The sequence below is a fragment of the Bacteroides galacturonicus genome (assembly GCF_003096855.1).
In the GTDB taxonomy this organism is placed as follows: domain Bacteria; phylum Bacillota; class Clostridia; order Lachnospirales; family Lachnospiraceae; genus Lachnospira; species Lachnospira rogosae.
Genome location: NZ_QEOA01000002.1, coordinates 1 through 57,671, shown reverse-complemented (window position 1 = coordinate 57,671; position 57,671 = coordinate 1). Strand labels below are relative to the sequence as shown.

Sequence of the window (57,671 nt, the reverse complement as noted above, 5' to 3'; positions counted from 1 at the left end):
GGTATGAAGAACCCTACAAGCGGTGATTTCTCAGTTATGCTTAACTCTGTAATCGCTGCTCAGGCAAAGCAGTCTTTCATATACAGAAACTGGGAAGTTGAAACACCTGGTAATCCTCTGGCTCACACTATATTAAGAGGTGCTGTCAACAAACACGGACAGAACATTCCTAACTACCATTATGAAGATTTAATAAGACTTGCCAATATGTATAAGACTAAGGATTTACTCAATCCAGCTTGTATCGTTGATGCTAACCACAGCAACTCTGGCAAAATGTATGCTGAACAGATAAGAATTACTAAAGAAGTAATTCACAGCCGCAATCATTCAAATGATGTTAAACAGCTTGTTAAAGGTGTTATGATTGAAAGTTATATTGAACCTGGCTGCCAGAAAGTCGGCGAAGGTATATATGGCAAATCAATAACAGACCCTTGCCTTGGCTGGGAAGAATCTGAAAAGTTATTATACACAATAGCTGATATGCTCAAGTAACATTTTCAGACACCCCGGATTTACGTAGGCTTCGCACAACGTGCCTGCCAACAATAATATAAAACTGACTAATAATGCCATTGCTATTTTCCTTATATTAATATTCACATATGACCCTCTGCTGGTTTCCCATATGGATATTAGTATGAATATAGTAATGGCATATATTATATAATGTGGAAATGTCATCACTATGTATACAAACATTCCTTTTATCCCCATATTCATTACACTTACGCTCACAACCATTCCAACGCTCATTCCAATAATTCCGAAAATTATATATACTGCCGGAACTGCAACAGGTGTAATAAGCAGTAATATAAGAAGTGCAAATTCTTTTATTCTCGTTTTGAAAATATATTGCCACAACGCCACATTATTTACCTTCATATCAATAATAGATAATCTGAAATCATTATTCAGTACTCCAACCTTATCCGTTATATTTATTATTGCATAATTAGCTATCAGTGTCCCAGCAATAACTCCCACCATAACTGCCAACATATATCTGTATCGTTTTAAAAAAATCCCAGCCATATAAACGCCTCCTTATTTATCAGGTCAGGCTATTTATATGCCGGGATTTCTTTTAATATGTTTTGATTATTGAATTTAATTATTGAATTTAATCATTTGATTGTTTTAATTACTTTATTTACTTCATTTATAATGTCTGCTCATATGCAAGTATAGCAGATATTGTCTTGGAATCTTCTATTATTCCGTTCATAATCATATCTTTTAATTCCTGCAATGTATAATACTCAACATTAATATATTCTTCTTCGTCAAGCTGCTGTACTGACTTTGTAAGCTTATCAGCCACATATATATCAACCTTTTCATTGCAGAAAGCAACTGCCGTAATTATAGATATAAGCTTTCTTACATTATCAGGGTCAGCTTTATACCCTGTTTCTTCTTCCAACTCTCTTATTGCCGCAGTCTTGACAGGTTCACCCTTATTAATTCCTCCTGCTGGTATTTCAAGAGTTTCTTTATCTGGTGAATTACGAAACTGCCTTACCATAATAATTCTGCCATCATCACGAACAGCAACAACAGCCGCAGCTCCCTTATGCTCAATATGATCCCAATACACTGTCTTGCCGTCTGGTGTAACAATCGTATCTTTATAAAATTCAAGCATTGAACCTTTATACATCAACTCTCTGCCAACTCTTTTTATATGTTCCATATTGAATCCTCATTTTTATTATTTAATATTATGACACTTATCATAACATGCATCTGTGGCTTTTATGACAGCATTACGGAAATTGTGTTCTTCAAGTGCTGCTACACCAGCTATTGTTGTACCACCCGGTGAGCATACTTTATCCTTTAACACTCCCGGATGCTCGTTAGTTTCAAGAACCATCTTAGCTGAGCCAAGAACTGTCTGTGCAACTAATTTATAAGCATCATCTCTCTTAATTCCATATTTGACAGCACTATCAGCAAGTGCTTCAATAAACATATATACATATGCTGGCGAACTTCCACTTGCACATACAATAACATCCATAAGCTTCTCATCAACATAGACAACCTTTCCAAATGAATTAAAAAATCTGTCTACAACATCTCTCTGTTCAAATGAAAATTCATCTTTATTGTATGATACGCCAGTCATCCCTTCTCCGACAAGAGCGGGTGTATTAGGCATTGCTCTTACAACCTTAGTATTAATTCCAAGATTATCCTTAATAGAGTCTATTGTAATTCCAGGTGCTATAGATATAACAACGCTGTCTTCTCTTATGACATTAACTATATTCTTCATTACAGCACTATATACCTGTGGCTTAACTGCTAATACTATATACTGGGCATTGTTAGCACACTCTGCATTGCTCTCAGCATATTTGACACCTGTTTCATCACTTATCCTTTTACATTTATCAAGGTCTGGACAGGTAAATATAATATCTGATGGTTCAAATACATTAAGGACACCTTTAAGCATAGCATATCCCATATTACCCATTCCAATAAAGCCTATCTTTGCCATACTGCCTGCTCCTTTCAGGATTTAGTTTTAATTTTTATCAACATTTTATTAATGTTCTTCTATTAAATTACTTCTGCTCAAGAAGCTTTTCTACACTTACTAATTTTGTACATAATACAAATAATTCTGCTGCTTCAGACATTTCCTCTGGTGTAGGGAAAGATGGTGCAATTCTTATATTGCTGTCCTTAGGATCTTTTCCATAAGGGAATGTAGCACCTGCGTTTGTAAGGATAACACCTGCTTCTTTACACTTTGCAACTATTGCCTTAGCGCAGCCTTCCATAGCATCAAATGATATGAAGTATCCTCCTCTTGGCTCTGACCAGGTACCAATTCCAAGACCTGTAAGTTCATCTTCAAGCACCTTTAAAGTAGCTTCAAACTTTGGACGCATAAATTCAGCGTGCTTCTTCATATGTTCCTTAAGACCTGCAACATTCTTGAAATATCTTACGTGTCTTAACTGGTTAATCTTATCGTGACCAATTGTCTGAATTGTCATCTGCTTCTTAATATCAGCTACATTATCCTTTGATGTTGCAAGTGCTGCCACACCTGAACCTGGGAATGTAACCTTAGATGTAGAGGCAAATTCAAATACCATGTCTGGATTTCCAGCTTTCTCACATTCAGAAATAATATCAAGGATTTCATCCTGCTTGTCATCATAAAGATGATGAATAACATACGCATTATCCCAGAATATTCTAAAGTCCTTAGCTGCTGGCTTTAATGCTGCCATTCTCTTTACTGTCTCATCTGAGTATGTGTAGCCTTGAGGATTTGAATACTTAGGTACACACCAGATACCCTTAATAGACTCATCTTCGCTTACAAGCTTCTCTATCATATCCATATCAGGTCCATCAACAGACATTGGAATATTAATCATTTCAATTCCAAATCTTTCTGTTATAGCAAAATGTCTGTCATAGCCTGGAACTGGACAGAGCCACTTTACTTTATCAAGCTTGCACCAAGGTGTATTTCCAAGAATACCGTGTGTATACGCTCTTGATACCTGATCATACATAATATTAAGACTTGCATTACCATATATAATAACGTGTTCAGGTGTTGTTCCCATCATATCTGCCATAAGCTTCTTAGCTTCAGGAATTCCATCAAGAACACCATAATTTCTACAATCTGTTCCGTCCTCTGACTTTAAGTCAGATGAACTATTGATTACATCAAGCATATCCATTGTTACATTAAGCTGAGTTGCTGATGGCTTACCTCTTGACATATTAAGGTTAAGTCCCTTAGCCTTTGCTTCCTTGTATCTTTCATCAAGTTCAGCCTTTAACTGTAATAACTGTTCTTTGCTCATTTCGTTGTACTGCATATTAATCCTCCATTTCATAATTAAAAGGTCTTAAATACTATACTATGAAGATGATTTTTTAGCAATAGTTTTCACATTATATTTATGAATTTTGATTAAAAATATTAATTAATTAGACATTTTTAAGAATTTTATTAATAAAATTAAGTGTTAGCTTAATATTATTAAGTCAGTCTTTGAATTTTATACTAAGAATTACATTTCAATAAGCATTGTAATAATTATTGTATATAACTGCCATATGTTTAATTTTGGCATATTAACACTTAAAATCAAAAGGTAATTTAGTCTATTCACCAATTTGACATCAATAAAAGGCTACACAATAGTATAAGACGAAATATTATAGTAAATACTAATACAAAACATAAAAAAAGAAGCTGCCAAGAATTTTGAATTCTTGGTAGCTTCTCTGGTTCTTTAAATATGTTCGTAATTACTTAGCGTAATCAACAGCTCTTGATTCTCTTACAATACTAACTTTAATCTGTCCTGGATATTCCATCTGATTTTCAATCTGTTTAGAAATATCCCTTGCAAGTAATACCATATCTGAATCACTAATCACTTCAGGAACAACCATTACTCGAACCTCTCTACCTGCCTGAATAGCAAAAGACTTCTCAACTCCCTTATATGAGTTGGTAATATCTTCTAATTGTTTTAATCTGTTTGTGTAAGTTTCTAACGTCTCTCTTCTAGCACCAGGTCTTGCGGCTGAGATTGTATCAGCAGCTTGTACAAGACAGGCTATTAAACTTTCTGGTTCAACGTCACCATGATGAGCTTCTACCGCATTAATAACAAGTGCTGATTCCTTGTATCTTCTACAGAGGTCAACACCCAACTGAATATGTGAGCCTTCCATTTCATGGTCGACAGCTTTACCTATATCATGTAATAAACCAGCTCTCTTTGCCATCTTTACATCAAGACCTAATTCGCTGGCTAACAATCCTGTAATCTGAGCTACTTCAATTGAATGTTTTAATACATTCTGACCATAACTGGTTCTGTATCTTAACTTACCAAGTAAGCGAACCAATTCAGGATGAATTCCATGGACACCAACCTCAAGGGTTGCAGCTTCACCTTCTTCTTTAATTAATGTTTCAACTTCTTTCTGGGCTTTTTCAACCATCTCCTCAATTCTTGCTGGATGAATCCTTCCATCAAGAATAAGCTTCTCAAGAGCGATTCTTGCAATCTCCCTTCTAATTGGATCAAAGCCTGATAAAACTACAGCCTCAGGTGTATCATCAATTATAAGTTCTACACCAGTAAGTGTTTCAAGAGTTCTTATATTACGACCCTCTCTACCAATAATGCGGCCTTTCATTTCATCATTAGGAAGCTGTACAACTGATATAGTTGTCTCGGCAACGTGGTCAGCGGCACATCTTTGAATTGCATTAACCACTAATTCCTTTGCCTTTTTATCTGCTTCCTCTTTTGCCCTGCTTTCTAATGTCTTAACCATTACAGCAGTATCATGTTTAACTTCATCTTCAACAGTTTTTAATAGATATTCTTTTGCCTGTTCGGAGGTTAATCCAGAGATTCTTTCAAGTTCCTGCTGTCTTTTCTTTTCAAGTTCGTCAACCTTCTGTCTTTGTTTACCAAGTTCTTCTTCTTTTCTGGTAATACCTAAGTCACGCTTCTCTACTGCTTCAATCTTTCTGTCAAGAGTTTCTTCTTTAGAAAGGACTCTCTTCTCGTACTTCTGAATTTCTGCACGTCTTTCCTTAGTCTCTTTCTCAAGCTCATTCTTAGTCTTTAAAGATTCTTCTTTAACTTCTAAGAGTGCCTCTTTCTTCTTAGTCTCAGCCGCTTTCAACGCTTCATCTATTATTTCTCTGGCTCTTTCGTTCGCATTGCCAATCTTTTCATCATTGCTTTTATTGATGGCTTTACTAGATACAACCCAGGTAATAGGTGCGACTATCACAAGTGTAACAAAAAATGTGACAACTGCCGGAATAAATGACACAGGAGCACCTCCTTATTAAGTTTTCATTGTACAAAAAATACAACATACTAATATTATACTCTAAACGGCATTATGTCAAGGTTACATCAACCTAACTTGTCATTATCTTGCATATATTATCCGGCCTATTAATACTCATTAGTATCACATACCATATCAAGTGCTTTATTGATATCATCAAGCCTAAAGCCCTTTCTGTAAAGTGAAGCTTTTAATTTCTGTAATTGATTATAATCTTTAATATCAATTGAATTAATCTTTTTATTGATATGTCCGATTATTACATTAATCTCCTTTGCATAATCATCTTCCTCACAATAAAATTCATCACAGGCTTCTTTTATAATATCAGCAGAAACACCAAGCTTTAACAAAGATGTCTCAATCACACGCCTTGATTTAGAAGATGACCTCGATATTATATAATTATCAGCAAATCTTCTGTCATCAATATAACCATATGAATATATATATGCTACAGTCTCATCAATACAGCACTTAGGATAACCATTAGCCTGTAGCTTCTCCCTTAGCCTGCCTTCTGTATAATCGTGGCTCTTAAGCAGAGCCATCGCCCTTATCTTAGCTCTTTTAGTAAGTATAGTTATTATCTCATTGTAAATATCGGACATAATAACACTGTCCACTTTAATCTGATACTTTCTTATCTCTGAGTTATATAAAACGAACGCAGGTTCGTAATTAACAAATACTCTCCTGCGTTGTTTATTAACATCGACAATCGAAGTGACTAAATATTGTATATCTGAAGAAACTTCATCATTATACATTTACTTCTTCCGCCTCTTTCTCGCCAGTCTTTTTCTTAGACTTAGCTTTAGTATCTTCTGCTTCTGCCGTATCAGCTTCTTCACCTATTCCATAATGGGCACGAACTTTCTTATCTATCTCATCCTTTAATTCCGGATTGTTAAGAAGAAACTGCTTAGCATTCTCTCTACCCTGTCCAATCTTCTCTCCATTATATGAAAACCAAGCTCCACTCTTCTGTACAATTCCCACATTAGAAGCTAAATCAATTAAATCGCCCTCTGTTGATATTCCTTTACCAAACATTATGTCAAATTCCGCTTCCCTGAATGGAGGTGCAACCTTGTTCTTAACTATCTTAACCCTTGTACGGTTACCAATAACTTCTCCACCAGACTTTAATGTCTCTATCTTACGGACATCTAGTCTTACAGACGCATAGAACTTAAGTGCACGTCCACCTGTGGTTGTCTCTGGGTTACCGAACATAACTCCAACTTTCTCTCTTAACTGGTTGATAAATATAACAACACAATTATTCTTACTTACAACAGGAGTAAGCTTTCTTAAAGCCTGTGACATAAGTCTTGCCTGTAAACCTACATGTGAATCACCCATATCACCATCAATCTCAGCCTTAGGTACAAGTGCAGCTACTGAATCGACAATAACGATATCAATAGCACCAGATCTTACCATTGTCTCACATATCTCAAGTGCCTGCTCACCACTGTCGGGCTGTGATATATATAAATTATCAATATCTACACCTATATTCTTAGCATATACAGGGTCAAGTGCGTGCTCTGCATCTATAAATCCAGCTATACCGCCACGCTTCTGAACTTCTGCAACCATATGAAGTGCTACTGTTGTCTTACCTGATGATTCAGGACCATATATCTCAACAACTCTTCCCTTAGGCACTCCACCTAAACCAAGTGCTATATCAAGGCTTAATGAACCTGTCGGAATACATTCAACATTCATATTAGTAGCTGAATCACCAAGCTTCATTACAGAACCCTTACCAAACTGTTTCTCAATATTAGAAATCGCAGCATCAAGTGCTTTCATCTTATCTTCATTATTAACCAATTATAAATACCTCCATATCAATGAACATTCGTTCGTCTTTAATGATAATATTATATACTGTGTCATTTGTCAATAGATTTTCGAACATTCATTCTGTAAAAATAGTAAATTTAATTAAACACTGTATATATTCACCTGAAATCTATACCAGCCAGTACATTACAGCGTTGCAAAACGTTAATCATAATCCAGGCCAATTATATAATGTCAACTTAACTTAAAATCTAATTACAACCTAATTCAGCTTAATCCAAATCAATTCAACCTAATTCAAATTATAATTGCAGTCTTAGACCAAGTCTTAATTATTATTACTATGTAACATATTGGATACATATATCCTATCATATATCGTCCTTTATGTAAAGATATAAATAGTATTTTATCAATATATTTTCATTGATATAATAACATTTATATCATTTCAAATTACAGATTAAATATTATTTTAAATCGCACTTCAAATCATATTAAATATAATCTTAAATCGTACTTCAAATCATATTAAATATAATATCAAATTATACTTCAATCATATCCTGCAAGCCTATACCTGCGACAATTCTTCCAGTATCATATTCAGAGCTTCCTCACAGGCTTTTTTACGTACAGTCTCCCTGTCACCTGTAAAGTTGAATTCTTTAGCATAGCTCCTGCAATTATGTGCTATTCCAATATATACAAGACCTACAGGTTTATCGTCTTCCATAGACGGACCTGCAACGCCTGTCACTGATACAGCTATATCCGCATTGGCGGCTTTTAATGCTCCGTCTGCCATTTCACAGGCTGTATTACTGCTCACCGCTTTATATCGTTGCAGTGTATCATTGCTGACACCAAGTATTTTGTGCTTAGCTTCATCGCAATAAGTAATATAGCCTTCGTGAAATATTTCTGATGCACCGCTTACATTTACAATTGAAGATGCAACCATACCGCCTGTGCAGGACTCAGCAGTTGTCAGCAGGCAGTTGCACTCTTTTAATTTCTTAACAACTTCTTCCTCTAATTTCATATTTCGTTTCGACTCCTTTTATTAATCCCTTCATAATTCAACAATGGTTCGGATGCACAATACACCCGAACCATCATCTGCAAATATTAAACATAAACATTTAACACATAAAAACATCGAATAGCTATTCCATATCAATCAGCAATTAACAATCACCTCAGTTTATTAATTAATCTGTCTTTATCAATTTTTCATAAAACAGCTTATCAATATCAACTAGTTATTAGAACCCTCTATAAAGATTTTATAATTCTTTACAATATAATCAATAAGTGAAACAACCGTAAGTATAAGGGCAATATATGTGACTACCATATTAACAACCCCGCTAAATGGATAATTCAGGTCTAATATAAGAAGAATTATCATTATCATCTGGAAAGTTGTCTTAAACTTGCCCCAGTAGCTTGCTGCAATAACAACACCATTATCAGCCGCGATAAGCCTGAAACCACTTATTATAAATTCTCTTGCAATAATAATTATTACAATCCAGGCAGCAACTTTATCAAAATCAACAAGTGCAATAAGTGCTGAACACACTAAAAGCTTATCAGCAAGTGGATCCATAAACTTTCCAAAGTTAGTTACAAGGTTATACTTTCTTGCAATCTTTCCATCAAGAAAATCTGTAATGCTTGCAAGTATAAATATTGCCGCAGCTGCTATATTTCCAGCCATTCCCAATCCCGGTATATATAATACAACAAGAAATACAGGAATCATAATCATTCTTAAAATTGTTAATTTGTTAGGTAAATTCATAATACTCTCCATTCCTACACTTCTGCATATAATCTTACTGCATTGTGCATATTAATATCTGTGATGTTAATTATTCAACAATAGTTCCAATAAGATCATATTCGGTTGAGCCTGTAATCTTAACATCAATGAAATCACCTGACATAAGCTCTCTGTCACATTCAACAAATACAAGACCATCAACATTAGGTGCATCTTTGTATGAACGTCCAACATATGTATTATCTTCTGGTATAAAGCCTTCAATCATAACTCTCACAATTCGTCCAATCATAGCGGCTGACCTGTCTGCTGATATTTCCTGCTGTAACTGCATTAACTCATCTCTGTATTTTTCCTTAATCTCTTCATCAATCTGGTCAGGCATCTGTGCGGCTACAGTATCCTCTTCTCTTGAATATGTAAATACACCTAATCTGTCAAACTCACACTCATCTATGAACTGCATAACTTCCTCGTGATCCACATCTGTCTCACCAGGAAAGCCTGTAATAAGTGTAGTTCTTAAGGCAATATCTGGAATCTCCCTTCTAAGCTTTGCAACAATATCTGTAAGCTCCTGCTTTGAAGTTCTTCTACCCATACGCTTAAGAATATTGTCGCTTGCGTGCTGTATAGGCATATCAAGATAATGACAGACCTTTGGCTCATTTTTAATAGCTTCTATAAGCTCATCATTAATCTCTTCCGGATAACAGTAAAGAATTCTTATCCATTCAAGTCCTTCTATTAAGCCAAGATTATGTAAAAGCTTAGGAAGCGACTTCTTTCCATATAAATCAACTCCATAAAGAGTTGTTTCCTGTGCAACAAGTATAATCTCTTTAACACCGCCCTCAACGAGCTTCTTAGTCTGGTTAACAAGATACTCAATAGGAAAGCTTCTAAAGCTTCCCCTTACCTTAGGTATTACACAGTAAGTACAGTGCTTATCACAACCCTCTGCAATCTTTAAATACTCATAATAACCCGGGGTTGTCACAATTCTATCAGCTTCAACCATTGGCATTCTGTTCGCATCTTCAACAAAATTAGATATGCCCTTTTCTTCAAGTACAGAATTAATCATATCAGCAATCTTATCATAAGAAGATGTTCCAACAAATGCATCTACTTCCGGAATTTCCTTAATAATCTCATCCTGATATCTGTGTGCAAGACAGCCTGCAACTACAAGCACCTTACATCTGGCATCTTTCTTATGTTCTGCCATCTCAAGTATTGTATTAATACTTTCCTGCTTGGCATCGCCTATAAAACAGCAGGTATTAATTGCTATAATATCAGCTTCCCATTCATCATCAGTGAACTCAAATCCCTTATTCTTTAAGATGCCAAGCATATTCTCAGTATCAACAAGATTCTTATCGCAGCCAAGCGAAACAAATAGTATCTTCATAAATAACCTCTATTATACTCTCATAATCATAAAATACTTGTGTATAATAGCATACATTTAACAAAAAATAAATGGCTATCCCCAAGTTAATACAATGTTTAATTAAAATTTAACACATATTAATTATATGATGTTGTGGCAAAAGCCCCAAAATATGAGCAAACTCACATAGTTTTAATCCTTTTGCCCCTGGTATCATTATATTAATGTAGTTATAATAAGTGCCACCGCCGGCAGTGTTATTATGCTTATAAATGTAGTAAGCACCACCATAGCCGCCGCAACATCCTCATCATATCCGAATTGCACCGCAAATACAGAAGATATTGATGCACAAGGACACGCCTCAAGAATAATTACAACATCAGCAACCATTCCGCTGATATTAAATATTTTAAAAATAGCTATGCACACTACAGGTATAATGAACATTCTGACAATAATTGCAAAATATACAAGCTTATTATTAAACATATTCTTTATTGGGCTTGCCGCAATTATCATACCTGTAATAAACATAGATAATGGCGTGTTAATAGCCGCCGCATAACTTATTGGCTGACTTATAATATCTGGAAGCGGAATTCCTGCAATAAATATTAAAAGTCCAATAAACACTGATATTATAGCTGGTGTTGTGAATATCTTTTTAACAATTGCTTTTAAATCAAAGGTTCTGCTTACAATTGAATATCCAAGTGTCCATAAAAAAATATTGAATGCTGTCACAAAGGCACTTGCATATATAAGTCCCTCACTTCCAAATAGAGCCTGTATCAGAGGAAATCCCATATATGCTGCATTAGAAAACATACAGCCAAATCTTACGATAGGCACATTATCTCCCTTTAACTTAAAAGATAATAAAAATGTTATGGCAAATCCAACAACTAAAAGCAGTATGCTTAATCCCAATGCGTACAATATATTCTTAAAAATATTGTCATCAAATTCTGTCAGATAAGAATTAATTATCATACAAGGCACAACAAAATATACCAGAAGATCAGAAAATGCTTTCCTTCCCTCTATCTTTACTGCACCTGTCTTAACACATATAAATCCAGAAAATATTAATATAAATAATACAATAACCTGTTTTGCTGTTATAAGAGCTAACATCATATATTTTTCCTCCATTGTTATATATAACATATAATAATGCGAAAGAAATTATTCGTCAATATTAAAGTCAGATATAACAATGTATATATTTGAATACTATTCTTTTTTTCTTCTTTAATTCCTTATAAATTTCTTCCGCCGCTTTTCTGTATAAGACCAATACATTCTTCTTATAATATGACCTGCCTTTATCTGTATCAGCAAAACGTATATACATAATACTATCGTATACATTTTTTGCTTCTTCGTATGTAATATTGCCATAACGTGCCGAAAGCTTATAAGCAAAATCTTCCTCTGTCCCGTTATATCCGGTGAAATCTCCCGCAAAATGCAGCATTTCCATTAATCTTTCATATATATCACACGAACTTAAAGACTGAATTTTCCTGAGCCTGCTTACCCTGTATAACTTAATCCATAATGGCAGCAAGACAATTAATATAACAAGAGTCAGTATTGCTATATATTTAACAACCACTACAGCCACTTTAAAGCCTTTTTTTAATGCCACCTTAACAGCTCCGCTTCTTGTACTTACATAAGTTACATCTTCACTGCTATCACCGCTAATGCTCGCTTTATCGAGTGTCCAGCCGTGTTCACTCATAACATTGTTAAATGTATTAATATCATAACCCGGATATGAAACTGCACAGCTTCCATCACTTGCTGGCGTAACATCTACAGGAACCCATCCATAATTATCAATAAATATTTCCGTCCACGCGTGCATTTTTTTATCAGAAACCTCTGCAACATAAGTTGACTGATCAGTTTCCTTGAAGTCCTCGGCACTTAATCTGTAACCACATACATATCTTGCTGGAACTCCGTACAGCCTGTACATAATTGTAGCCACCGTTGCATAATGAACGCAGTAACCCCTCTGTGCATTAAACAGAAAATCCTCCGCAATATCTGATGATCCCAACATTACCCCCGGAGTTCTTGTATATCTTGTATTGCTTAGCAGTGTATACATAATAAATGTAGTCTTATCACTTAGTGATGTTAATGGATTAGCCTGAACATATGAAGTCAGCCTTGGAACCAAACTTTTGGATACAGCAGAATAGATTGGAGTCATAGCTGCCTTATACAACTGCTGTACATTTTTATAATCCCGAACTGTTGTATTATATTTTTCATTACTCTTCTCTCTCCATTCAGACTGCATATCTGCCTGTTCAATATATTCAATATTGTATGTTTTCTTTCCGTCATCACCTTTGCTGAAATTCTTAGAACCACTATTGTAATAAGGCTCTATTGTCTGTTTATAATTATCATTAACATATTTAACATCTAATTTTCTGTTTATTTTATTATTGTTAGAGGTCGCAACAATTCCGCTGTTCCTCATATATATATTAATATAATAATACATCTTTTTAAAATATGTTGATGCGTAAACAGGCTGTGATATCGTTTCTTTCTTAAATTCAGTTCTGTCTATATTCTTACATATAGTATCATCATCAGTTGAATCCCAGCTTCCGCCCTTATATTCGCCACCTCTGAAACCGTAAAGATATAAATCCTCTGTTGGCATTTTACTTACTGTAACTGTCATCTGGGTAATTCCAGACTGGTAATTATTGCCTGAACTTATCTCCCCATTAATCTTAACATCAGAACTCTTGCCTGATATTCTCTTTGATGTCTTATAGATAGTCTGCTCTATGCCCGAAATAGAACCATACATATATTCAGAAAATATATTGGTAATAATATCAGCTGCAAAGAAAATAATCACTGTCGCTGCGATACAATATATTATACTTTTCTTATGTATCAACTTTCCGCTTCTTGTTGTATACAGCATTTTCTTACGTCTTCCAAGCACAGCGTAAGACACGCCCACTATAACCTGATGCATAACTATTACAAATATATGAAACAAGCTTACCTCTAATCTTAATATAGGTGAAGCTGCAAGCATTACAACTGTAACCAGTGTCAATATAACACGGTTTTTAAATATAACCTCTAACAGATATATAATATAAATAAGCACGACACTGCTTACAAACACCACATATGTAACATTCTGTGTATTTGCCCGTCCGTCAACCAGTGCCTGCATTATTGATACAGACTGCTCTGATATACGCTGTATATTAAATACAAACAATATAGCTGTTACAACCACTTCTCCCACTATCACAAATGGCAGAAACTTCCTCTTATTATAATGTGCATAACTTAAAATATACGCATATATTCCTGAGAATAATAATACTCCCACAACTGTAAAGCTGACAGCATCTAATTCATCAACAAATAATATAACCGATAACAGCCCTGTCATTATCCCTGCAAAGGCTATATAAGGATTACCATTATATGTGTCAGAATGTGCCTGCCTTACATTAATACGCATGTTCTCCATATACATTTTCTCCCAATAACTCAGTAACATCAGATGATGTATCTATCTTTATGATATTCTTATCAATATACTCTCCAAGGCTGTATTCCCTGCTAATATCCGTATCATTATTACGACAATTATAATGAAGCCTATATAATATATAATATACATTCTTTAAATCATCATAATCTGATACTGTCTGTTTACATAAAGCTCCAGAATTAAGATCATTCCACAGCACTGATACCTTCGTGTCATCCTGAATAAAACCCATAACAAGCATAGCTGTCTTATCATAAAAGCTGCTCATACGCTCAATATTATTAATATCATCAGGCAATGTATCAAGAAGCACAAGTATCTCCCTGTCAACTTGTCCACAGAATTCCTTAATAAGCAGATCTCCCGTTCTTGAACTTAAATTCCAGTGTATGTGCCTGTAAGAATCTCCTGTCTGATATTCCCTTATCTGTCTTATATCATCGTGTGAACTGCCTTTTCTGTTGATATACAACTCTATATTATTATTGCTTTCATATTGTGAAAAAGCGCCTTCATATATACTGCTTTCAACTTCTGGAAATATCAAAATATTCATTATGCTTAAAGGCTTTATTGTACAATAAAACAAGCCTGTGTAATCATACACTTTCGCTTTAACTATCTTTACATCCGCCATTCCACAATATGGCAGGCTGACAGATAAATCCATATTATCCTTCCTGCCCTTACAGCCTCCGTACAGCTTTACGTTCTTTCGGTATTTCTTGTATTCTTTACCTTTCTTATCACAATATGACACGACTACATCTAATCTGATTTTCGTGATTGGTATTCCTGTTTTATTGCTTACATTAATTCTTAACTGGCAGCCAGAATTCTTTAACTCCTCTGCCAGATTAACATCAAAATCAAATGCAACATTTCTTTTATATATACGGGTTAATATATACATACCTGCTATTAGCAGAAGATTAACAGCTACATAAAGCATAAGTGCAAATGAATGAAATATGCCTGCTACATACCACACAACAGCAAGTATAATAATCAAAAATACACCTGTCATTATGCCTTCTTTCCTACTGCTGGCTTAGCAACTGATTTCAAAATATCATTAATCACTTCTGCCTTGTCTTTACCGTCCATTCTCGCCGCCATATTAAGAATTATTCTGTGTGTTATAACATACTCAAACTGTGCAATAACGTCCGCAGGAACAACATAATCCCTTCCGTTAAGCCAGCTCCACGCCTTACACATCTTTACAAGTGCTATAGTCGCTCTAGGACTTGCACCTCTTTCTATATAACGTGACTTTCTTGTAGCTGTAACAAGATTAACTATATATTTGTATATGCTCTCGTTCATATATACATCATATATTTCATTCTGCATACTTATAAAATCATCTATGCTCACCACTGGTGTCATATCACTTGTCCTGCTCTGCTTTCCTACAGACATAGCCATATCAAGCTCACTTTCATAATCAGGGTAACCGATTGATAAAGTAATCATAAATCTATCCATCTGTGCTTCTGGAAGGCTCTGTGTTCCTGCATTACCAAGCGGATTTTGTGTTGCAATAACAATAAAAGGTTCTGGAACTTCTCTGGTAACGCCCTCAACGCTTACCTTTCTTTCTTCCATAACCTCTAAAAGTGCTGACTGTGTCTTAGGTGATGTTCTGTTAATCTCATCAGCAAGCAGCAGATTACAGAACACGCTTCCCGGCTGATATATGAATTGACCTAAGTCATTTCTGTATACAGAATATCCTGTAAGATCAGACGGCATTACGTCCGGAGTAAACTGCACCCTCTTGCAGTCAAGTGCCATTGCCTTGGAAAATGCTGTCGCAAGTGTTGTCTTACCAACACCCGGAATATCTTCCAAAAGTATATGTCCTCCGGCCAGAAATGCCGCCATAATCTCTTTTATTTGTTTATCTTTTCCTAATATAACATTGTTAACCTGCTCTATTACATTAAGTGCCTTTAGTACATTATTATCCAAAACCTCTTCCTCCCTGATATATATGCTTAAAATTATACACTATATACAATAACAAAGCAAAAACAATATATTTTTTATTCAGTTTTATTCATCTGTATAAGAGATGGCACATTTTACGGCTCTTCTCCAGCCTGCGAGAAGAGTATCCCTGTCTGATGGTGCCATACTGCTCTCAAATGTGGAAGCCAACTGCCAGTTATCTCTTATCTCATTCAGATCCTTAAAGAAACCAACTGCCAGACCAGCAAGATATGCCGCACCAAGTGCAGTAGTTTCTATACACTTAGGACGTCTTATCTTAGCTCCAAGAATGTCTGCCTGAAATTCCATTAGGAAATCATTGGCACTTGCCCCACCATCTACTTTTAACTCTTTAACTATATGTCCTGTGTCACTTTCCATTGCCTTTAACACATCATATGTCTGATATGCTATTGACTCAAGCGATGCCCTTATAAAATGTTCCTTGTTAGCACCTCTTGATAAGCCTACAACGCAGCCTCTTGCATAAGGATTCCAGTAAGGTGCACCCATTCCCGAAAATGCAGGAACAATATATACTCCATTGGTGTCATTTACCATTCTTGCATAATCTTCTGATTGTGAAGAGCTTCTTATAAGCCTCATCTCATCACGAAGCCATTGTACAATTGCACCGCCTGTAAATACACTTCCCTCAAGTGCATAATGAAGCTGGTCATCACTTCCTGCCGCAATCGTAGTTATAAGACCATGCTTAGACTCCACAGGCTTATCCCCTGTATTCATAAGAAGAAAACAGCCTGTTCCATATGTATTCTTTACTTCTCCCGGCTCAAAACAGCACTGTCCAAAAAGTGCCGCCTGCTGGTCACCTGCCGCACCTGCTATTGCAACATTTCCAGCAAGAACAGAAGGGTCTGTATAACCATATATACAGCTTGAAGGCTTTACCTTAGGAAGCATAACCTCTGGTATATTGAACTTTTCAAGAAGCTCTTTATCCCAGCACCTGTTATGAATATCAAAAAGCATAGTTCTTGAAGCATTAGTATAGTCTGTAACGTGCACCGCACCGCCTGTAAGCTTCCATATAAGCCAGGTGTCAACCGTACCGAATAGCAATCTGCCCTCTTCTGCCTTTTTCCTTGCTCCTGCTACATTACTAAGTATCCACGCAATCTTAGTTGCACTAAAATACGCATCTGGCACAAGTCCTGTCTTTGCCTTGATTACATCTGCATAACCATCTTTTACAAGCAGATTAATATCCTTGGCTGTACGTCTGCACTGCCATACAATAGCATTATATACAGGCTCACCTGTTTCTTTATCCCACACAATTGTGGTTTCACGCTGGTTGGTTATTCCAATGCCTGCTATATCATTAGGCTTAGCACCCAAAAGTGCCATAGCCTCAGACATAACTGCATACTGTGTTGACCATATCTCCATTGGATTGTGTTCCACCCAGCCCGGCTTAGGATATATCTGTTCAAATTCCCTCTGTGCCATTGAACAGATATTGCCAGCCTTATCAAATAATATACATCTTGAGCTTGTCGTTCCCTGATCAAGCGCCATAATATACTTTGCCATATTACTCCTTATTTAATGCCTCATCTAATGTATGCCAGCCAAGTACAGCACATTTTACTCTTGCAGGCATATGTGATATATCTTTAAGTGCTGATGCCTCGTCTAATTCTTCAATCTCCTCATCGGTTGCTTCACCCTTAATCATCTTAAAGAATAAATCTCCAAGCTTTAAAGCTTCTTCTTTAGTCTTTCCAATTATCATTCCAAGCATAATATCAGCCGATGCCTGGGATACAGCACAGCCATCTCCAACAAAAGCTCCGTCCTTAATAATACCGTCTTCAACCTTAAGCTTAAGCCATATATCATCACCACAGTTAGGATTTACACCCTCAAGGACGATATTGGCATCTTCTAAGTCGTGTTTAAATTCTGGTCTTATATTATGTTCTGTAAGTATTTCATTATAAAAGCCTCTATTCATCATAACCCATTCTCCTTCTTACGTTAAGCACACTCTCAACAAATGCTTCTGCTTCCTTCTCTGTATTATAGAACATAAAGCTTGCTCTTGTCGCATTATTAACTCCAAGAAATGTAAGCAGTGGCTGTGCACAGTGATGCCCAGCCCTTACATCTATTCCGTCAGAAGATAATATCTCGCTTACATCGTGTGGGTGAACCCCATCTATTGTAAATGCTGCTATTCCTGTATGGTTCTTATAATCATCAGAGCCTAATATATGAATGTGCTTATGGTCTTTAAGTCCATTAATTGCAATCTTTGCAAGTCTTTCTTCTTTCTGCTGTATATAATCAAAGCCTATCTCACTAATGTATTTAATTGCTGCTGCAAGACCAACAGCTCCTGCCGCATTTACCGTTCCTGCCTCGAACTTGTGTGGAAGTTCTGCATAAGTTGCACCATCTCTAGTAACTGAATTAATCATCTCACCACCTGTAAGAAATGGCTGCATATTCTTAAGTATGCTTTCCTTACCATAAAGTACACCAATTCCCATAGGTCCCATAAGCTTATGTCCTGAAAACGCAAGAAAATCAGCATCTAAGTCTTTTACATCAATCTTCATATGTGGTGCACTCTGTGCCGCATCAACAACCATAACAGCACCATTATCGTGTGCTATTTTGGCTATCTTTTTAATTGGATTGACACAGCCTAATACATTGGAAACCTGTGCAACTGCAACGATCTTAGTATTAGCATTAATTCCCTCTTTAAGAGTATCATCTTTTAATGCTCCGTCCTTCTCACATTCCAGATATCTTAAAGTTGCACCTGTCACTCTTGCAACCATCTGCCATGGCAGAAGATTGCTGTGGTGTTCCATTATTGAAACTGCTATTTCATCTCCAGCCTTAAGATTATTAATACCATAGCTGTATGCAACAAGGTTAAGGCTTTCTGTTGTATTTCTTGTAAAGATTATCTCTTTATCAGAGTCCGCATTAAGGAACTGTCTTACAACCTCCCTTGCATCCTCATATTCCTTGGTAGCGGCAAGGCTTAATGGATAGAAGCCACGGAGAGGATTGGCATTATTAACCTCATAAAATCTGCTTTCAGCATCAATTACGCACTGTGGCTTCTGTGCTGTTGCCGCATTATCAATATATATAGAAGAATTATTATTAAGAAGTGGAAAATCTTTTCTATAATCTTTCTGCTCTTTAATCTCCATTACTGCCTCCATTACTGCAACACTTCTTCAAGCTGTTTCTCTGCAAGCTTTTCTGTGTCCTCATCTTTAATCTTTCTTATAATAACTTCAATTCTTCCTTTAGTCATTATATCCTCTGCGTTCTTCTTATCAATGCCTCTTGAAGCATAATAGAACAATGTTTCCTCATCGAGCTCACCGATTGTAGCTCCGTGTGAACCATTAACATCTTCCTCTGCACAGAGTATAAGAGGTATTGTCTTATTTCTGACATCTTCGCCAAGTAAAAGTACATTTTCTGTCTCTGCACCAACTGAACCAGAAGAACCATTTTTAAAATCAATAGAACCTCTGAAAAGCTTAGAAGCTTCGTCCTTTAATGCACCATCAACTCTTATCCCGCTGTTAGTCTTCTTTCCAATATGATTAGATATAAGGTTAATATCTATATTCTGCTTCTTAGCTCCAAGGTATCCAATATCTGCTGTAAATGCAGAATTATTGCCTATAAGCTCTGTCCTTATTCCATCATAAAGGCTGCCCCTGCCTACGAATACCTGAACAATCTCAAATGAGGCATTATCTGAAAGCCTGCATCCTGTATCGCTTAATACATCAATGCTTTCTGGCTGCATATATACCTGAATAAGGCGTACCTTGCTGTTAAGACCTGTATCTATAAGTGTTCTTAATGCTACCCTGCCTTCTGTACTGCTCTCACCTTTAAAGTTCTCAATTATTGTAAATGTAACATTATCCTCTACATTAACTATAATCTTTCCTGACTGGCTCTTATCATTGCCATTGACATTAATATATAATGTCTGGCCGTTAGTTTCTTTATCTGCATTTACAAGTAATGTATTAGTTACGCCTGCTTGAAATAACACATCTGCTTCTTTGCCTGCACCTGTAAGAACTGCATTTTCTATATCACTGTAATCTTTAGCATTAACATCTGAACATACATTATCACAGCCTTTTGTATCCATATCACAAGGTACTAAATTATCATCCCATAAAAGACGTGTATCATTCATATTAAGCTGGTACCATGTCTTTGCTGGAAGTGCATTTATTCTATATTCATTATTATTCATAAATTTCTCCATTCCTGCTCATCTTATCAGCACAATTAACCTATACTGCCTTTCATTTCAAGTCTTATGAGATTATTCATTTCAATTGCATATTCAAGTGGAAGCTCCTTAGATACGTTATCTGCAAATCCACTTACGATACAGGCTCTTGCATCTTCCTCTGTCATTCCTCTTGACATAAGATAGAATACTGCTTCATCGCTTATGCTTCCAATCTGTGCTTCGTGTCCGACATCCGCCTTGCTTGTCTTAATATCCATTGCCGGGATTGTATCTGAACGTGATATGCTGTCAAGCATAAGTGACTGACACGATACAGAAGCCTTGGAATTCTCTGCCTTGGAATTAACTATAACTGATGACCTGAATGTACTAATTCCACCATCCTTTGATATTGACTTAGTATTAATATATGAGCTTGTGTTCTTTCCTGTATGGACAACCTTTGCACCTGTATCAAGATTTTGTCCTTTTCCTGCAAATGTAATTCCTGTAAATTCCATTTTAGAATTATCACCCTTAAGAATACTCATAGGATAAAGATATGATACGTGTGAGCCAAATGAGCCTGATACCCACTCAATTGTACCACCTTCCTCAACAATAGCTCTCTTAGTATTAAGGTTATACATATTCTTAGACCAGTTCTCTATAGTTGAATATCTAAGCTTGGCATTCTTTCCTACAAATAGCTCAACACAACCGGCGTGAAGATTGGCTACATTATACTTAGGTGCTGAACACCCCTCTATGAAATGCAAATCAGCTCCCTCATCTACAATAATAAGTGTATGCTCGAACTGTCCGGCTCCCGGTGCATTAAGCCTGAAATATGACTGTAATGGTATCTCAACTGATACTCCCTTTGGAACATATACGAAAGAACCACCAGACCATACTGCACCATGAAGTGCCGCAAACTTATGGTCAGTAGGCTTAACAAGCTTCATAAAATGTGTACGCACCATATCTGCATATTCACCCTTTAACGCACTCTCCATATCTGTATATACAACACCCAGCTCAGCAACTTCCTGTCTTACATTGTGATACACAAGCTCTGAATCGTACTGTGCTCCAACACCAGCAAGTGACTTTCTTTCTGCCTGTGGAATACCAAGCTTTTCAAATGTATCCTTAATGTCTTCTGGTACTTCTGACCATTTAGCTTTCATATTAGTATTAGGTCTTACATAAGTTACTATATTGTCCATATTAAGACCTTCTATAGATGGTCCCCAGTCAGGTACTTTCATATTATTATATATCTGTAATGACTCAAGCCTGAAATTCTGCATCCAAGCAGGGTCATTCTTCTCCTTTGAGAGCTTCTCAACTATCTCAGGAGTAAGACCAGCATTTAACTTATATGTGTCCTTATCATCATTCTTGAAATCATATATGTTTCTATCTATATCATCTACATATGTCTTTTCTTTCATAATTCGATGTAAACTCCTTTCATATATCAACGTATGATTATGGCTGACTATTCTGCTTCGTATTCTGCGAAACCATTTTCATTAATCTTATCAACAAGTGAAGCATCACCTGTGCTTATAATCTTCCCCTCAATCATAACGTGTGTATAATCAACTGATAAAGATTCAAGTATTCTTGTGCTGTGTGTAATTATAAGAAGGCTTCCCTTGCAGGTCTTCTGGTATTCTTCTATACCTGCTGATACAGTCTTTACAGCATCAACATCAAGTCCTGAATCTGTTTCATCAAGAATTGCAAATGATGGCTTTAACATAAGAAGCTGTAATATCTCTGCCTTCTTCTTCTCACCACCTGAAAAGCCTACATTAAGATCTCTCTCTGCATAAGACTTGTCCATAGATAAAAGCTCCATAGTCTTTTCAAGTTCTTTCTTGAATTCCATATATCTTGTTCTCTTGCCGGTCTTTAATTCAAGGGCATTTCTTATAAATGAACTGAGTGTAACACCCGGAACTTCAAGTGGGTTCTGGAATGATAAGAACATTCCTGCTTTAGCTCTCTCATTAACTGGTTCATCAGTAATATTCTTACCGTCAAACCATATCTCACCACTCTTTACTGTATATCTTGGGTTGCCCATTAAAGCATAGCCAAGTGTTGACTTACCTGTTCCATTAGGTCCCATAAGTACATGTGTTTCACCCTTGCCTATTGAAAGATTAACACCATGAAGAATTTCCTTATCTTCTACATCTACATATAAATCTTTAACATTTAATAAATTCTTATCTGACATAATACTCCTCATTTCTGCACACTCATTTAAACGCAGGACTGCTTTGTGCCAAGTGTGCCAGCACAATGCCGCATATATTATCAGGCATTATATGCCGTCTTATTACCCGCCTTATCAATTGCTGTTGCCGCAACATCTGCGAGTGTCATATTATCAAGATAGTTATTAATTACATCTGCAAGTCCCTGCCATATAGGAAGCGTATAGCAGGAAGACGAATGTTCACACATTAAAGTCTCCTCATTAAGACAGGTTACAGGAGCAAGTGTTCCTTCGGTAAGCTTTAATATCTCACCAACGCTGTAATCCTCTGGCTTTCTTGTTAATCTGTAGCCACCGCCGTGTCCGCTTGCTGCTTCTATAAGATTTGCTTTTGATAACATTCTTGTAATTGTCTCGAGATATTTCTTTGACAATTCTTCTTTATCTGATATCTCCTTTAATGGTATATACTCATCACTATGATGAACTGCAAGATATACCATTACTCTTAGGGCATAACGCCCTTTCGATGATATTATCATTTCCTTGCTTCCTTTCTTATTATCATCTTTTTGTATGATATTATACCCATTCGCCTACCGTGTCAATGGGTGAATGTGAAACATTTTCTTCTGACAATATAATAAGCTGTCATCATAGCAATTCCTGTGATTACCCACGATATTGGATATATAATCATAAGCACCCAGAATACGTGTACAACCTTACATACTGTTGATATCCATATAAGTCTTATAACACACGAACCAACACAGGTAATTACCGCTGGAAGCAGTGAATATCCCAGACCTCGCATAGCTCCTGCGCTTATCTCATATACTGCTGTTAATAATTCCAGCGTTGTTGCAATGATAATTCTCTGCCTCGCAAATACAAGAACATCTGCATCGGTCGTATATATACGAAGAAAGAATTCCCTTCCCATAACAAATATACCCGAAAGAATACCACACGATACAAGCGCAAACACTAAAGATATGCGGAATATTTTCTTACATCTGTTATATTCCCCTGCGCCATAATTCTGGCTTGTAAATGTTACTGCCGCCTGAGCGAACGCATTTACAAGGAAATATGCAAAGAATTCATAATTAAGTGCCGCCGCTGAACCTGCAACTGCACTTGAACCAAAGCTGTTAATTGTGCTCTGTATACACACATTGGCTATTGAGAACATCATTCCCTGAAGTCCTGCCGGAATACCTATAACCAATATTTTCTTTAATTCCTTAACAGATATCTTAAGCTGTCTTAATTCCAGCTTTATAGGCTCTGATTCGTGTGTAAGAATATATATAACCATTGAAGAACTTACTATATTAGAAATAACTGTTGCAATCGCAACTCCTGACACACCTAATCTGAACACTATAACAAGCACAAGATTAAGAAGTGTATTAATAACTCCTGCAACAATAAGACAATAAAGAGGTCTTCTGCTGTCGCCCGTACTTCTAAGAATTGATGAGCCAAAGTCATACAGCATAATAAATGGCATACCTAGAAGATAAATTCTAAGATACAACACGGCAAGGTCAATAACATCCTCCGGTGTTCCCATAAGAAGAAGCACAGGTTTTGCTATGAACTGACCTGCAATCATAACAAAAAATCCGCTTATAATGGCAACAAGTATTGCTGTATGTATTGCGGCGTGTATGTTTTTTTCTGATTTCTCTCCTATATAACGAGCAATAACAACATTTGAACCTAATGATATTCCTATAAAAAGATTAATCATAAGTGATATTAAAGAACTGTTGCTTCCAACAGCCGCCAGTGCCTGACTGCTTGCAAATCTTCCGACTACCGCCGTATCAACAGAGTTAAACAACTGCTGTAATATACTGCTTGCCGCAAGTGGAAGAGCAAACAGAAGTATTTTGTTCCATAAAGCTCCACTTGTCATATCTATCGATTTTTTATTAGATACACTCATATATACCTCCTGTGTGTTTAATATATTTAATCATCTGAATACTTAATAGCTTATATATTCTACACCCAAATACAAGTGTGTCAACAATACTTATCAAAAGCACTTTAATAAAATATAATTATTTAACTTCAATTTATCTCTTGTATGTGTTAATTACTGACATACTTATCAATTACGTCAATTACAATTTTATTTTTAATATGTTATACTGTGCGTAGTCAACAAGATATAAATATTAAATATAATGAAAGGAACTTTTTATGAATTCATCTACAACTGACAACCCTCTGGGTTATAAAAAAGAGTCCACTCTTTTAATTAATTTTGCAATTCCCTGCATAATCTCAATGCTGGTAACTGCTCTTTATAATATAGTAGACCAGATATTTATCGGACAGGGTATTGGTATGCTTGGCAATGCTGCAACTAATATTGCATTCCCACTATCAACTACCTGCACTGCTATCTCACTTCTGTTAGGAATAGGAAGTGCTACGAACTTCTCACTTCATCTTGGGGCTGGCGAGAAGCATTTATCAGAAAAATATGCTGGCAACGGAATATTTCTTATGGCTGTATGCGGAACTGCATTGTTCTTAATTACAACAATATTCCTTACGCCTATGCTTAAATTCTTTGGTGCAACTACTGACGTTCTGCCATATGCTAAGGCTTATACAAGAATAACAGCGTTTGGATTTCCATTTCTTATCGCCAACACAGGTATGAGTAAGTTGATACTTGCTGACGGAAATCCACGCTACTCTATGACTTCTATGCTTGTTGGTGCTATTGTGAATACAATATTAGATCCTATATTTATCTTTATATTTAATATGGGAATGACAGGTGCAGCTTTAGCAACTATTACAGGCCAGATTATATCTTTCTGCATAAGCTTAAGATATATGTTCCATTTTAAGAATATTAAACTTAGCGGGGACAGCTTTAATATAAAATGGTGTTACTGCAAGAACATTTTAATACTTGGTGCAAGTGCCTGCTTTAACCAGATTGCTATGACAATTGTCCAGATTGTTATGAATAATACACTGTCCCGCTATGGTGCACAGTCAATCTACGGCGGTGATATTCCACTTGCGTGTGCAGGAATAATAACAAAGGTTAATATGATATTTATGTCCTTTGTAATTGGTATATCACAAGGCACACAGCCGGTTATCGGATTTAACTATGGCGCACGTAAGTACAAACGTGTAAAAAAGACATACCTTTTAGCACTTGAAGCAGCTTCTTTCTTATCACTGATTGCATTTTTCTGTTTTCAGGTATTTCCAAGACAGATTATCAGCGTATTCGGTAACGGAAGTGAGCTTTATTTCCAATTCTCTGAGCGGTATTTCAGAATATATATGTTCCTTACTTTAATTAATGGAATACAGCCGGTTACATCCAACTTCTTTAACTCTATCGGCAAATCGAGCCTTGGCGTATTATTAAGCCTTACACGACAGATATTATTCTTACTTCCGCTCATAGTAATATTCCCAATATTTATGGGAATTGATGGTGTTATGTATGCCGGCCCGATTGCCGATGCCGCAGCCGCAATTGTGTGCGGATATTTCACGATAAGAGAATTAAAAGAGCTTACAGCTAAAGATAAAGCAAGTAATTATCTAACCAAAAAAATCACATATAATTAGTTGCCTAATATTTTCTTTAAATCTTCCTCTGGTGTACTGATAGGTGCTATAGCGTAATTCTCAACAAGTATCTTCAGTACATTAGGTGAGATGAATGCTGGAAGTGTAGGTCCTAAAAGTATATTCTTAATTCCAAGATGAAGGAGTGTAAGAAGTATACATACAGCTTTCTGCTCATACCACGATAAAACCATTGAGAGTGGAAGCTCATTTACTTCACATTCAAATGCTTCTGCTAAAGCAATTGCTACCTTTATCGCACTATAGGCATCATTACACTGTCCCATATCCATAATTCTTGGAAGACCATCAATATCTCCAAGCTCAAGGTCATTAAATCTGTACTTACCACAGGCAAGTGTAAGAATTATAGACTCTGCTGGTGTCTTTTTAACAAATTCTGTATAATAATTACGTCCCGGTCTTGCACCATCACAACCTCCTACTAAGAAGAAATGGCTGATTGACCCATTCTTAACACCTTCTATTACCTTATCAGCAACGGAAAGCACTGCTGAATGTCCGAAACCTGTCATCACATACTCTCCGCCATTAATGCCTGTTCTATGCTGGTCTTCTTTATATCCGCCAAGCTCAAGTGCCTTATTGATTACAGGTGTAAAATCTTTATCTTCCCCGATATGCACCATCTGTGGATATGACACTACCTCTGTTGTAAATACCCTGTCTTCATAGCTTTTCTTAACTGGCATAAGGCAGTTAGTTGTAAATAATACAGCTCCCGGAATTGCATCGAACTCCTTCTGCTGATTCTGCCACGCTGTACCAAAGTTACCCTTTAAATGAGGATATTTATTAAGCTTAGGATATGCGTGTGCTGGAAGCATTTCGCCGTGTGTATATATATTTATTCCTTTATCCTTAGTCTGTTCAAGAAGCAGTTCCAGATCTTTTAAATCGTGTCCTGTTACAACAATAAATGGTCCTTTTTCTACATTCAAAGTAACCTTTACCGGTGAAGGATTTCCATAACTTGTTGTATTAGCCTTATCTAAAAGTTCCATACATTTCAAATTAACTTCACCAACTTCCATAACTACAGGAAGAAGCTGGCTCTCGTCCAAATCAAAGCTTATATATGAAAGAGCCTTGTAGAAGAACTCATTAACTGTATCATCTGTATAGCCTAACACCATTGCGTGGTAAGCATAAGCTGCCATTCCTCTTACTCCAAAAAGGATAAGTGATTTTAATGAACGTATATCAGCATCTGCATTCCATATCTCATTCATATCATAATCATCTGTATTGCCACATCTTGCCTCACAGGCACTACAGCCTGGTGATATAATATTCTTTTCATTATGAACCTTATCAATCATATCCTGTAATGTCTGATTATTAAAATTCACATTAGTTATTGTTGTAAACAGACCTTCGATTATTATTCTGTCTGTATTCTCTGTCTTAGGATTGCTTCCGCAGGTCTTAACAAGTCCTATAAGTGCACCTGTAAGCTCGTCCTGAAGCTTTGCTGTAGAAGCGTCCTTTCCACAGACACCTGCATTACCTGTACAACCTGAACAGCCTGCTGTCTGCTCACACTGAAAACAAAACATTTTATTATCCATATATTTACTCTCCATTATTTAATCTATTTATCCTGGTGCTTCTGCACCCGACACGCTTATTATATTTAATGAAGAAGTGATTTTCTGTTGTTTATACAACATTTTTTCAAATTTATAAACGGAAAATATTATCTAGCATACTGCTAATAGCTATTTTTCAATAAATACATTTTTCCTGTGATATTTTATATACTTTATGTTCTCTTCTGTAATATCTATTTTCATCGTAGGTGTTATATTCATATACATTCTGTTATTATCATCTAACTTTTCAGAAATTAAAATTCTGCCAGTATCATCAAATGAAATATATCCTCTATCAAATAACTTATCGTGATTAGGACACATTAACAGACCATTATGTATATCAAGCTTCTCATTTGCATCACTTATACTCCATGGTTTAATATGACTTGCCACCAATAATTCGTTCATATTAACATTGCACAAACAACATTTTTTATATTTATTTATTAATTTTTCTCTGAACTTGTCCTGATTAATTCTTACCTTGACAACCGCTTCTTTTTCTTTTCCTTCCAATTCCTCTGTGTATTTTTCTATTTCAGTAACTTTATTAATTTTATCTTTTTCATAGTTTTCTATAATCGTCTCTACTTTCCTATCTTCTTCTTCGTTTCCGTACCATATATTAGATTGCCCCAAACCTTTAACAACATATTTTCTATCATTTACGTCCAGCAGCACCACCTTCTCTGCATATATATTATATATATTATAAGTTTTATCTCTTTCTTGCCATAAAGTTTCCTCCATCTCTTTTTTATCTGCTTGTTTTTCAGTAAGCGCTACATAATAAGTCTCTATTTTTTCAATAACTATTGCAAAATTATATCTTGTTTAAGAAAATATTTTAATTTTAAAGATAAAAAATTCTTCATCCTGCAATGCTTTATATTCTATATTGTAATTATTCAGAATATTACTTACAATATACAAGCCTAATCCATTACTATTTTCCTTATTTAAATCAAATTTAACATCAAATATTTCATCCATATTCGAAATTCTATTGTTACCATATGAATTCTCTATATATAACCAATCATCAACTATCCCAATATTAATTACCCCATTTACATCGGTATATTTTATCGCATTACTAATCAAATTAGATAAAATAATCTTTAACGCTGTTTTTCCTATATAAATATTCTCATCTGATATATAATTATTGACGGTTATTTTCTTTTGATTTGCTAATATTTCGTATTTTTTTAATATATCTTCTAGTGTATCATTTATTTTCAAATATTCTTCATCATTATTCAAATTTTCTATAGAATGAACTGATAATATTTGAGAAATATTTTTTGTTAAACTATCAACGATGTCAATACATTCATTAATATAAATATCTCTTTCTTTATATTTTCCAATATTGTATTTCATATTTTCCAGTATTATTTTAAGACTAGCAAGAGGAGTTTTAAGTTCATGGGATGCACCTTTAAAAAAGTCATATTTTAACTTTTCTAATTTTAAAATTTCTTTATTTTTAAATTCCAAATTATCAATTGTTCTTAATAAAGTAGAATACAAATCATTAATTTGTTGTTTTAATTCTCCAACTTCATCATTAGAATTAACTTTTAACCGCGTTTCTTTATCAAGTTCCATCATTTTATCAGTAACAATTTTTATTTCCTGTATATTATTTTTTATTATTTTTGCATAAATTAAAGAAATAATAGCAGAAAATAAAATTGATATAAATAAAGAATATGGTAAAAATTTAATACTTAAATCTTTCGCATCTTTTTGCATATCAGCTGTAGAAACAAATTGTAGATTTATTTTTTCACCATCATTAAGCGTTATTTCTCTTTCTTCAATTATCAAAGAATTACTATCACTTTCTAAATTAACATTTATATCATCTTTGATTTGTATTTCATTTTTATTATTTTTTTCTTTTATAAATGCTTTTATTTCACTACTCTTCGAATAAAGCTCCAAAGTTTGTTCTATGTATTTTATTTCTTTTCCATTCATATTACTAGAAATTTCATTTGCAATATTATGGATCTTTTCTTTTCTTGTCTCCAAATATGTTTTAGGAAAGATAAAATAAACTAATGAATGAACTAATATAATTATTATTGCAAGAACAGAAAATATTTGTATGAACATTTTGGGAAATATCTTTATTTTTTTCATTTTCTCTCCAATTTATATCCTACATTTCTTATAGTAGTTATACAGTCTAATTGTAATTTTTTTCTAAGTTCTTTTATATATACATCTATTACCCGATCATAAGGAATTTCTTCGCTATCTTTCCATACATAATCAATAATTTGCATTCTTGTTAACACCTGTCCATTATTATCCAATAAACATTTTAATACTTCTAGTTCTTTTGCATTTACATCTATCTCTTCTCCATTTATTTTAGCTGTATAGCTATTAAAATTAACTGATAGATTCTTATATTCAAACTTCTCTAAATGTCCATAATTCTTCTTAATTAAAGAATCTATTCTGGCCTTTAAGACCGGCAATGAAAATGGCTTTTCTATATATCCATCTGCCAAATTAGTAAATGCATCGATTTTATATTCTTCATCACTAAATGCAGTCAGGATTAGAATTGGCAAATTGCTTTTCTTTCTAATTTCTTTCAACACTTCTAAACCATTAATAAAAGGTATCTGAATGTCTAAGATAACCAGATTTATATCGCTATTAAATTTTGACAATGCTTCTCTTCCATCTTTAGCTTGAATAACTGTATATCCAAATTCTGAAAGATATTCACTTATCCCCTCTCTTATTATATTATCATCTTCAACGGTTAATATTTTCATGTATACCTCCACTTAAGCATATTCGCTTATATTGTACAGCATATTATTGGGTATTGAAAAGCAAAAAATTTTTGGTGCTTTTCAGCACCAAAAATTTTATTTATTGTCAATTAATAATTCTTTTGGATTCTTTCTTAATATATTGAAAGAAGATATAATCAAAGATACAAGCAGTACTAAACTCATAAATATAACTACATAAATTATGAATTTAGGTAATACATTTATATCTAAACTTGATAATGTCTTGTTAAATCCTTCAGCTTCTGCACCACCACCTAATTGGCTAGATGCAGATTGTCTAGCTATTTGTTTTGCTATATCGCCAGTAACCTTATTCAATATATTATTCCCAAGCTTATCAGCTGTATACCCAGCTAAGAAATAAGAACCAACGAATGCGGGGATTGATATAAATACCATCTCAATTAGGAATTGACCAAAAATTTCTAATTTTGATATACCTAATGATAGTAATACTGCTATTTCTTTCTTTCTGGCATTCATCCATAAGAATAATAATAATGAAACTACAACTCCTGCAAATATTAATGAGCCAACAAATAATTTATTTGAAATTGAGTAGATACCTGATATAGATTGTTGTAATGCAGGGTAATTTGATGAACTTTTAATCAAATTATATGCTCTCCAATTTATATCTAATTTCCCAAGATCTTTTATTACACTATCAAGATTCTTATCACCTTTTACAAAGAATGTTGCATCCTGGTATACAGCTGTATCTTCTGTATTACCATAAACTTTAGCAGCTGTATGAACATCAGTGATTAATGTATTTTCGTATAGTTCTTGTGCTGCACTTACTCCACCGCTATTATGCCCATCGAATAGACCTTTAATTTCTACTTCTACTGTTTCGTCTGCACCTTTCTCATTATCAGCATCAAATAAATTAGATTTTATTTTTATCTTATCTCCAACTTTAAGATTATTTTTTTCAGCCAAATCTTTATGCATTAAGATTTTATTTTTATCTTCATTTTCTAAATGCTTTCCTTCTACTAATTTATATGCTCCTGATACAAATTTTGTTTCTTTTGATGAGTCGTTAACTCCGGTTAACATCACTGTTCTTTTAAAATTCTTCGCTCTTTTAGGCGATTGATTCGCAAGAGTCTCTTTAGTTTCAATAATATCATAATCAACTAAATCTGCAACACTGTTTATTCTTTTTACATAAGAGTCTATACTATCTGTTTGAGATATCTTTTTAATATCTTCACCCTTTACATTTCCTCCACCTCTAGGTGTTCCTGGATTTACCTGTCTATTTATCTCCATAGAAAAACTATTTGTTATATTAGCAAATGTTTCTTTTGAAGCTCTGTCCGTAGCATCTTTAATAGATAAACTTATAAGACTTAAAGTTGACATAGCCAAAATGACTAACATAATAATTATTGATTTTAAGCTTTTTCTAGTTACATAAGCAAATGCATTTTTTATCATTATTCAACCTCCAAATTCATTTTATTTACTTTTTTCAACTTTTTACCACTTAGTTCTAAAATGATATCTGCAGAATCTGCTACTTCCTTACTATGTGTTACAACTATTACACATTTATCTCTATCTTTAGCTAATGTCTTTAATATATTAATTATTTCTCTAGCAGTAACACTATCCAGATTACCAGTAGGCTCATCAGCTAGTATTATTGGAGCATCTGATACCAATGCTCTGGCAATAGCTACTCTTTGCTGCTGTCCACCAGATAATTTCATAACATTTCTTTTTATTTGTTTTTTATCTAAGCCCAGCTCAAACAAGATACCTTCATCTGCTGATTTATTCACCAATCTAATATTTTCAATCGGCGATAAATAATCTATTAAATTATAGTTTTGAAACACTAAAGATATATTATTTTTTCTATGATTACTATATCCTTTCTTTTGTATATCTTCATTCTTAAACAATATTTGTCCTGTTTGAGGTTTATCAAGTCCAGCAAGTAAGGAAAGAAGTGTAGATTTTCCTGCTCCTGACTTTCCTACTATCGCATAAAACTTCCCAAGTTCAAATTTTTGATTTACTCCTGACAAAACTTTTTCTTTAGAATTGGCATAACTATATGATACATTCTTTATTTCTAATATTTCCATAATTTTCTCCTAACTTATTTTTGATAATATTTCTTTAGGCTTCTTGATTAATATTAATGAAGAAGCAAATACAACTGATAAAACAATAATACTTATTAATATTAAATAACTTTGTCCAAGTGTTGTAATATTTAACACAAAACTACTATCATTTATTAAATTTCCACCAGAAATCATTGAGTTCTCTGAGTTAATTAATCCACCTGCAATTACTTTTATCAATACATTTCCTAAAAATAAGGAAGATATTATACTTGGTATCGATATGAATAATAACTCGAATATAAATTGCATTATAATTTGTATCTTAGATGTTCCAATAGATAAAAATATACCTATTTCATAAATTCTTTCTCTTAACCATAGAATCAAAATCAATGAAAGAACAATAATCCCGCCTAACATAATAGAATAAGTCATTATTTTTATCATATGTTTTATTCCACTCACTGACTCTAAAGACTCTTCAAATGCATTAGAATCTTTTTGAACAAAATACTTTGACTCATCAATCTTAAGCTCTTTCAATTTGTTTAAGGCTAAGTCTGTAGATTCTGCGCTACTAGAATACATTAAAATTTTATTTGCAATTTTGTTATTTTCTGATTTATTTAATATCTCTTGGCTTGTTGAATAATCTACAAACACCATATTTTCACTAAAATCAGAAGATAATCCTGTATATGTTTCTTGTTTTTTACCAGAAAAGATTCCTATAATTTTAAATTTATGACTTTTTATTTTTCCACTTTCTTCAATGTCAAGTAATTCAAGATTAACTTCATCACCTAATTTTAGATTATTTTGTTTAGCAAATTCTTCATGAACAATAATTGAATTCTTATCATTTTCTTCTATATTTTTTCCTTCTTTAATTGTAAACACTCTACTGCTAAACAAAATATTTCTTTTAGTATTATTTGTAGCTTCGAATGAAACAACATTCTTAAATTCGTCAGATAAATCTTCTCTATTTATTCTTTGTTCTCCGCTAACTACTTTAGCATCTTTTAGTTTTGCTAATCCATCATATTGAATTATTATTTTTTCAACTTCTTTTATTTTTTCAATATCTTTAAATTGATTAACGTTAAAATATTTACCATCTTTTTTTGTTATTGAAATTGAAGAATTAGAACTTTCATATAAAGTCTTTTCTATTTCATTGCTTGATTTCATTATTGTTAAACAAGAATACAAACAAGATAGAACTATAGTCAATATGATAAAAATTATTAAAGTTCGATTTCTCTTTCTTGTAATATATGCTATAGCATTTTTTATCACTTTACTAACTACTCCTTTCTATTTTTTAGTATTTCATAACTGCTTTCAATAACATTCTACATAGCTTTTATGAAACATTTATGAAATATAATTTTTTATTTTTCCAAACTATGGTATAATAATATAAGCATTATGCTTAAAATTGTTCTTACACGATTAGTATATGATCTATTAGTATATGAGTAAGCACAGTAAGTGTACGGACACTTACGAAAAAATTGATGAAGCAGCCCTCTGGGATATGCTTCTTTTTTCAAATAAAAAGACGATAGTTTTTCTATCGCCTTTGATAACCTATTTATGAAATTTTTAACTTTACTGTCTGTAATTTATAATACTATTTTCTTCCATTTTCTAATTTTGTTCCTGAAAGTTTTAAAAGGAGCTACAGTATTCACATGAATAAACTTATAAACTTCCCACACTGCTGTTTTAGTCGCATCATCAGCCCATTTTCTCATATGTGGTTTAAATAATTCTTCATCACTTAATGAATCAATCCAAGCTAATCCAGCTTAATTTCAACATCTATATGCTTATCGACATCAAGTTTGGACAATAACACTACCGTCTCCACATGGTCACAAAAAGGGAACATATCAAATGGTCTGCACTCCAAAACCTTATATCCACCTTTCATAAGCATATCAACATCCCTTTTCTGAGTATCTGGATTGCACGATACATACACAACTCTTTCTGGCTTAATCTTAAGTACCGACTCAAGAAATTCCTGACTGCTGCCACTTCTTGGAGGATCCATTATAACAACATCAGCCCTCTTATGTGTGGCATATTCAACAAGAAACTTTCCAGCATCATCATTCACAAATCTAATATTCTTTATATTGTTAATCTTAGCGTTGACCTCTGCATCTTTTACCGCATCTGCATTTAACTCAACCCCTATAACCTGTCCTGCCTTGGCAGAAGCTGCTATTCCTATTGTTCCTATTCCACAATAAGCGTCAATAACTGTATCCTTCTTAGTTATTCCAGCCATATTTATCGCCGTCTTGTATAACTTTTCTGTCTGCTGGTGGTTAATCTGATAGAAAGATGATGGGCTTATTCTAAATCTGTAGCCACATAACACATCTTCAATATATCCCTTGCCTGTAAGCACTATATTTCTTGGTCCTAACACCATACTTGTATTGTATTTATTAACATTCTGTACGATTGTATTAATCTCTGGGTGCTTCTCTTTTAATGCTTTAAGAAAATGTGTCTTAGACGGAAATGCAACATCAGCCGTCACAATAACAAGCATAATCTCCTTAGTTGAAAAGCCTTTTCTTAAAAGAATATGCCTTATAAAACCAGTTCCCTTATCTTCATTATATGGCTTGTATTTAAACGACTTAAATAAATCTCTTAATGTAGCTATAATGCTGCTGCACTGTGAATCTTCAAGCAGGCAGTCAGATACAGGTACTATATTGTGGCTGTTCTCTTCATATGTTCCCGTTATAATATTGCCATTCTTATCTTCCCCGACAACAGCGTGAACCTTGTTACGGTAATGCACTGGTCTGTACATTCCTGTTATCTTATCTACTGGACAGATGTCTTTAAAAAGTTTGTCTACATATCCCTGCTTTATCTTTAATTCATTATCGTATTTCATTCCTGCATAGGCACAGCTCCCACATTTTTCTGCACTTTCACAGTTAATTACACGCTTCTTCTCATCATATATATTACTTCCCATAACTTTTATGTTACCTCCCAACATCAAAAGGCTGTCACATATAAAATGCAACAGCCTGTAAATTCTATTATTAATATTACAAATGACAATATTATGCAGTAATCATTATATCAGCAAATATCCATGCATAAAATCAAAATCTGAAATTACATAATTTCACTGTCATCGCCATTGCTGACAATCTTAACCTTGCCTTCATATAACTCTTCTACAGCTATTGAAAGTGGCTTCATATTCTCTGCATTATCGATAAGAGGTGTTCCTATCTGAAGCTTTCTTGCCTCATCTGGTGTTGTAAGCGGCTTTGGCTCATTCTTCTTATCCTTATTATCCTTTTCCTTTTCCTTTGGAGCGTTCTCAGCCTCAATACGAGCCTTTCTAACCTTCTCCTCTATTGTTCTTGCATCAATAATCTCTTTAGCTCTTGCGGCAGTAGCCTTAACAATTGAATAACGGCTCTGTACGATTGGCTGTTCGCCGTCCTCTACCTCACTATTAACAACTGCCATTAATTCTGAATATGATGGATGTAACATTATTATTCTCCTTTCTCATAAGCTTTAAGCTCTTCTTTAATATTATTAATTAAACTCATATTGTTAACTGCTTTTCTCTTCTCACTGTTAACTATAGAATGAATTGCCTCAACACAATCATCCACTTTATCATTGATAACTATATAGTTATAATTCTCTACGCCCTTAGCCTCATCACTGGCTCTTTGCAGTCTTGCCTTTATTGTGGCTTCATCTTCTGTTCCACGTCCTACAAGTCTTCTCTCTAATTCTTCTGCACTTGGTGGCATAATGAATAAAAGAACTGCATCTGGATACATCTTCTTAATATTAAGTGCACCCTGAATCTCGATTTCAAGTATCACATTCTTACCTGCTTCAAGCTGTTCCTCGACATATGCCTTAGGTGTTCCATAATAGTTGCTGACATACTTTGCATACTCAATCAATTCAGAATTATCAATCATACTCTCAAATTCTTCTGTTGATTTAAAGAAATACTCTCTTCCATTCTGTTCACCTTCTCTTGGTGAGCGGGTTGTCGCTGAGATAGATAGAGCATAATCATTATGAAGCTCTAATAATCTCTTAACTACAGTTCCCTTTCCAGCTCCTGAGAAACCTGAAATTACAAGTAATAAACCTTTCTCTTTCATCTCTATTCTCCAATCTGTAAATACCTGTTGGCACGCACACAACATAAGTGTACAAGTTATTATACAGAAATACACCGATTCGTGCAAGCTTTTTTATTCTATATTCTGTATCTGTTCCCTTATTTTTTCTATTTCTGTCTTTAAATCTATAGCTGCATTTGATATTTCTATATTATTCGCCTTAGATAAAGTTGTATTGGCTTCCCTGTTCATCTCCTGTGCTATGAAATCCATCTTTCTTCCAATCCCTCCGTCTTCGTTAAGGCATTTTCTTGCGTGTTCAATATGACTTCTTAATCTTACTGTCTCCTCATCTACGCATACTTTATCAGCATATATAATCACCTCAGAAGCTATCCTGTTCTTATCTATATCAGCATCTGAAAGGATTTCTTCCATCTTGGCTTCTAACTTCTTCTTATAATCTTCTATTATCTGTGGATTTTTTGTTTCAATATAAGAAACAAGCTCCTCCATATGGTCTAACTTTAACAAAAGATCATTCTTTAAGTTCTCACCCTCAATAATTCTTGTATCAGCAAGCCCCTTGCAGGCTTCTTCTATTGCCTCATTAATAAAGTTCCACAATTCTTCTTCATCTTCCTGCGATTCTTCCATTGTGATAACCTCTGGGTATCTTGACAAAGCTCCAACAGTAATATCATTTCTTATATTAAAACGCTCCTCCATCTGTCTGAATATATTCATATATTCCCGTGCTATGCTTTCATTAAACTTAAGGCTTACATTGCTCTCTGAATTATCCTCGTATGTAATAAATACATCAATCTTTCCCCTTGATGCATATTTCTTAATTGTATCCCTTATTCTTGCCTCAAATATATTAAGCTTTTTAGGCATCTTTATACTGTTCTCAAGAAATCTGTGGTTCACCGACTTAATCTCTACTGTTATTTTACGGTTGCCTCTCTCTATCTCGCTTCTTCCAAAGCCAGTCATACTTTTTATCATCAAAGTGTCCTCATTTCATTTATTCATTGTTGATAACATTAAAAAATATTTTAATACTAAATGTAGTTTAATACATCGCTTATTAAACATCAACTTACATATCAAACTTTTAATTACAACTGCTAATTATATCAATTTTACTTTAACCATACAAGACAACATCTATAAAATGTGCTATCATTTATTCTAAAGTATTAATGGCGTACCAATACGCCAGAATGGAGTATTATGGCATTTGATGGAATTACAATAGCGAATATTGTACACGATTTAAACAACACAATTCTTGGTGGAAGATTATATAAGATTGCAGAGCCAGAAAATGATGAGCTTTTACTTACCATAAAGGCTAATTCTGGACAATACAGGCTTGTATTATCTGCAAATGCTTCACTTCCGCTTGCATATATGACTAAAGATAATAAGCCAAGCCCCCAGCTTGCACCTAACTTTGTTATGTTTCTTAGGAAGCACATCAATAACGGACGAATTATATCAATAACACAACCCGCTTTTGAGCGAATAATTGATATTGAAATTGAACATTTAGATGAATTAGGTGACCTCTGCCGTAAGCATTTAATCACAGAATTTATGGGCAAACACAGCAATATCATATTATGCGATGACAATAACACAATATTAGACAGTATTAAGCATGTGTCAGCACAGATAAGCTCTGTCAGAGAAGTTCTTCCAGGAAGGGAATATTTTATTCCTAATACATCTAACAAGCACAATCCGATGAATATGGATTTTAATACCTTTAATGAAAATATATTATCACAGCCTAAGACTACTGCCAAAGCCTTAAGCAGTGCTTACACTGGAATAAGCACCTGCATATCAGAGGAAGTCTGCCACAGGGCACATATTGACAGTGCCAAACCAGCCAACTGTCTGTCCAGTGCTGAAAGCATAGCTCTATTTGAAGCATTCAAGGCTATTATTGATGACGTGGCAAATGGAAGTTTCAGCCCTAACATCGTATATGATAACGGTGCACCCACAGATTTTGCCGCGATTCCTCTTACTATGTATGATAAATCCGAAAGCTACACCTCAATAAGTGAATGTCTTATCGGTTATTATCACGAAAAAGAAGTAAGAACACGAATTCACCAGAAATCGACTGATATAAGAAGAATAATTACAACTCATCTTGAGCGTTCTTATAAAAAGCTTGATATTCAGGAAAAACAGTTAAAGGATACTGAAAAACGTGACAAATACAGAGTGTATGGAGAGCTAATCAACACATACGGCTACAATATCGAGTCTGGTGCAAAAAGCTTCACAGCTCTTAATTATTACACTAACGAAGAAATCTCTATTCCTTTGGACGATACATTGACACCAATTGAGAATGCGAATAAATATTTTGCACGATACAACAAATTAAAACGTACTTACGAAGCTGGTGTAAGACTTATCGAAGAGATTAAAGATGAGATTATGTATCTTGAATCAATAATAAATGCCCTCGATATTGCAACTACTGAGAATGACCTTAATAATATCAAAGAAGAACTTATCATAACCGGCTATATCAAGAAGAACAGCAAATCCAAAAGCAAGGATAACAAGAACAACAAACCTCTGCACTATATATCATCAGACGGTTTTGATATGTATGTCGGCAAGAATAATCTTCAGAATGATGAACTCACATTTAAATTTGCTTCTAATAGTGACTGGTGGTTTCATGCCAAGCAGATACCTGGCTCTCACGTTATAGTTAAGACTAACGGCAAGGAACTGCCCGACAGAACCTTTGAGGAAGCTGCCGCACTTGCAGCCTACTACTCTAAAGGCCGCAACCTTGATAAAGTTGAAGTCGATTATGTATTAAAGAAAGAAGTCAAAAAGCCTGCCGCTGCCAAACCAGGCTTTGTTGTATATTACACTAACTACTCTCTTATCGCCATAGCTGATATTAAAGGCATTAAAGAAGTTACTGGCTGATAAAAAACTGGTTGTCCGAAAGCTTTATATGACTTTATCATATAAATGTTTTCTGGACAGCCAGCTTTTTATTTAATTAACTTAAAGTTCTTAACCCTGTAACAGCTAACACTATAACTCCTATAACATCAGCCACAGCACACAGCATATACATAACTGAAAGCGAAGCCCTGTTTAGTCCTGCCACAATAAGCATAACAAGACTTAACACAAGCAATGTGCCTGCTATTATATACATACACTTTATATTAATTCTTTCATTAACGACCAATACAATAAATATTATGCCTGTGATTAATGATACGCTCATTCTTACAAGATACCATACAAATGCAGCTTCTGTTAAATCACACAGCGTATTATCTGTTGTAAGGTATCCAAATAATGATGGCGGATTAAACGCATATATAACGGATGGAATAATAACAATAATACTAAATACAGCTATCTCAATAATCATAAGTTTATTATTATTATTTAATACTATTGCAACGCAGGTTACAATAGTAAATATAATAAGCCACGACCAGTTAAAATAGAATTTACTTCCAATATAATAGTCCTGAATATATCCTGCTACAGTCTGTATATACTCATCTGATGATAACATCACCACTCTTGAAATAACAAGATTTCTAATAACTTCAAGTATAATAAAACCTGATAATGCAGGGAATATATATATAACAGCATTATTATATGCCATCTTATCATTATATATTTTTAGCTTTGTTATTGTACTGCTCTTAACCATTAAAAGTCCTAATACTGATAACACCATAACAAGAATATAAGCTATTGGTATTCTGGACATTAATTGTACTGTCTGTATATTACCAATGTCCGATTTATTCATATAAAAGCTATTTATAAATATATGAACACCTTTTGAACTTTCTGTTATTCTTGCAAATAACAATAACGCACCTGTTATAAATGCACTTATATTAGCAACTATTGACAACCTTGATGCCATACTCACCTTTTTGTATACACATACCGCCGCAGTCACAAGTAGTAATATCGTTATTGGAAATATAATCTTATATATGCTCCCAAAACCAGCATAAAAATAATAATTATAAATTGATGTATCAAGCGTATCGCCATCATATACATTACTATTCATTCTGTTAAGTATATTCTGAAATGTATGCTCCCCTACAAAAAATAATAATACAGCCGCATTTATAACCATAATTAACGCAAGGCTCATAAGCCTTATAAAGGTAATTTCACTCTTTTTCATACTTATCCTCACTCTTTAACTCTCCAGAACCAGCAGTATTACTGCCGGCTCTGAAACATTTTACAATATTATGCCTGTACCTTTATAAATGACTTCTTACCCTTCTTAACAACTACTCCATCACCAGCAAAGAATTCTTTATCAAACTTTGCTGCTATATCAGATACCTTTTCACCTGCAACAGAAGCACCGCCCTGTGAGACAACTCTTCTTGCTTCTGACTTAGTAGCTGCAAGACCTGCTGCGTGAATTAACGATACAATATCAATGCTTCCATCTGTAAAGGCATCATCTTCAAGCTTAACTGCTGCCATATTAGCCGCATCACCTGATGTAAATATAGCCTTAGCTGTTTCTTCTGCCTTCTTAGCTTCTTCCTCACCATGAACCATCTTAGTAAGTTCAAATGCAAGTATTTCCTTAGCTCTATTAAGCTGTGCACCTTCCCACTTATCCATTTCATCAATCTGCTCAAGTGGTAAAAATGTAAGCATACGGATGCACTTTAATACATCTGCATCAGCTACATTTCTCCAATACTGGTAGAACTCATATGGAGAAGTCTTTTCTGGATCAAGCCATACAGCACCGCTTACTGTCTTACCCATCTTCTTACCCTCTGAATTAAGAAGAAGTGTGATCGTCATAGCTGAAGCATCCTTACCAAGCTTCCTTCTGATAAGTTCTGTACCACCAAGCATATTGCTCCACTGGTCATCTCCACCAAACTGAAGATTACAACCGTATTTCTGGTATAACATATAGAAATCGTAACTCTGCATAATCATATAGTTAAATTCAAGGAATGTAAGACCTCTCTCCATTCTCTGCTTGTAGCACTCAGCTCTTAACATATTATTAACTGAGAAGCACGCACCGACTTCTCTTAAAAGGTCAACATAGTTAAGCTTCAAAAGCCAGTCTGCATTATTTACAAATAAAGCCTTATCATCTGAAAAATCGATGAACTTGCTCATCTGCTTCTTAAAGCACTCACAGTTATGCTCAATCTGCTCCGGTGTAAGCATTTTTCTCATATCTGTCTTACCTGATGGGTCACCAATCATACCTGTTCCGCCACCGACTAATGCGATAGGCTTATTGCCTGCCATCTGAAGTCTTTTCATAAAGCAGAGTGCCATAAAATGTCCTACATGAAGACTGTCTGCTGTTGGATCAAAACCAATATAGAATGTAGCCTTTCCATTATTAATTAAATTCTTAATTAATTCTTCATCTGTTACCTGTGCAATTAATCCTCTTGCAACTAACTCGTCATAAACTGTCATTTCTGCCATTTCTGTTCTCCTGTTCCTATTACGTTATTATTTGATAAATGATACATAACCCTGTTAATAACAAAAAAGAGCATATCTTTCATCCTTGTTAAAGGACGAAAGCATATGCTCCGTGTTACCACCTTTATTCATAAACAGCTCACACTGTTCACCTTAACGGGTCTTATGATCCTTGATACTGTAACGTGTACCACACGTCGCCCCTACTAAGCACTATATGCCTTTCAGTTTGCTGCTACGGAATGTATTCAGAATAACTATCCACTGTGCCTCTCATCAGCCGGCTGCTTTCTGTTGTTTACTGTTATGCCTACTTGTTTCCATCATCGCATTATATTAATATAGATGATAATCTTACTGTCAACCTCATACAACTTATTATGAAAATTGCATAATAAAATATTATATTCTGATATTCGACACCTGATTATCATATGTCTACTAAAGCTTATACCATATAGTTGCTAATTTTGCAAGCGTTATATCATATTTTTGCACTCATTATATCTTTATTCTTGTGCCGCTTTTCAGCACATACAAAGTTCCGTTAGGAACTTTTAAGATGAGTGCTTTTGCACTCATTATATCTTTATTCCTGTGCTGCTTTTCAGCACATACAAAGTTCCGTTAGGAACTTTTAAGATGAGTGCTTTTGCACTCATTATATCTTTATCAATTAATATTATAGCATTTTTCGTCTTTATGTTTACATACATTTTTATATATAATATATACTATAATAAGTCCTATTATGCTCCCTGCCGCATCTATCAACACATCTAACACACAACCATACCGACCTGGCACGAATGTCTGGTGAAACTCATCTGTTGCTGCAAATGCTATTGCTATAACTGCTGATATGACAGGAATCCTTACACCCTTAATCCCATCAACTATAAGTGCAATCATTACAAATATTGAAAAAATTGCATATTCTGTCATATGTGCAGCTTTTCTTATTGGAAACTGCACCGCCTCTATCATACTTTCCCTGTTATTCTCATTACAATCTATAATTCCAGCCTTATCACACACTGTAAGTATAATATCCGCCGCCTTATAGCTTAGCCCTGATGACTCTTCCCCATCCTGCTTTGAAAAGCCAAATATAATCATTGCCATAACAATGGCTGGGAGCCATATCAATATCTTTTTTATGCTCATATTCAAATCTTTTAATATACACCTATGTTATTATCAAACTATTCTGCTATTTTTTTAATATCAAGCTGCATATTCTATTCTAACCTCCTTAATTGGTTTCAAAAACTCATCTACATCACTCCCATTGCATATATATAATTACGTATATTTATTTTTCGATTATTATATCATTCAATTTTTAAATTTTCAATTATGTAGTGTTCTAACCAACTTAAAACAAGCCCACAAAACCAATTTCACAAGGTTTTGTGGGCTTATATAACTATCTGAAATATCTTATACCAGCTATAATATTAGAGTGTAACAACTCTCATTGTATTAGTAAGACCTCTCTTAGCTGATGGATCAGATGTTGTAGCGATACCGGCAGATACGATAACTGTATCTCCTTCTTCTACATATCCAGCCTGCTCAGATACAACTAAAGCGTGCTCAATAATCTTATCTGTTGAAGTCTCTGTAGCTGTCTTTAATGGTCTTACTCCCCAATAAATCTGCATCTTTCTAAGAACATTATCATATGGTGAGCAGCCGATAATTTCTGCATTTGGCTTTAATTTAGATGTAAGTCTTGCTGTGAATCCTGAAATTGTTGGGCATACAATAGCCTTTGCATTAAGGTTATCAGCAGTCTGAACTGTTGCGTTACATACAGCACTTGAAATGCTTCTCTTGCTGTGAACCTTAGCGATATCTGCAGATCTTCCCTTGATATCCTGCTCTGTTCTTTCAGCAATCTTAACCATCATCTTTAATGCTTCAAGTGGATACTTACCATTAGCTGTTTCACCTGAGAGCATAACCACGTCTGTACCATCATAGATAGCGTTAGCAACGTCAGTAACCTCGGCTCTTGTAGGACGTGGATTTCTAATCATAGAATCTAACATCTGTGTAGCTGTAATAACTGGCTTATATGTTGCGTTACACTTCTTGATAATTTCCTTCTGGTAATGAGGAACATCTTCTGCTGGAATCTCTACACCCATATCACCTCTGGCAACCATAATTCCATCAGCAACTTTGATAATTTCATCAAGATTTTCAATACCCTCTGCATTCTCAATCTTAGCGATAACCGGAATATCAGCACCATGCTCCCATAAGAGCTGCTTGATTTCCTGAATACAAGCTGCATTTCTTACGAATGAAGCTGCAATAAAATCAAATCCCTGTTCAATACCAAATATAATATCATCTTTATCTTTATCTGTAATACCTGGAAGCTTAATGCTTACGTTAGGTACATTAACACCCTTCTTAGAACCAAGTTCACCACCATTGATTACTGTACATACGATATCCGTACCATCGACTACCTCTTCTACTCTAAGCTCAATAAGACCATCATCAATAAGAATAGTATTACCATTAGCTACATCTGCTGGAAGACCTGCATAAGTAATCATATCAATAGTATCATCACCTACAATATCTCTTGTTGTAAGTGTGAACTTCTGACCTTCCTTAAGTGTAACCTTCTTGTCATCCTTAAGCACACCAGTTCTGATTTCTGGTCCTTTTGTATCAAGAAGTGTAGCTATAGGCTTGTTAATCTCTTCCCTTACGCTCTTAACTAATGCAAAACGGCCTGCCTGTTCTTCATGGTCACCATGTGAGAAATTAAATCTTGCAATATCCATACCACTAAGTGCAAGCTGCTTAATAAGCTCTCTATCATTAGTGTTAGGACCCATAGTACATATAACCTTAGTCTTTTTCATTATAACCTCCAAGTAAATAAAATAAATTAAATTCAAAACAATCCAACAAATTATACTTAATAACACATAAAATAGCAATACCCATTCTGAAATTGTTATGATAATTAAGTGTTATTAATAATATATACCATCATATTACCATATATTATTGTGTTTTGCCAATATGAATATGTGTATATAAATGGTCATTACAATATTCATAATTGCCAGCACATTTTGAGCAGAATCTGAACACAAGATTTTCATCGTCTAATTCCGTTCTTCCACACACAGCACATTTGTGCTTAGGTGTTCCATTAGCAGGTCTGTATGGCTTATTAGCCCCCTGCCATGTTGTCTTTTCACTATTGGCATTATAAAATGTTTCATTAAAGCTCTGTCTGCTGCCATTATTCTTCTGTGCTTTTCCTGCTGTATGCATAGCCTTATTATAATTCTTCTGTGTAGAAGTCTTAAAAGGTCTTCTCTTAGACACTGTAATGAATATTATAAAGTTAATCATAGACACTAAAGCTGCAATCGCATTGGCATAACATCCCATTCCGCTTCCTGACAGAAGTCCTGCATTGTATAAACCTTTCCACATAGTCCAGCCAAAGTTCACTCCGCTTACTGCAATTGTTGGAACAATAAAGCCTCCAAGAATAATTATTGCAAATACTATTCCATCAAGGAGTGCCATCCATTTAATCTTGATCGGTATTACAAAGAACAACAACACTTCCATATCCGGCTGTTCCATAGCAAAAGCCATAAATAAAGCAAGGTTAATATAATGTGTGCTCATATTAAAACTTATGCCAAATATAAGATATATTATAAGAGCCGCAATTATATTAAGTATTACTCCAGAGAAGAAATACACATTAAACTTAAATGACCCCCATATATTCTCTAACACTGTTCCTATAAGATAATAGAAATAAAGTGAAAAGAATACAAATATTATGCTTGTTGATGGTGGCTGTATAATAAATGTTACAAGCCGCCATATCTGTCCCTTAAATATATATGCAAAATCCAATGAAAGATATGTGCTGTAAACCCCAGGTGCAAACACCTCGAATACAAAACCTACAGCATATAACACAATAATATACATCATTAAATTCTGTATTGCATATTTAGAATACTTTCTTTCTAGTTTCTGAAACCAATCCATTAAACTCCTCATTTCCGCAGGAATAATTCCCACATTATTAAATTATGTATATTTAAAGCGATTTAATAATAAAAGTATAAAAACAAAACCTATGTTTGTCAATTATATAACAATAATAGTATTATTAATTTTATATAAACAATGTTCTAACAAGTGTTGAATTTCTGTGTCATTTCTTATATAATACGTCGGATTGTAACTTTTCGATTTTATTATATATTTTTCGACACAATATAATTAACAAGGAGGTCGGCTCTGCCGTAATGACTATGAACAAATACAGATTAGGTATTGATATTGGCTCTACAACAGTAAAGATCGCTATTCTTGATGATAATAATAATATTTTATTTTCTGACTACGAAAGACATTTTGCTAATATTCAGGAGACCTTACAATCTCTTCTTGAAAAGGCTGTCGCTCAGTTAGGTGAATTTGAAATATACCCTGTTATCACAGGTTCTGGCGGACTTACACTTGCCAAGCATCTTGAAGTACCATTTACACAGGAAGTTGTCGCTGTATCTACAGCACTTCAGGATTATGCACCTCAGTGTGATGTTGCAATAGAACTTGGTGGTGAAGATGCCAAGATTATATATTTTACTAATGGTATCGACCAGCGTATGAATGGTATATGTGCAGGTGGTACAGGTTCTTTCATCGACCAGATGGCTTCACTTTTACAGACAGATGCTTCTGGTCTTAATGAGTACGCCAAGAATTACAAGTCAATATACCCTATTGCCGCAAGATGTGGTGTATTTGCCAAATCAGACATACAGCCTCTAATTAACGAGGGTGCTACTAAGGAAGATTTATCAGCTTCTATTTTTCAGGCTGTTGTCAACCAGACAATCTCTGGTCTTGCGTGTGGCAAGCCTATCCGTGGCAATGTGGCATTTCTTGGTGGTCCGCTTCATTTCTTATCAGAACTTAAGCAGGCATTTATCCGCACATTAAGCTTAACACCTGAACAGGTTATAGCACCTGACCACTCTCATTTGTTTGCGGCAGTTGGCTCTGCTATGAATTATGATGAAAATGTATGTGTAAATGTTGCAGATATTATCAAAAGACTTTCAGGCAAAATCAAGCTTGAATTTGAAGTTGAACGTATGGAACCACTTTTTGCCAATCAGTTAGCTTATGATGATTTCACTAAAAGACATAATGCACATCATGTAAAGACTGCTGATATAAGCACTTATGAAGGTAACTGCTACCTTGGTATTGATGCAGGCTCTACAACAACTAAAGCTGCTTTAGTAGATGAAGATGGTAATTTATTATACTCATTTTACTCAAGCAACAACGGTTCTCCTCTTGATACTACAATCAAGGCTGTTAAAGACATTTATACAAAGCTTTCACCTAAGGCTAAGATTGTGCAGGCCTGTTCAACAGGTTATGGTGAGGCTCTTATCAAGTCAGCACTTATGCTTGATGAAGGTGAAGTTGAAACTGTGTCCCACTTCTATGCTGCTGCATTCTTTGACCCTGAGGTTGACTGTATTATAGATATCGGCGGACAGGATATGAAGTGTATTAAGATAAAGAACCAGACAGTTGATTCTGTCCAGCTTAATGAAGCCTGTTCTTCAGGATGTGGTTCATTTATCGAAACATTTGCAAAGTCGCTTAACTACTCTGTTCAGGACTTTGCCAAAGCTGCACTTTTTGCCGAGCACCCTATTGATTTAGGTACAAGATGTACAGTATTTATGAACTCTAAAGTCAAGCAGGCTCAGAAAGAAGGTGCGGAAGTCGCTGATATTTCTGCCGGTCTTGCTTATTCAGTTATCAAAAATGCTTTATATAAAGTTATTAAGATTGCTGACCCTAACGACCTTGGAAAGCACATTGTTGTACAGGGTGGTACTTTCTATAATGATGCAGTATTAAGAAGTTTTGAAAAGATTACAGGTGTTGATGCCATAAGACCTGATATTGCTGGTATTATGGGAGCATTCGGAGCTGCTCTTATCGCAAGGGAAAGATATGACGGCATATCTGAATCATCAATGCTTTCAATAGATAAGATCAACCGTCTTACATATGAAACAACACTTACAAGATGTAAGGGTTGTACTAACAGTTGTCACCTTACTATTAATAAGTTCTCTGGTGGCAGGCAGTTTATAACTGGTAACAGATGTGAAAGAGGTCTTGGAAAAGAACGAAATAAAGAACATCTTCCTAACCTTTTTGATTATAAATTCCATAGACTTTTTGATTATGAACCATTATCCGCTGACCTTGCAGTGCGTGGAACTGTTGGTATTCCTAGAGTACTTAATATGTATGAGAACTATCCTTTCTGGTTCACATTCTTTACTAAGCTTGGATACCGTGTAGTTCTTTCGCCTCAATCCACAAGAAAGATTTATGAATTAGGTATTGAATCAATACCTTCTGAGTCTGAGTGTTACCCAGCCAAGCTTGCACACGGACATATAAGCTGGCTTATCAAGAAAGGCATTAAATTCATATTCTACCCTTGTGTTCCTTATGAACATAAAGAGATTGATAACACTAATAACCACTATAACTGCCCTATTGTAACTTCTTATGCAGAAAATATTAAGAACAACGTTGAAGAATTAAAGACAGAAAATATAGATTTCAGAAATCCTTTCCTCTCATTTGAAAGTGAAGAAATTCTTGCCAAACGACTTAAAGCAGAATTTCCTTTAATTCCCGCACCAGAAATCAAGGCTGCTGTTCACGATGCGTGGGAAGAACTGATGCAGTCAAGAACTAATATGCATAATAAAGGTGAAGAAGTTATTAAATACCTTAAAGAAAATAACAAACGTGGTATTGTACTCGCTGGAAGACCTTACCATATTGACCCCGAGATTAACCATGGTATTCCAGAACTTATCAACTCATATGGAATAGCCGTTCTTACTGAGGACAGCGTTGCCCACCTTGGCAATGTTGAAAGACCACTTATTGTTATGGACCAGTGGATGTACCACTCACGTCTGTATGCCGCAGCAAGCTATGTCAAGACTCAGGATAATCTTGATCTTATACAGCTTAATTCATTCGGCTGTGGACTTGATGCAGTTACTACAGATGCCGTTAATGATATTCTTACTAAGTCTGGCAAAATATATACAGTTCTTAAAATTGATGAGGTTAATAACCTTGGTGCTGCAAGAATACGTGTCAGATCACTTATTGCTGCACTTAAAGTAAGGGACAAGAAAAATTACCAGCGACAGTTAGTTTCAAGTGCATACAAGCGTGTTGAATTCACACCTGAGATGAGAAAGAATTACACTATTCTCTGCCCTCAGATGTCACCAATACATTTTGACCTGCTTGAACCTGCTCTTAATTCGTGTGGATATAACTTCGAAGTTCTTGCCAATGATAATAAATCGTCTGTAGATATGGGACTTAAATATGTTAATAATGATGCCTGCTACCCTTCTTTAATGGTTGTCGGACAGATTATGAACGCGGTTCTTTCCGGTAAATATGATTTAAGCAAGACTGCCATTATAATTACGCAGACTGGTGGTGGCTGTCGTGCTTCTAACTATATTGGATTTATAAGACGTGCTCTTGAGAAAGCTAATCTTGCATACATACCAGTTATTTCTTTAAGTGCACAAGGACTAGAGTCTAACTCAGGCTTTAAGTATGATCTGCCTATGTTAAAGAAAGCTATGATGGCTATTGAATACGGTGATGTATTTATGAATGTTGTATACAGAACAAGACCTTATGAGAAGGAAAAAGGCTCTGTTAACGCCCTTCACGAACATTGGAAAGAGATATGTATAAAGCAGCTTACTTCTGACAAAGTAAGAATGAAAGACTTCAATAAAAATCTGCGTGATATAGTTCACGATTTTGATAATATTGAACTTCTTGATATTAAAAAACCTAGAGTTGGTGTTGTTGGAGAAATTCTTGTTAAATTTCTTCCCGCCGCTAACAATTATCTTGTAGATTTATTGGAAGCTGAAGGTGCTGAAGCTGTTGTTCCAGATCTTATGGGATTTCTTCTTTATTGTGCAGAAAATGCTAACTTCAAACACAAGTACCTTGGTGCTTCATCTAAGTCAGCATTTATCAATAACGTGGTAATTAAATTGCTTGAGTGGTTCAGAAAAGCTGGTAACGAAGCATTAGCACAGAGCAAGAGGTTTGATGCTCCATCTTCAATTAAAGAAACTGCTGCTCTTGCCAAAGACCTTGTGTCACTTGGTAACCAGACTGGTGAAGGCTGGCTTCTTACTGGTGAAATGATTGAGCTTATTCATAACGGTGCTGGAAATATTGTATGCTGTCAGCCATTTGCCTGCCTTCCTAACCACATTGTTGGTAAGGGCGTAATCAAAGAATTACGTGCAGCATTCCCTGAAGCTAACATAATCGCCGTGGATTATGACCCAGGTGCATCAGAAGTTAACCAGCTTAACAGAATTAAGCTTATGCTTGCTACTGCTAACAAGAACCTTTAATGTCTGATGTCTGCTAAATCAGATTTATTATCGTGAACTTATATAAAAGGCTGAGTGTTGCATATTTATTGTATACATATGTGTTATAGAAACATCTGTATATAATAAATATGCTGAAATATTTAATTTCAATATATTGAAATTAAATAATTTCAAGTGTATAATACTAATAAATGGAGGTCGGTAATATGAACTTTTTATTATTTTTAGGACCAATTATCGGTGTTGCAGTTGCTATATTTGCAGTTGTAGTAATTATTGCTGTAATAGGAGCTGTTGCAGGTTCAGAAGAAGATTTTGATGAATAGACATTTCTTCCGTAGTTTTATTTTCTAAGCAAAAAGCAGCGTTGATTGACAATCTACTATTAAAGGTTGTCAATCAACGCTGCTTTTTATTTATTTTAAAATATTCATAATATCAGATATTCTCTATCTGCCAGTCAATAGGCTCAACTCCATGGCTTTCAAGGAATTCGTTACATTGGCTGAAATGCCTGCATCCAAAAAATCCTCTATATGCTGATAAAGGACTAGGGTGTGGACACTTTAATATAAGATGCTTAGGATTGGTAAGCATAGGTATCTTTCTCTGTGCTGGTGAACCCCAGAGCATATATACTATCGGTCTGTCCTGCATATTAACCGCATTGATAACTGAATCAGTGAACTGTTCCCAGCCCATTCCCTGATGTGAATTAGCATTATGAGCCCTTACTGTTAATACTGTATTTAACAATAGTACGCCTTGATCAGCCCATTTTTTAAGGTAGCCATTATTAGGATAATAACAGCCACAGTCATCGTGTAATTCTTTATATATATTCTGTAGTGACTTAGGAATAGGATTACCCGGAAGAACCGAAAAACTAAGTCCATGTGCCTGATTTACCTCGTGATATGGGTCTTGTCCTAATATGAGCACTTTAACATCTTTTAAAGGTGTAAAATGAAATGCATTAAAAATATCGTCTGCTGGAGGATAGACAACACATCTGCTATATTCGTCTTTTACAAATGTATACAACTTTTTGTAATAATCTTTCTTAAATTCATCACTTAAAGCATCTTTCCAATCATTAGTTATCATTGACATAATAACACCCTCCAATATCTACTTAACTAATCTTATAGGTATTCCCTTATCAGATAAATACTGCTTTAAATCATTTATCTCCATCTCTTTATAATGGAATAAAGAAGCAGCTAATGCAGCATCTGCCATACCTTCTGTAAAGGCATCATAAAAATGCTCCATATTGCCAGCCCCGCCTGAGGCTATAACTGGAATTGATACATTAGAGGCAACCTCTCTTGTAAGTTCAATATCGTATCCTGCTTTAGTCCCATCACAGTCCATACTTGTAAGAAGTATCTCTCCTGCTCCAAGCTGTTCTGCCTTAACAGCCCACTCAACAGCATCAATATTCATATCAACTCTTCCACCATTCTTATAAATGCTCCAATGACCATCTTCCTGTCTTTTGGCATCTATTGCAACAACCACACATTGACTGCCGAACTTATCAGCCGCCCTTGATATAAGTGTTGGATCCATAATTGCCGCTGAATTAATAGATATCTTATCAGCACCTTCTCTTAAAAGCACCTTAAAATCATCTACTGTTCGTATTCCTCCGCCTACAGTGAATGGAATAAATACTTTTTCAGCAACTTTTCTTACTAAATCAACAGTTGTATTTCTTCCGTCACTTGAAGCTGTTATATCAAGAAATACAAGCTCATCAGCTCCTGATTTGTCATACATTGCAGCAACTTCAACTGGGTCTCCAGCATCCTTTAAATCAACAAAATTAGTACCTTTTACAACTCGTCCATCTTTGCAGTCAAGGCATGGTATAATTCTTTTAGTAAACATATAACATTCTCCATTCTATAATTCAGCAAAATTTTTAAGTATTCTTAAGCCTGTTTCACTACTCTTTTCTGGGTGGAACTGACACGCAAAAAGATTACCTTTTTCTACTGAAGCATGAATATGTGTTGAATATTCAGTAGACGCTGCTACAATATCATCATTATCAGCTTTTAGATAATATGAATGTACAAAATATACATATGGATTAGCATTGATTCCTGCAAACAATCTCGCATCATCCTTAACATTTAAGGAATTCCAGCCCATATGTGGTATCTTAAAGCCTTCCTTAGCTGGAATTTTAAATATCTTTCCTGGAAGAAGGTTAAGACCTTCAGCTCCTGGTGTCTCTTCGCTTTCCTTGAATAAAAGCTGAAGTCCAAGGCATATTCCAAGAAATGGTGTATCCTTAGCTACAACATTTTTAATTGTATCTACAAGTCCAAAACGATCCAGATTGTTCATCGCATCACCAAATGAACCTACTCCAGGAAGAATAACTTTATCTGCCTGAAGTATCTCACTTGGGTCTCTGGATACTATAACTTCTTCACCGAGTGCTATTAACGCTTTCTCAACACTCTTAAGATTGCCTGCATCATAGTCAATAATCGCTATCATTTTACTGCCTCTCCATATGCTTCTATCTTGTAATAATAAGTAACAAAATCGCTATTAGACATATCTGCTAAAGATATAGCTTCTGTCTCTGATATCTTATATGTATCCTTAAGTGCATTGATAATCTTATCATAGCTTTCCTTCATCTTATCATCTACGCCTAATTCTTTACCTTCAGCCCTGTATGTCTGATATCTGTCAACACCCTTTATAAGAGCATTAATTGCCTCTGTATTCATATTCATCTTTCTGTAATTAAGATATGACTCATACTGTCTTTGAACATACATAACAACCTTTGACTGGTTATATATTGTCTCTTCATTACCTGAAAGGTTCATACCACTTAAACTATTATAAGCTTTCTCGTATTCGCCATTGATAAAGTAATCTTTAGCTGCATTTACTTTACTGTTGTAATTGATACTATAGCCAAATACCTGTATAAGCATAATAATTCCTGCTATAAGTAATATAAATAAAATGATTGATTTTGGTTTAATCTTAAGAATATCACCTGGTTTAGGTGGTTCTTTAACTTTAACTTTTTTAGGTTTCTTTTCTTTCTTAGGCTTCTTATCTTTTGCCTGTTTAGCCTGCTTTTTCTTTTCTTCTTTCTTAGCTGCAGCCTGTTTCTTCTTCTCCTCAGCCTGAGCCTTTTTTGCTTCCTTAGCCTCAGCCTTCTGCTGATTTTCTATTTGTTCCTGTTCTTCTTCAAGCTTACCTTCTTTTTCCTGCCTAATCTTAAACTGCTGATACCTATACTTAATCTTAGCAATTAAGCCCTTCTTAGGTGCTTCTGGCTGGTCAAGATTAGCTTTACCATGAAATACCTCATCAATGAGCTTCTCATTCTCATCCTGCTCTTTTCCATCATCCACTGTGTTAGTCTTAGCAGCTATTGCATTATCAACAGTCTTTTCAAGCAATTCTCCATCGCCTGTTGCCACATTTGCTTCATTAAGATCATCTTCAATACTTTCAAAGAAAATGTCTTTTATAACAGAAAAAATACCTTTTTTATCTTTTTTCTTTTGCTTTTTGTTGTGCTTCTTTTTCATAGAAGCTTTATCAGCCTGTGCTTCATCGGCATCTGAAGCTTTATTCTGCACACTGTCTTTATTAGCTGCTTCTGTGCCATTGTCATCAGATGTGCTATCTGAAGCTGCATTTGCCTCATTATCAGCATTGCCTAAAGAAGCATTATCTGCTGATGAAGCTGAATTATCGGCTGATGTATCCTCAGCAGCTACCTCATCTTCTGACTGCATACCGTTCTCTTTAAGAAGCTCATTCATAGATGATTCATCTGCATTATCATTCATCTCACCTATAAGATCATCCAAATTCATACTTGCAAGACGGTCTTTTTCGGTATCTGATAAACCCATATCATCCATAAGCTCATCGTTCTTATCAAGATTAGTACCAGCAGCTTCTTCAACTGGAGTGTCATCTAACATCTTATCAATAGCTTCATCTGCCTGCTTATCCTTAGATGTATCATCTGCTTCTGTCTGCTTATCTGCTTCCTGTGCCTTCTTAGCAACTTCCTCAGGAGTTAATTCTGATACTGTATCATCAGTTATAAATGTTTCCTCCGTATCAGAAGCCGCCATATGACGAGGAACTGTCATAACATCTTTTAATAAATCTTCTATATTATCGTCATTAAGATTTCCATCCTCATCATCATATATATTTTCAAATTTAGTACTCTTCTCATTAGACTTTTCAAAGGCTTCCCTTACCTGCTCTTTGATCTGTTCTTCCTCTTCATCCTTATTCTCTGATTGTGCATTCTCATCTTCAGATAATGATTTCAATAAGCCATCAAGGTAATCCTCTTCATTCTCTGCCACAATTCCACCACCTTCGTAAAATTATAAATAAAATTCTACCATAAAGAATATTAATTAACAACATTAACTAACTCTTTCAATACTTCATATGAGTTAATCTTCATTGTACAAGCTTTGTCTGCTATTTCTTTAGGTATCTGATAAAACGTACTATGTACCCTGTAAAAATGTGCTTTATCATTAATCATAACAATTCTCTCAAATGGCCACCTTATAAGATTAGGATTGTTAAATCCTTCCCCTATCTCAATAACAAGCAGCTTCTTAGCCAATGTCGCTGATAACCATTTGTTGTAGAAATCCCACTGTTTCTCATCTTCATTAATATATGGACAAACCATTCTTTTGGGATTTATTGTTGATTCACCTAGATAATTATGCTTGGTAGACGATATAATAAAATAATTATTCTTATCAAGAAGTTCACCAAACTTATTAAGCATATCTATAAGATTACCATCATTATTATTAAGTGCTTCATCACCAAGACCTATTAATATATAATCATAATCTTTAACATCTTCTCTAATTCTATTACAGTAATCTTGTAATGTATATTCCATATCTATCCTCACAGCCTTAACAATAAATTATGGTGCTATCATTATATAGATAACACCATAATAACATAAATAATATTATCTGAGAAGTTTATCAATCTCATTAACTAACAATCCAATCTCTGGCTTAGATAACTGTACATCAGCTCCTAATGCTTCTCCCTTAGCTCTCATCTGGTCATTAATTAATGATGAGAATATAACAACTGGTATATTCTTTAATTTATCATCTGTCTTGATAAGCTTTGTCAATCTGTGTCCATCCATTAATGGCATCTCTAAATCAGTTATAACACAAGCTACATCCATCTGTGCATCTTCTGAATCCTTCAGAGCAACAAGATTCTCCCAGGCCTCCTGTCCATTAGCACATAATGTAAGATTATCATATCCTGACTTAATAAGTGAGTCTGAAATAAGCTTCATAAGTAATGGAGAATCCTCTGCAATTACAATATGTGCTTCATTCTTAGTTCTTCCTTCAAGCTTTTCAATATCTGATACTTTTAATCCTGTCTCTGGACTTATATCTGATACAATTCTCTCAAAGTCAAGAATGATAATTAACTGTCCATTAATCTTAACAACACCTGTTGCAATTCCGCTGTCAGCACTGCTTATTGTGCTGTCTGGCTTAATAATATCTGTCCAGGATACTCTATGTATTCCAACAACCGATGCCACATGAAATGCAACATTAAGCTTATTAAAATTAGTGATAATAAACATATCCTTTGTAATATCTTTAGAAGGTGCACACTTAATAACCTTAGCTAAATCAACTATTGTTATCATTAAATCTCTTGGCATAAACACACCTTCTACACAAGGATGTGAATTAGGTACTGGTGTAACCTTGCTATATGGAACTATCTCTTTAATCTTAGCGACATTAATTCCATAATGATTCCCTCCAACTATGAATTCAAGCACCTCTAATTCATTAGTACCACTTTCCATTAATATATTAGTTTCCATATAGTTTTATCCTCCATAAATCCCGTACTTTTATTGAAATATTATAACAAATCACATACATAATTTCAATTGCTATTACATATAATTATACAAAATATGAATATTGTCCAATATATTATCTACTTGAATGCTTATATTTAAATGCTGATGTTTAAATACTGATATTATTGTAAATAACAATATTATTAAAACTTTCTAATCTATATAATATCTACATAATATATAAATTGATGATAATAAAAAAGAGGCTATAAAGCCTCTTAAATAACAATTATTCACTACTCATTCAAAACTGCACATTAAATATATCTTATACATCCGTATCCTGTCAAGTACTTTCGTACTTTCCTTTGGAATAACTCTCTTTGTTCTATCCAAACCTTAACCTCTTTCGGTTAAGCCCTCGACCTATTAGTACAGATCAGCTCCATATGTCACCACACTTCCA

The 57,671-nt window shown here is 34.7% G+C and carries 49 protein-coding genes (1 of these 49 running past the window's edge); 4 read left to right on the top strand and 45 right to left on the bottom strand.

The annotated features are described in order from the left end of the window. Window positions 1-498: the 3' end of a 3-deoxy-7-phosphoheptulonate synthase gene (locus C7390_RS00275; protein ID WP_022503158.1), read on the top strand. Its footprint begins 534 nt before the window's first position; only the last 498 of its 1,032 coding nucleotides appear in the window; the start codon falls outside the window, past its left edge; its stop codon occupies window positions 496-498. Here the strand turns inward: C7390_RS00275 and C7390_RS00270 are convergent. The 22 genes from C7390_RS00270 to C7390_RS00165 form a co-directional block, all read right to left on the bottom strand. Next, window positions 469-1,041 (bottom strand): stage II sporulation protein M, encoded by a 573-nt coding sequence (locus C7390_RS00270; RefSeq protein WP_022503157.1) that lies wholly within the window; start codon window positions 1,039-1,041, stop codon window positions 469-471. The two genes, C7390_RS00275 and C7390_RS00270, sit on opposite strands and share 30 nt — an antisense overlap. A gap of 127 nt (window positions 1,042-1,168) precedes the next feature. After that, window positions 1,169-1,702, bottom strand: a complete 534-nt coding sequence (locus C7390_RS00265) for an NUDIX hydrolase (protein WP_022503156.1) — start codon at window positions 1,700-1,702, stop codon at window positions 1,169-1,171. An 18-nt stretch (window positions 1,703-1,720) separates the two neighbouring features. Then, window positions 1,721-2,518, bottom strand: a complete 798-nt coding sequence (gene proC, locus C7390_RS00260; protein WP_022503155.1) for a pyrroline-5-carboxylate reductase — start codon at window positions 2,516-2,518, stop codon at window positions 1,721-1,723. Window positions 2,519-2,585: 67 nt separating this feature from the next. Then, window positions 2,586-3,869, bottom strand: coding sequence for an aminotransferase class I/II-fold pyridoxal phosphate-dependent enzyme (locus C7390_RS00255; RefSeq protein ID WP_055174895.1), 1,284 nt, complete (start codon window positions 3,867-3,869; stop codon window positions 2,586-2,588). A gap of 436 nt (window positions 3,870-4,305) precedes the next feature. Continuing rightward, window positions 4,306-5,859 (bottom strand): ribonuclease Y, encoded by a 1,554-nt coding sequence (gene rny, locus C7390_RS00250; RefSeq protein ID WP_022503154.1) that lies wholly within the window; start codon window positions 5,857-5,859, stop codon window positions 4,306-4,308. 128 nt (window positions 5,860-5,987) lie between these two features. Beyond that, on the bottom strand, window positions 5,988-6,650 hold the full coding sequence (locus C7390_RS00245; protein ID WP_055306638.1) for a regulatory protein RecX: 663 nt from the start codon (window positions 6,648-6,650) through the stop codon (window positions 5,988-5,990). Beyond that, on the bottom strand, window positions 6,643-7,707 hold the full coding sequence (recA, locus tag C7390_RS00240) for a recombinase RecA (protein ID WP_055175080.1): 1,065 nt from the start codon (window positions 7,705-7,707) through the stop codon (window positions 6,643-6,645). The genes C7390_RS00245 and recA overlap by 8 nt, the downstream gene beginning before the upstream one ends. A gap of 568 nt (window positions 7,708-8,275) precedes the next feature. Then, the gene (locus C7390_RS00235) at window positions 8,276-8,746 is read right to left on the bottom strand and encodes a CinA family protein (RefSeq protein ID WP_022503151.1); all 471 of its coding nucleotides are present in this window, start codon (window positions 8,744-8,746) and stop codon (window positions 8,276-8,278) included. Window positions 8,747-8,962: 216 nt separating this feature from the next. After that, a complete protein-coding gene (gene pgsA, locus C7390_RS00230; RefSeq protein ID WP_022503150.1) occupies window positions 8,963-9,511 on the bottom strand; it encodes a CDP-diacylglycerol--glycerol-3-phosphate 3-phosphatidyltransferase in 549 nt (182 codons plus the stop codon). A gap of 70 nt (window positions 9,512-9,581) precedes the next feature. Then, window positions 9,582-10,910 carry a 30S ribosomal protein S12 methylthiotransferase RimO gene (rimO, locus tag C7390_RS00225; RefSeq protein ID WP_022503149.1) on the bottom strand — a complete coding sequence of 443 codons (1,329 nt, stop codon included), beginning with the start codon at window positions 10,908-10,910 and terminating at the stop codon, window positions 9,582-9,584. A gap of 198 nt (window positions 10,911-11,108) precedes the next feature. Continuing rightward, window positions 11,109-12,035, bottom strand: coding sequence for an AEC family transporter (locus tag C7390_RS00220; protein WP_055174934.1), 927 nt, complete (start codon window positions 12,033-12,035; stop codon window positions 11,109-11,111). A 67-nt stretch (window positions 12,036-12,102) separates the two neighbouring features. After that, the gene (locus tag C7390_RS00215) at window positions 12,103-14,430 is read right to left on the bottom strand and encodes a transglutaminase-like domain-containing protein (protein ID WP_318295438.1); all 2,328 of its coding nucleotides are present in this window, start codon (window positions 14,428-14,430) and stop codon (window positions 12,103-12,105) included. Continuing rightward, window positions 14,411-15,481: a DUF58 domain-containing protein gene (locus C7390_RS00210; protein ID WP_055306639.1), complete on the bottom strand. Its 1,071-nt coding sequence runs from the start codon at window positions 15,479-15,481 to the stop codon at window positions 14,411-14,413. Before C7390_RS00210 ends, C7390_RS00215 begins: the two co-directional genes overlap by 20 nt. Beyond that, a complete protein-coding gene (locus C7390_RS00205; protein ID WP_116443381.1) occupies window positions 15,481-16,431 on the bottom strand; it encodes an AAA family ATPase in 951 nt (316 codons plus the stop codon). The genes C7390_RS00210 and C7390_RS00205 overlap by 1 nt, the downstream gene beginning before the upstream one ends. Before the next feature lie 84 nt (window positions 16,432-16,515). Further along, entirely contained in the window at window positions 16,516-18,009 is a 1,494-nt protein-coding gene (glpK, locus tag C7390_RS00200) for a glycerol kinase GlpK (RefSeq protein WP_116443380.1), read from the bottom strand. A 1-nt stretch (window position 18,010) separates the two neighbouring features. Continuing rightward, complete coding sequence (sufU, locus tag C7390_RS00195; RefSeq protein ID WP_116443379.1) at window positions 18,011-18,436, bottom strand: Fe-S cluster assembly sulfur transfer protein SufU; 426 nt, start codon at window positions 18,434-18,436, stop codon at window positions 18,011-18,013. Further along, entirely contained in the window at window positions 18,426-19,652 is a 1,227-nt protein-coding gene (locus C7390_RS00190) for an aminotransferase class V-fold PLP-dependent enzyme (RefSeq protein ID WP_116443378.1), read from the bottom strand. Before C7390_RS00190 ends, sufU begins: the two co-directional genes overlap by 11 nt. Before the next feature lie 11 nt (window positions 19,653-19,663). Next, on the bottom strand, window positions 19,664-20,731 hold the full coding sequence (locus tag C7390_RS00185; protein WP_116443377.1) for a SufB/SufD family protein: 1,068 nt from the start codon (window positions 20,729-20,731) through the stop codon (window positions 19,664-19,666). Between the two features lie 35 nt (window positions 20,732-20,766). Beyond that, entirely contained in the window at window positions 20,767-22,173 is a 1,407-nt protein-coding gene (sufB, locus tag C7390_RS00180; protein WP_116443376.1) for a Fe-S cluster assembly protein SufB, read from the bottom strand. Between the two features lie 47 nt (window positions 22,174-22,220). Further along, complete coding sequence (sufC, locus tag C7390_RS00175) at window positions 22,221-22,970, bottom strand: Fe-S cluster assembly ATPase SufC (RefSeq protein WP_055174952.1); 750 nt, start codon at window positions 22,968-22,970, stop codon at window positions 22,221-22,223. A gap of 80 nt (window positions 22,971-23,050) precedes the next feature. Then, window positions 23,051-23,494, bottom strand: coding sequence for an RrF2 family transcriptional regulator (locus C7390_RS00170; protein ID WP_022503138.1), 444 nt, complete (start codon window positions 23,492-23,494; stop codon window positions 23,051-23,053). A gap of 62 nt (window positions 23,495-23,556) precedes the next feature. Next, entirely contained in the window at window positions 23,557-24,912 is a 1,356-nt protein-coding gene (locus tag C7390_RS00165) for an MATE family efflux transporter (protein WP_022503137.1), read from the bottom strand. 260 nt (window positions 24,913-25,172) lie between these two features. Here C7390_RS00165 and C7390_RS00160 point away from each other — a divergent pair, with 260 nt between their 5' ends. Beyond that, window positions 25,173-26,579 carry an MATE family efflux transporter gene (locus C7390_RS00160; RefSeq protein WP_116443375.1) on the top strand — a complete coding sequence of 469 codons (1,407 nt, stop codon included), beginning with the start codon at window positions 25,173-25,175 and terminating at the stop codon, window positions 26,577-26,579. Here C7390_RS00160 and hcp read toward each other — a convergent pair. From hcp to C7390_RS00105, 12 genes are all read right to left on the bottom strand, one after another. Further along, the gene (hcp, locus tag C7390_RS00155; protein WP_318255866.1) at window positions 26,576-28,171 is read right to left on the bottom strand and encodes a hydroxylamine reductase; all 1,596 of its coding nucleotides are present in this window, start codon (window positions 28,169-28,171) and stop codon (window positions 26,576-26,578) included. The two genes, C7390_RS00160 and hcp, sit on opposite strands and share 4 nt — an antisense overlap. 150 nt (window positions 28,172-28,321) lie before the next feature. After that, complete coding sequence (locus C7390_RS00150) at window positions 28,322-28,948, bottom strand: HNH endonuclease (protein ID WP_055174955.1); 627 nt, start codon at window positions 28,946-28,948, stop codon at window positions 28,322-28,324. 84 nt (window positions 28,949-29,032) lie between these two features. After that, entirely contained in the window at window positions 29,033-30,352 is a 1,320-nt protein-coding gene (locus C7390_RS00145; protein WP_055174958.1) for a sensor histidine kinase, read from the bottom strand. Then, window positions 30,349-31,002 carry a response regulator transcription factor gene (locus tag C7390_RS00140; protein ID WP_055174961.1) on the bottom strand — a complete coding sequence of 218 codons (654 nt, stop codon included), beginning with the start codon at window positions 31,000-31,002 and terminating at the stop codon, window positions 30,349-30,351. Before C7390_RS00140 ends, C7390_RS00145 begins: the two co-directional genes overlap by 4 nt. Window positions 31,003-31,098: 96 nt before the next feature. Then, on the bottom strand, window positions 31,099-32,475 hold the full coding sequence (locus tag C7390_RS00135; RefSeq protein WP_055306645.1) for an ABC transporter permease: 1,377 nt from the start codon (window positions 32,473-32,475) through the stop codon (window positions 31,099-31,101). Further along, a complete protein-coding gene (locus tag C7390_RS00130) occupies window positions 32,475-33,131 on the bottom strand; it encodes an ABC transporter ATP-binding protein (protein WP_055174967.1) in 657 nt (218 codons plus the stop codon). Before C7390_RS00130 ends, C7390_RS00135 begins: the two co-directional genes overlap by 1 nt. Before the next feature lie 9 nt (window positions 33,132-33,140). Continuing rightward, window positions 33,141-34,418 carry an ABC transporter permease gene (locus C7390_RS00125; RefSeq protein WP_116443374.1) on the bottom strand — a complete coding sequence of 426 codons (1,278 nt, stop codon included), beginning with the start codon at window positions 34,416-34,418 and terminating at the stop codon, window positions 33,141-33,143. A gap of 329 nt (window positions 34,419-34,747) precedes the next feature. After that, window positions 34,748-34,879, bottom strand: a complete 132-nt coding sequence (locus tag C7390_RS13490; protein ID WP_439655373.1) for a ClbS/DfsB family four-helix bundle protein — start codon at window positions 34,877-34,879, stop codon at window positions 34,748-34,750. A gap of 44 nt (window positions 34,880-34,923) precedes the next feature. Beyond that, window positions 34,924-36,132, bottom strand: coding sequence for a 23S rRNA (uracil(1939)-C(5))-methyltransferase RlmD (rlmD, locus tag C7390_RS00120; RefSeq protein ID WP_022501417.1), 1,209 nt, complete (start codon window positions 36,130-36,132; stop codon window positions 34,924-34,926). A gap of 146 nt (window positions 36,133-36,278) precedes the next feature. After that, window positions 36,279-36,668 (bottom strand): DNA-directed RNA polymerase subunit omega, encoded by a 390-nt coding sequence (locus C7390_RS00115; protein ID WP_022501418.1) that lies wholly within the window; start codon window positions 36,666-36,668, stop codon window positions 36,279-36,281. Window positions 36,669-36,670: 2 nt separating this feature from the next. Beyond that, window positions 36,671-37,303, bottom strand: a complete 633-nt coding sequence (gene gmk / locus C7390_RS00110) for a guanylate kinase (RefSeq protein WP_022501419.1) — start codon at window positions 37,301-37,303, stop codon at window positions 36,671-36,673. A 93-nt stretch (window positions 37,304-37,396) separates the two neighbouring features. After that, window positions 37,397-38,275, bottom strand: a complete 879-nt coding sequence (locus tag C7390_RS00105; protein ID WP_055174975.1) for a YicC/YloC family endoribonuclease — start codon at window positions 38,273-38,275, stop codon at window positions 37,397-37,399. Between the two features lie 228 nt (window positions 38,276-38,503). On the opposite strand from C7390_RS00105, the gene C7390_RS00100 reads away from it, so the two are divergent. After that, on the top strand, window positions 38,504-40,240 hold the full coding sequence (locus C7390_RS00100) for an Rqc2 family fibronectin-binding protein (protein ID WP_116443373.1): 1,737 nt from the start codon (window positions 38,504-38,506) through the stop codon (window positions 40,238-40,240). 76 nt (window positions 40,241-40,316) lie between these two features. Here the strand turns inward: C7390_RS00100 and C7390_RS00095 are convergent, their stop codons facing one another. The 5 genes from C7390_RS00095 to C7390_RS00075 all read right to left on the bottom strand — a co-directional run bounded on the left by C7390_RS00095 (window position 40,317) and on the right by C7390_RS00075 (window position 46,840). Continuing rightward, on the bottom strand, window positions 40,317-41,489 hold the full coding sequence (locus C7390_RS00095; RefSeq protein ID WP_116443372.1) for a hypothetical protein: 1,173 nt from the start codon (window positions 41,487-41,489) through the stop codon (window positions 40,317-40,319). A 68-nt stretch (window positions 41,490-41,557) separates the two neighbouring features. Beyond that, complete coding sequence (tyrS, locus tag C7390_RS00090; protein ID WP_022501423.1) at window positions 41,558-42,787, bottom strand: tyrosine--tRNA ligase; 1,230 nt, start codon at window positions 42,785-42,787, stop codon at window positions 41,558-41,560. 672 nt (window positions 42,788-43,459) lie between these two features. Continuing rightward, window positions 43,460-43,954 (bottom strand): VanZ family protein, encoded by a 495-nt coding sequence (locus tag C7390_RS00085; RefSeq protein WP_116443371.1) that lies wholly within the window; start codon window positions 43,952-43,954, stop codon window positions 43,460-43,462. A gap of 293 nt (window positions 43,955-44,247) precedes the next feature. Further along, window positions 44,248-45,678: a pyruvate kinase gene (gene pyk / locus C7390_RS00080; protein ID WP_022501169.1), complete on the bottom strand. Its 1,431-nt coding sequence runs from the start codon at window positions 45,676-45,678 to the stop codon at window positions 44,248-44,250. 145 nt (window positions 45,679-45,823) lie between these two features. Continuing rightward, window positions 45,824-46,840, bottom strand: a complete 1,017-nt coding sequence (locus tag C7390_RS00075) for a hypothetical protein (RefSeq protein WP_090140562.1) — start codon at window positions 46,838-46,840, stop codon at window positions 45,824-45,826. A gap of 263 nt (window positions 46,841-47,103) precedes the next feature. Between C7390_RS00075 and C7390_RS00070 the strand changes: the two genes are divergently transcribed. Beyond that, window positions 47,104-51,324 (top strand): 2-hydroxyacyl-CoA dehydratase, encoded by a 4,221-nt coding sequence (locus tag C7390_RS00070; RefSeq protein ID WP_318295435.1) that lies wholly within the window; start codon window positions 47,104-47,106, stop codon window positions 51,322-51,324. Window positions 51,325-51,744: 420 nt separating this feature from the next. Here the strand turns inward: C7390_RS00070 and C7390_RS00065 are convergent, their stop codons facing one another. From C7390_RS00065 to C7390_RS00040, 6 genes are all read right to left on the bottom strand, one after another. Further along, window positions 51,745-52,419 (bottom strand): uracil-DNA glycosylase, encoded by a 675-nt coding sequence (locus tag C7390_RS00065; protein WP_022501165.1) that lies wholly within the window; start codon window positions 52,417-52,419, stop codon window positions 51,745-51,747. 18 nt (window positions 52,420-52,437) lie between these two features. Beyond that, on the bottom strand, window positions 52,438-53,202 hold the full coding sequence (gene hisF, locus C7390_RS00060) for an imidazole glycerol phosphate synthase subunit HisF (protein ID WP_022501164.1): 765 nt from the start codon (window positions 53,200-53,202) through the stop codon (window positions 52,438-52,440). Window positions 53,203-53,217: 15 nt separating this feature from the next. Beyond that, window positions 53,218-53,823, bottom strand: coding sequence for an imidazole glycerol phosphate synthase subunit HisH (gene hisH, locus C7390_RS00055; RefSeq protein ID WP_055174986.1), 606 nt, complete (start codon window positions 53,821-53,823; stop codon window positions 53,218-53,220). Next, the gene (locus tag C7390_RS00050) at window positions 53,820-55,685 is read right to left on the bottom strand and encodes a midas domain-containing protein (RefSeq protein WP_116443370.1); all 1,866 of its coding nucleotides are present in this window, start codon (window positions 55,683-55,685) and stop codon (window positions 53,820-53,822) included. Before C7390_RS00050 ends, hisH begins: the two co-directional genes overlap by 4 nt. Before the next feature lie 50 nt (window positions 55,686-55,735). Then, window positions 55,736-56,248, bottom strand: coding sequence for a hypothetical protein (locus C7390_RS00045; RefSeq protein ID WP_022501161.1), 513 nt, complete (start codon window positions 56,246-56,248; stop codon window positions 55,736-55,738). A gap of 75 nt (window positions 56,249-56,323) precedes the next feature. After that, window positions 56,324-57,223 (bottom strand): chemotaxis protein, encoded by a 900-nt coding sequence (locus tag C7390_RS00040; RefSeq protein ID WP_022501160.1) that lies wholly within the window; start codon window positions 57,221-57,223, stop codon window positions 56,324-56,326. Window positions 57,224-57,671 lie beyond the last annotated feature (448 nt).

Coding starts and splice junctions, on each gene's coding strand:
- C7390_RS00270 (WP_022503157.1), bottom strand. CDS start 1,041: ATGGCTGGGATTTTTTTAAAACGATACAGATATATGTTGGCAGTTATG.
- C7390_RS00265 (WP_022503156.1), bottom strand. CDS start 1,702: ATGGAACATATAAAAAGAGTTGGCAGAGAGTTGATGTATAAAGGTTCA.
- proC (WP_022503155.1), bottom strand. CDS start 2,518: ATGGCAAAGATAGGCTTTATTGGAATGGGTAATATGGGATATGCTATG.
- C7390_RS00255 (WP_055174895.1), bottom strand. CDS start 3,869: ATGCAGTACAACGAAATGAGCAAAGAACAGTTATTACAGTTAAAGGCT.
- C7390_RS00245 (WP_055306638.1), bottom strand. CDS start 6,650: ATGTATAATGATGAAGTTTCTTCAGATATACAATATTTAGTCACTTCG.
- recA (WP_055175080.1), bottom strand. CDS start 7,707: ATGAAAGCACTTGATGCTGCGATTTCTAATATTGAGAAACAGTTTGGT.
- C7390_RS00235 (WP_022503151.1), bottom strand. CDS start 8,746: ATGAAATTAGAGGAAGAAGTTGTTAAGAAATTAAAAGAGTGCAACTGC.
- pgsA (WP_022503150.1), bottom strand. CDS start 9,511: ATGAATTTACCTAACAAATTAACAATTTTAAGAATGATTATGATTCCT.
- rimO (WP_022503149.1), bottom strand. CDS start 10,910: ATGAAGATACTATTTGTTTCGCTTGGCTGCGATAAGAATCTTGTTGAT.
- C7390_RS00220 (WP_055174934.1), bottom strand. CDS start 12,035: ATGATGTTAGCTCTTATAACAGCAAAACAGGTTATTGTATTATTTATA.
- C7390_RS00215 (WP_318295438.1), bottom strand. CDS start 14,430: ATGGAGAACATGCGTATTAATGTAAGGCAGGCACATTCTGACACATAT.
- C7390_RS00210 (WP_055306639.1), bottom strand. CDS start 15,481: ATGACAGGTGTATTTTTGATTATTATACTTGCTGTTGTGTGGTATGTA.
- glpK (WP_116443380.1), bottom strand. CDS start 18,009: ATGGCAAAGTATATTATGGCGCTTGATCAGGGAACGACAAGCTCAAGA.
- sufU (WP_116443379.1), bottom strand. CDS start 18,436: ATGATGAATAGAGGCTTTTATAATGAAATACTTACAGAACATAATATA.
- C7390_RS00190 (WP_116443378.1), bottom strand. CDS start 19,652: ATGGAGATTAAAGAGCAGAAAGATTATAGAAAAGATTTTCCACTTCTT.
- C7390_RS00185 (WP_116443377.1), bottom strand. CDS start 20,731: ATGAATAATAATGAATATAGAATAAATGCACTTCCAGCAAAGACATGG.
- sufB (WP_116443376.1), bottom strand. CDS start 22,173: ATGAAAGAAAAGACATATGTAGATGATATAGATAGAAACATATATGAT.
- sufC (WP_055174952.1), bottom strand. CDS start 22,970: ATGTCAGATAAGAATTTATTAAATGTTAAAGATTTATATGTAGATGTA.
- C7390_RS00170 (WP_022503138.1), bottom strand. CDS start 23,494: ATGATAATATCATCGAAAGGGCGTTATGCCCTAAGAGTAATGGTATAT.
- C7390_RS00165 (WP_022503137.1), bottom strand. CDS start 24,912: ATGAGTGTATCTAATAAAAAATCGATAGATATGACAAGTGGAGCTTTA.
- C7390_RS00160 (WP_116443375.1), top strand. CDS start 25,173: ATGAATTCATCTACAACTGACAACCCTCTGGGTTATAAAAAAGAGTCC.
- hcp (WP_318255866.1), bottom strand. CDS start 28,171: ATGGATAATAAAATGTTTTGTTTTCAGTGTGAGCAGACAGCAGGCTGT.
- C7390_RS00150 (WP_055174955.1), bottom strand. CDS start 28,948: ATGGAGGAAACTTTATGGCAAGAAAGAGATAAAACTTATAATATATAT.
- C7390_RS00145 (WP_055174958.1), bottom strand. CDS start 30,352: ATGAAAAAAATAAAGATATTTCCCAAAATGTTCATACAAATATTTTCT.
- C7390_RS00140 (WP_055174961.1), bottom strand. CDS start 31,002: ATGAAAATATTAACCGTTGAAGATGATAATATAATAAGAGAGGGGATA.
- C7390_RS00135 (WP_055306645.1), bottom strand. CDS start 32,475: ATGATAAAAAATGCATTTGCTTATGTAACTAGAAAAAGCTTAAAATCA.
- C7390_RS00130 (WP_055174967.1), bottom strand. CDS start 33,131: ATGGAAATATTAGAAATAAAGAATGTATCATATAGTTATGCCAATTCT.
- C7390_RS13490 (WP_439655373.1), bottom strand. CDS start 34,879: ATGAGAAAATGGGCTGATGATGCGACTAAAACAGCAGTGTGGGAAGTT.
- rlmD (WP_022501417.1), bottom strand. CDS start 36,132: ATGGGAAGTAATATATATGATGAGAAGAAGCGTGTAATTAACTGTGAA.
- C7390_RS00115 (WP_022501418.1), bottom strand. CDS start 36,668: ATGTTACATCCATCATATTCAGAATTAATGGCAGTTGTTAATAGTGAG.
- gmk (WP_022501419.1), bottom strand. CDS start 37,303: ATGAAAGAGAAAGGTTTATTACTTGTAATTTCAGGTTTCTCAGGAGCT.
- C7390_RS00105 (WP_055174975.1), bottom strand. CDS start 38,275: ATGATAAAAAGTATGACTGGCTTTGGAAGAAGCGAGATAGAGAGAGGC.
- C7390_RS00100 (WP_116443373.1), top strand. CDS start 38,504: ATGGCATTTGATGGAATTACAATAGCGAATATTGTACACGATTTAAAC.
- C7390_RS00095 (WP_116443372.1), bottom strand. CDS start 41,489: ATGAAAAAGAGTGAAATTACCTTTATAAGGCTTATGAGCCTTGCGTTA.
- tyrS (WP_022501423.1), bottom strand. CDS start 42,787: ATGGCAGAAATGACAGTTTATGACGAGTTAGTTGCAAGAGGATTAATT.
- C7390_RS00085 (WP_116443371.1), bottom strand. CDS start 43,954: ATGAGCATAAAAAAGATATTGATATGGCTCCCAGCCATTGTTATGGCA.
- pyk (WP_022501169.1), bottom strand. CDS start 45,678: ATGAAAAAGACTAAGGTTATATGTACTATGGGTCCTAACACTAATGAT.
- C7390_RS00075 (WP_090140562.1), bottom strand. CDS start 46,840: ATGGATTGGTTTCAGAAACTAGAAAGAAAGTATTCTAAATATGCAATA.
- C7390_RS00070 (WP_318295435.1), top strand. CDS start 47,104: ATGACTATGAACAAATACAGATTAGGTATTGATATTGGCTCTACAACA.
- C7390_RS00065 (WP_022501165.1), bottom strand. CDS start 52,419: ATGTCAATGATAACTAATGATTGGAAAGATGCTTTAAGTGATGAATTT.
- hisF (WP_022501164.1), bottom strand. CDS start 53,202: ATGTTTACTAAAAGAATTATACCATGCCTTGACTGCAAAGATGGACGA.
- hisH (WP_055174986.1), bottom strand. CDS start 53,823: ATGATAGCGATTATTGACTATGATGCAGGCAATCTTAAGAGTGTTGAG.
- C7390_RS00045 (WP_022501161.1), bottom strand. CDS start 56,248: ATGGAATATACATTACAAGATTACTGTAATAGAATTAGAGAAGATGTT.
- C7390_RS00040 (WP_022501160.1), bottom strand. CDS start 57,223: ATGGAAACTAATATATTAATGGAAAGTGGTACTAATGAATTAGAGGTG.